Here is a 55,177-nt window from a genome sequence, read left to right as displayed (position 1 = left end):
GGCCAGCATGCTGACGAAGATCTGCAAATTCTCGACCGTGTCGAAGATATCGGCGCGATCGTCGGCCAGCAGTTTGGTGGCCTTGCTCAGTTCGGTGATGGTGCGGCCCAGCGCTTCGCCGTTGCCCGCCAGATTCGCGGCCGAACTGCGCACCAGATCGTTCACCGCGCCGTCTTTGTTGGCGCCGTTGGGACCGAGCGCCTCGGTGAGTTCGGCGATGCTCTTGTACAGTTCGTCGACCTCCACCGGGGTGACGGTGCGCTCCAGCGGAATCACCGCGTTCCGCGGCATTTTCGGGCCGTCGCGATAGACCGGCAGCAATTGGATATAGCGGTCGGAAACGATCGAGGGCGTGATCTGCGCGGCCTTGGCGTCGGCGGGCACGTCGAATTTGCGGTCCACGCTCATGGTGACGCGCACCTGGTCGCCGATCGGCTCCACCTTGTCGACCCGGCCGACCGCGACGCCCAGAATCCGCACGTCCGAGCCCTCGTAGATGCCGACCGCGCGGTCGAAATAGGCGGTGATGCGGGTGGTGTTCAGCCGATCGTCCAGCAGCCAGACGGTCGCGCAGATCGCCACGGCCGCGACGACGATCAGCGCCAGAATTCGCGCGCCCCGGCTGCTGGACCGCACCGCGGTCAGCGGATGCCGCCAGCCGCCCGCCATCAGTTGCCGCCCAGATCGCGGACCGGCTCGCGATAACCCGGAATATCCGGCAGCGCGGGCGGAATGAGATTGACGATCACCGCGTCGAACCAGCGGCCGGTGCCGAGCACATTCGCGTACAGGCCGTAGAACGGCGCCGCGAGTTCCAGGGTCTTGGAAATGTTCTGCTCATTGGCGTTCAGCAGGTCGATGGCGCCGCGCAGATTCGTCAGCGCCGTGCCCATCTGCGCCTCGTTCTCGCGCACCAGCGTGCTCAGCTGGGTCGCCACCGACTGCGCGCCGGTCAGCAATTGCCGGATGGCGGCCTGCCGGATGTTCAGCTCCGCGAACAACTGTCCGCCGGTGGTCAGCAATTGCTCGAATTGCGCGTTGCGGTCGGCCAGGACCTGGGTGGTCTGCCGGGTCGCGGCGAACAGCCTTTTCACCTGTTCATCGCGCTTGGCCAGGGTTTCGGAGATCCGGCCCAGGCCGTCGATGGCGCCGCGCAGTTCCGGCGGCGTGGTCGCGAACGCCTCCGACAGCACCCGCATGCTGGTGGCCAGCTGCGCGGTGTCGATCTCCTCGAGCTGCTTGGTGGCGTCGGTGAACGCCTCCATCACGTCGTAGGGAGTCACGGTGCGCGACAACGGGATCGGCTCGGCCGGGTCGGCCGGGCGCGGGCCCTGGGGGTCCAGCGCCAGCACCTTCTGGCCGAGCACCGTCTTGATCTGGATCGAGGCCGTGGTCTGGTTGCCGATCCAGGCGTTCTGGGTGCGGAATTCGACCAGCACCTTGTCGCCGTCGAGCCGGATGTCGTGTACCTGACCGACTTTCACCCCGGCGATGCGGACCTCGTTGCCCTTCTTCAGGCCCGCCGCCTCGGAGAATTCGGCGGTGTACTTGGTGCCCGCGCCGATGATCGGCAACCGGTCCAGATAGAACGCCGACAGCGTCGCGCACAGGATCAGGAACAGCCCGAGCCCGCCCAGGAAGGCGGGGCTGCGTTTGCCGAGCAGAATCCGGTCGTCCATCAGCGCGCCTTCCCGGAGCAACGCGGTGCGGCATTGGTGTAGAGCGGCTGGTTGATGGTGGGCATCGACGCGGGCAGGTTCAGCTGCGGGGCGTCCACCGCGCCCGGCCCGACCACCAGGTCGATGCCGCACAGATAGAACTGGAACCAGGAGCCGTAACTGCCGACGCGGCCGAGCTTCTCCATCTTCAGCGGCAGGTTCGCCAGCGCCTGATTCACCTCGCCGGAGCGCTCGTTCAGGGTGCCGGTCAGCTGACTGAGGCCCGCGATGGTGCCCTGGAGCGTCGGCACCACCGGCACCAGCAGATCGGAGGTGGCCGAGGCCAGATTGCCCAGCGAGCTCACCGACGAACCGATCACGTCGCGCTGCGCGGCCAGCCCGGACACCAGCGCCGAGGTGTTCACGATCAGCGCGTCGAACTGGTTGTCGCGACTGTTCACCGTCTCCAGGACGGCGGTCAGATTGCGGATCAGATCGCCGATCACCGCGTCCTTGTCGGCGATCTTGTTGGTCAGGCTCGCGGTGCTGGCCACCAGGTCGTGGATGGTGCCCTGCTCGCCCTGGAACACCTGGATGATCTCGAAGGCGAGCTTGTTCACGTCCTCGGCGGTGAGCGTGCGGAACAGCGGCCGGAAGCCGTTGAACAGGGTGGTCAGATCGAGCGCGGGCCGGGTCTGCGCGAGCGGGATGGTCGCGCCCTCGTTCAGCTTGCGCCCCTGGTCGCCCGCGCCCTGTTCCAGTGCGAGATAGCGCTGCCCGACCAGGTTGCGGTAGCGGATCGACACGATCGTGGAGGCGGGCAGCCACTTGCGGTCCTGCACCTGGAACTCCACGCGGGCCAGCCGACGATCCACCAGGGCGACCTTGGTGACCTTGCCGATCCGCACCCCGGCGATGCGGACCTCGTCGCCCTTGTTCAGCCCGGTGACATCGGTGAAGACCGCCTTGAACGGGGTGCCGCCGCCGGTGTAGTTGGCGATGGACAGCCCCAGCACCGTGGTCGCGAGCAAGGTGACGATCACGAAGACGATCAGCTTGACCAACGGCGCTCCCGCGCCCCGCAATCCCCGGCTCATCGCAAGCTCACCTCGCTCCCCCGGAACGCAGGTGCCCCGGCGCGAGTCAGCCAGCTCGGCACCGCGTCGGGCGAAACCCCGTGCACCGCACCGTAGATCGCGCCGAGCGACCGCTGCTCGCTGGGCGATCCGGCCAGCGTCGGATACATCGCGTACTGGGGCGCGTCCATCTTGCCGATCGTCTGATCGCCCGGGTAGCGGGTCGGCGGCTGGTAGGAGCCGTCGTTGTTGGGGCCGCCCGGATACTGGCCGGCGTCGACGCCCACTGGGAACTCCGCGAAGCAGGCCGGGCCGCGGGTGTCCAGCCAGCGCGGTTCGTCCTGGTTCGGCAGGTATTTGCCGCGGGTGTTGGTCAGCTCGATGCTGACCCGGGATCCGGGACGGTCGGTGCCCACGCCGAAAATGTTGTCGATGCGCGGCTTCATCTTCGCGAAGTTGGCCATCACGCAGGTGTAGGTCGGGGAATGCTCGGCCAGCAGTTCCAGCGCGGGCCGGGCGTCGGCCGCCACGTCGATGATGTTGTCGCGGTTGGCGATCAGGAAGTCCGCGGTGCTGCCCGAGGCCGGGGTCAGCGTGGCGTAGAGGGCGTCGAGCTGACCGCGGCGCTGCACGATGGTGGCGTTCGTAGTGCGCAGATTGTTCAGCGCGTCCACCAGCTGCGGCAGCGCCTGGGAGTAGGTGTCGGACACGGTGGCCAGGCTGCGCAGGCCCTCCCGCAGATCCGGCAGCACGCCGTTGACCTCACGGAACACGGTGTCGAGCCGGTCCAGGGTGCCGCCGAGCTGTTCCCCCTGCCCGGCCAGCGCCTGGGCCAGCGCGCCGAGCGTGGCCGCGAGATCCTGCGGCGGAATGGCGCGCAGCAGCGGCAGCATATCGTCGAAGACCTTGCTCAGTTCGATCGCGTTGCCACTGCGATCCTGCTGCAGGACGACGCCGTCGGTGAGGTGCGCCGGGCTGGGCTGCGCGGGCAGGACCAGATCCACATAGCGTTCACCGAACAGCGTCTTGGGTAGCAATCTGGCGGTCGCGTTGACCGGGATCTTGGTCGCCTTGCCGGGGTCGATGGCCAGATCCAGGACCACCCTGCCGTCCTCGGGGCGGCTGGCCCGCACCTCGCCGACGGTGACGCCGCGGGCCTTGACCTCGGCGTTGCGGGTCAGCGCGTTGCCGACGCTGTCGGTGATCAGCTCGACGTCCACCGATCGCACGAAATGCTTGTTGTACACCGCGACGCACACCCACACGAACAGCGCCAGGATCAGGAAGAACGCGATGCCGAGCAGACGGATCCGCAGGGGTTCCGTCGCCCGCCACCGCTGGACTCTGTTCATCCGGCGATCCGCACCGTGGTCGAGGTGCCCCAGATGGCCAGGCTGAGAAAGAAATCCAGCACGTTCACCAGCACGATCGCCGAGCGCACCGCGCGCCCCACCGCGATGCCCACGCCGGACGGCCCGCCGGTGGCGTTGAACCCGTAGTAGCAGTGCACCAGGATGATGACGAACGCGAATATCAGCACCTTCAGGAACGAATAGAGCACGTCCTGCGGTGGGAGGAACAGGCTGAAGTAGTGGTCGTAGGCGCCGCTGGATTGCCCCTCGAACCAGATGCTGACGGTCCGCGAGGCGAGGTACGTGCCGAGCAGGCCGACGATGTACAGCGGGATCACCGCGAGGAAACCCGCGATCACCCGGGTGCTGACCAGGAACGGAATCCCCGGCACCGCCATCACTTCGAGCGCGTCGATCTCCTCGGAGATCCGCATCGCGCCCAGTTGCGCGGTGAAACCGCAGCCGACCGTCGCCGAGAGCGCGAGCGCCGCGGTGAGCGGGGCGATCTCGCGGGTGTTGACGTAGGCGGTGAGGAAGCCGGTGAGTACCGAGGTGCCGAGCGCGTCCAGCGCCTTGAAACCCTGCAGGCCGACCACGAAGCCCACCGAGGCGGACATGAAGACGATGACGCCGATGGTGCCGCCGATGACTGCGAGCGCGCCGGAGCCGAAGGTCACCTCGGCCAGCAGCCGCTGCACCTCCTTGCGATAGTGCACCGCCGTGCGCGGGATCCAGGCGATCGCGCGCGCGTAGAACAGCATCTGCTCACCCGCGCGATCGATCACCGTCCCCGGCGCCCGACCGGCCCGCTGCGCCAGCCGGATCGACTTGGCCACCACCGGAGCTCGGTACTGGGTCGCCATGGTTCAGGCCCCCTTTGCCGGGACGACCTGTAGATAGACCAGTGTCAGCACCAGATTCACGAAGAACAGCACCAGGAAGGTGATGACCACGGACTGGTTCACGGCCTCGCCGACGCCCTTGGGCCCGCCCGCCGGGTGCAGGCCCTTGTAGGCGGCGATGACTCCGGCCAGCAGCCCGAAGATCAGCGCCTTGATCTCACCGATCCACAGGTCCGGCAGCTGCGCCAGCGCCGAGAACGAGGCCAGATACGCGCCCGGGGTGCCGCCCTGGAGCAACACGTTGAAGAAGTAGCCGCCCGCGATGCCGACCACCGACACCAGTCCGTTGAGCAGCAGCGCGACCAGCATCATCCCGAGTACCCGCGGCACCACCAGCCGATGGATCGGGTCGACGCCGAGCACCTCCATCGCGTCGATTTCCTCACGGATGGTGCGCGATCCGAGGTCGGCGGCGACCGCCGAACCCGCCGCGCCCGCGATGATCAGCGCCGTCACGACCGGCGCGGCCTGCTGCACGGTGGCGAGCACGCTGGTGGCGCCCGTGAAGGATTCGGCGCCGAGCTGCTTGACCAGGGATCCGGTCTGCAACGAGACGACGGCGCCGAACGGGATCGCCACCAGGGCGCTGGGCAGGATCGAGACGCTGGCGATGAACCAGGATTGCTCGATGAACTCTCGCCATTGGAACGGTCGCTGGAACGTCTTGCGCGCCACGTCGGCGAGTAGCGCAAAGATGTTGCCCGCCTGGCCGAATGCGGACTCGATCGGAGTCCGGAAACGCACCAGGGTGGTGTTCACCCGGCGAATGCTACCTGCTGGTTACCCTTTAGCGGTGTTGTGGCGCACGGTCGTGTCGTACCCGCCACCGAGTTCCGGCTGACCGCCGTCGTAGTTCGGTCCGGCCTGCGTGTAGGCGGGAAGCACCTGCGTGTCGTCGTTTTCGTCGAGCGACTCGCGGATCGCGTCCTGGGCGGCGCGGGGCAGCGTGTGCATGATTTCGCGGACCCGCGCCTTGCGGCGAGCAACCGCCTGGCGAACCGGCATGCCGGGCTGCGCCTTCATCTGCGGGATGATGCCCTCGACCTCTTCGGCGCCACCGTGGTGGTGACCGGCGTCGACCATGGCCTGCTCGCGGGCCATCTGGGCTTCGTCCTTCTCCTCCGACATACCGATCGGGCCGATCATGCGACCGTTGAGGAACTGCTTGACGACCGGCTCGTCGGAGGTCAGCAGCACCTCACGCGGGCCGAACATCACCAGCTGGCGGCGGAACAGCATGCCGATGTTGTCGGGCACGGTACGGGCCAGGTTGATGTTGTGGGTCACGATCAGGATCGTGGCGTCGATCTGGGCGTTGATGTCGATCAGCAGCTGGCTCAGGTACGAGGTACGCACCGGATCCAGGCCGGAGTCGGGTTCGTCGACCAGGATGATCTGCGGGTCCAGCACCAGCGCGCGGGCCAGGCCGGCGCGCTTGCGCATACCGCCGGAGATCTCGCCGGGCAGTTTGCCTTCGGCGCCGAGCAGACCGGTCAGCTCGAGCTTCTCCATCACGATCTTGCGGATCTCGGACTCGGACTTCTTGGTGTGCTCGCGCAGCGGGAAGGCCACGTTGTCGAACAGGTTCATCGACCCGAACAGCGCGCCGTCCTGGAACAGCACGCCGAAGAGCTTGCGGATCTCGTAGAGCTCTTTGTTGGAACAGGTGGTGATATCGGTGCCGTCGATGTAGATCGAGCCGCGCTCGGGACGCAGCAGGCCGATCAGCGACTTCAGGAACACCGACTTACCGGTGCCGGAGGGGCCCAGCAGGGCACTGACCTCACCGGAGGGCAGCGTGAGACTTACGTCCTGCCAAATACGCTGTGAACCAAAAGACTTGGTTACACTTTCGGTCCTGACTTCGACGCCCACGCCAACCTCCACGAATTCTTCGACGAGCCCCCCTTGTGCCGAACCGCGCGCGGTCATCGCGGTGTGTCACGTCACAGTGGGTCCGGTCACTGTATCTCACGGTCGAGACGCGGCGCACCCCAACCTGACCGAAGAGTAACCCAGACACTCTCACCAGGTAAGCAGCGGTCGCACGCGAGTCCGAAAATGCAAAACGGGCGGCTCCCCAAAGGGAGCCGCCCGCTTCGAGCGCAATTCGGTCGAATTACTTGACCGAGACCTTGGCGCCGGCCTCTTCCAGCTTGGCCTTGGCGGCGTCCGCGGCGTCCTTGGCGACCTTCTCCAGGATCGGCTTCGGGGCACCCTCGACCAGGTCCTTGGCTTCCTTCAGGCCCAGGCCGGAGACGATCTCGCGAACGACCTTGATGACCTGGATCTTCTTGTCGCCGGCACCCTCGAGGATGACGTCGAACTCGTCCTGCTCTTCGGCAGCCTCAGGCGCGGCACCGGCCGGGCCGGCGGCGGCGACGGCGACCGGGGCGGCAGCCTTGACGTCGAACTTCTCCTCGAACGCCTTCACGAACTCCGAGAGCTCGAGCAGGGTCATGCCGCCGATTTCCTCGAGCAGCTGGTCAACGTTAGCCATTGATTTTTCCTTTCGATGGGGTCATCTCCGCGCTGGCGGCGATGAAATGTTTATGGGGGTGACTTATTCGGCGTCGGCGGCCGGAGCGTCGGCGGCGGCACCACCGGCGCGCTGCTTCTCCTCCAGGGCCACGAGCAGGCGAGCCATCTTCGTCGCCGGAGCGGCGAACGTGGCGGCAGCCTTCGACAGGTTGGCCTTCATGGCGCCGGCCAGCTTGGCCAGCAGCACCTCGCGGGACTCGAGATCGGCGATCCGCTCAACTTCGGGCACGGACAGCGCGACGCCGTCCATGTACCCGCCCTTGATGATCAGCGCCTTGTTGTCCTTGGCGAAAGCCTTCAGCGCCTTCGCGGCGTCGACCGGCTCACCCGTGATGAAGGTGATCGCGGTCGGACCGACGAACAAGTCATCCAGGCCTTCGACGCCAGCCTCGGCGGCAGCGCGCTTGACCAGGGTGTTCTTGGCGACGGAGTAAGTGGCGTTCTCGCCCAGCGCACGACGCAGCTCGGTGAGCTTGCCGACGGACAGGCCACGGTATTCCGTGACGACAGTCGCCGTCGAGCTCTTGAACTGCTCCGTGATCTCCGCGACCGCGGTGACCTTCTCGGTTTTTGCCATACTTCGCCTCCTCTCTGGATGGTCGGTTCGTATTCGCGAACTTCCGAATTCCAGGGTCTGGCGAAAGCAAACGCCCCGGACGCAGAGCGTTCCGGGGCGCACAAGAAACATAGGGATTCGTTCGACCGAATCAGTTTCCCGAACCTCGGCTCTCCCTGCGTGGGCCGCCGGCGATGATGCCGGACCTTCGACCGCACCCTGACGGGCACAGCGACCAACGGTCTTCGGTAGAACGGATTGGGTAGTTATCGAACAAGTCGATTACTTGCTCCTACGGTACAGGCACCCTCCGCCATCTGCCAAAACGGGGTCCATTCGCGGCCGCCTGGAGCCGCCATTGTTGTGTCGCGTATCACATTCGTGGCCAGGATGTGGCCGACGTCGCGCCGTACAAGTGTTACTTCCGGTGACACTTACTGCTTAGCTGCTGAACTATGGCAACCTCCATAGTCGATCCACCACCGCTGCTGGACCGGCCGATTCAGCGCTACCTCGCCCTGGCGGTCATCTGCCTGGCCGAACTGCTGGTCGTCCTCGACAACACCATCGTCAACGTGGCCCTGCCGTCCATCGGCGTCGAACTGCGCACCGGCGTCAGCGGCCTGCAATGGGTCGTCGACGCGTTCACCCTGACCTTCGCCGGCCTGCTGCTGGCCTTCGGCAATCTCGGCGACCGCTACGGCCGCAAACGCATGATGATGCTCGGCCTGCTCGGCGTCGCCGCCATGTCCGTCGCGGGCGCGCTGTCGAGCACCATGGGCGCGGTCATCGCCTCGCGCGCCGCCATGGGCGTCTTCGCGGCGGCGGTCTTCCCCGCCACCCTGGCGTTGATCATCAATATCTTCACCGACCGCCGCGAACGCGCGCTGGCCATCGCCGCCTGGACCGCAATGGCCGGCTTCGCGATCGCCATCGGGCCGATCTCCGGCGGCTGGCTGCTCGAGCACTTCTCCTGGCACTCGGTGTTCTGGATCAATGTGCCGGTGGCGCTGATCGCCGTGGCCGCCACCTGGTTCTGGGTGCCGGAATCGCGCTCGGCGCACGCCGGCCGGCTCGACCTGCCGGGGATCGCGCTGTCCATCGCGGGCATCACGCTGGTGGTGTGGTCGATCATCGAGGCGCCGCACAACGGCTGGCTCTCGCTCACCACCCTGGGCACCGCCGCCCTCGGCGTCGCGCTGTCGGCGGCCTTCATCGCCTGGGAATTGCGCACGCCCGCACCGATTCTCGACATGCGCCTGTTCCGCAACCGGCGCTTCTCCCTGCCCGCGCTCTCGATCGCCGTCGGCTACTTCTCGATGTTCGGCTTCCTGTTCCTGATCACCCAGTACTTCCAGGGCGTGCGGGAGTACACCCCGCTCGAATTCGGCATCGCCTCACTGCCGTTCGCGTTCTCGGTGGCGGTCGGCGCGCCGGTCGCCACGCTGCTCGCGCAGCGCCTGGGCACCACGCCGGTCATCACGTTCGGCCTGCTGCTCACCGGGCTCGGCCTCTACCTGGGCGGCCAGGTCACCGTGGACAGCAGCTATCTCACCGACGTGCTGCCCTCGATGGTCTCCATGGCGCTGGGCCTGGCCATCGTGCAGGGGCCCGCCACCGAATCCATCATGGGCGCACTGCCTTTGGACGAGGCGGGCGCGGGCTCTGCGGTCAACGACACCACCCGCGAGATCGGCGGCACCCTCGGCGTGGCCGTGCTGGGCTCGATCGTCGCCTCCTACTACACGACGCGCGTCGAACCGCTGGTCGCCAAGGTGCCCAGCACCCTGATGACCGACGACCAGAAAAGCCTGGTGCAGGCCAGCCCGCTCAGCGTGCTGGAGATCCGCAAGCAGCAGCTCCCGTCCTTCCTGGAGGGACAACGCGAAAACCTCATCACCGCAATGAAATCCGCCGCACTACAGGGCTCGCACGCCGCGTCCCTGGTCGCCGCGGGCGCGGTGGTCGTCTGCGCGGTGATCGTCGCGATCTTCCTGCCGTGGGGTGTGCAGGAAGGCGATTCCGTACTACTGGGCTGGCGCAAGTCCGCCGACGATCCGGCCTGACCGCCGGATTACGAACGGCGTAGGCCGTCGTACGAGCAGACCCCGGCCCGCGCTCAGGCCGGGGTCCGCACCGCCTGTGCGGCCAGTCCGCGCAGCACCTGAACCGCGCCCTCCCGGAATGCCGCGGCGCCGACGAGCCCGTCGGGGCCGATGTCCTCGCGCAGCACCGTCAATCGCGGGCAGTTCGCCCGGTCGACGGCCGCGCCGACGTAGCCGAGCACGGTGGCCAGGGTCGCCAGGGCGCCGTCACCACGGCCGGTGAACGCGACATTGATCCAGGCCGTGGGCTTCTCGTGCAGGTCGGCATTGCCGACCGTCCAATCCAGCAGATTCTTGAAGCTGCCCGGCAGCGTGCCCGCGTACTCGGGCGTGCACAGCAGCACCGCGTCCGCCTCCGAAATCCGTTCCCGCAGTGCGACAACCGATGGATGCCCGGAACCGTCGTCATCCGGGTCGAAGGCGGGCAGCTGCGCGAGCCCGTCGTACCAGGTGGTTTCGATCCCCGCCGGTGCGAGCGCGGCCACCGTGCGCAGCGCGGCGGTGTTCGTCGACGCCGCGCGGGTGCTTCCGGAGATCAGCAGAACAACCGTCACCTCCAGGCCAACTGCGGCCCGCGCCGATTTAGTCCGGAAACGGCGAAGGGCGGGAACGCGAGTTGCGTTCCCGCCCTTCGGGCGTTGAGCCGGGTGCTACTTACGCGACATCCTCGTCGAGGAGGTTGCGGGTGCGGTTCGGGTCCACCGGGATGCCCGGTCCGGTGTTCGTCGAAACCGTGATCTTCTTGACGTAGCGACCCTTGGCGGTCGACGGCTTCACACGCAGGATCTCCTCCAGCGCGGCGCCGTAGTTCTCCACCAGCTTGGCATCGTCGAAGGACGCCTTGCCGATGACGAAGTGCAGGTTGGCCTGCTTGTCGACGCGGAAGTTGATCTTGCCGCCCTTGATGTCGTTGACGGCCTTGGTCACATCGGGGGTGACGGTGCCCGTCTTCGGGTTCGGCATCAGGCCGCGCGGGCCCAGGACACGCGCGATACGGCCGACCTTGGCCATCTGATCCGGGGTGGCGATCGCGGCGTCGAAGTCCAGCCAGCCGCCCTGGATCCGCTCGATCAGGTCCTCGGCGCCGACGGCGTCCGCACCGGCGGCCTCGGCCTCGGCGGCCTTGTCGCCGACCGCGAACACGATGACGCGGGCGGTCTTACCGGTGCCGTGCGGCAGGTTGACGGTGCCGCGGACCATCTGGTCGGCCTTGCGGGGATCCACACCGAGACGCACGGCGACCTCGACGGTCGCGTCGGTCTTGGTGGTGGCGGTCTCCTTGGCCAGCCGCGCGGCGGCCAGCGGGGAGTACAGCTTGTCGCGATCGACCTTCTCGGCCGCGGCGAGATACGCCTTGCTTCGTTTTGCCATGATTCTCTGTCCTTAGTGTTCAGAAGTGGTGTACGGGCCTGGCCGGCCCTCCCACTCGAGGTGCTGGAAGACCTCCGAGGCGACTGCTTGCGAGTCGCTCGAGATGGTCAGCCTTCGATGGTGATGCCCATCGAGCGCGCGGTGCCGGCGATGATCTTCGCGGCCTGCTCGATGTCGTTGGCGTTCAGGTCTTCCTGCTTGGTCTTGGCGATCTCCCGGACCTGGTCCATGGTGATCTTGGCGACCTTGGTCTTGTGCGGCTCGGCCGAACCCTTCTGCACACCGGCGGCCTTGAGCAGCAGCCGGGCGGCGGGCGGGGTCTTCAGCTTGAAGTCGAACGAACGGTCTTCGTAGACCGAGATCTCGACCGGGATGACGTTGCCGACCTGGGCCTGCGTGGCGGCGTTGTACGCCTTGCAGAACTCCATGATGTTGACGCCGTGCTGACCGAGCGCCGGACCGACCGGCGGAGCCGGGTTGGCCTTGCCGGCCTCGATCTGCAGCTTGATGAGCCCGGCGAGCTTCTTCTTCTTGGGGGGCATCTTTCTTCCTTGGTTTCGGTTCCTTACGGTTGCCGTAAGCCTTAGGCGGGCGCGGCGAAGCCAGGAACGTTTTACCTGGATTCACGCACGAACCCATGTACCTTACCGGGACCGCGACCTCGACCAGCGAGCGGGTCCGTCATACGACGATGGGGCCTTGCGGCCCCATCGGCTAGATCTTGGCGACCTGCGTGAACGCCAGCTCGACCGGAGTCTCACGGCCGAAGATGGAGACCAGCACCTTGAGCTTCTGCTGTTCGGCGTTGACCTCGGAGATGCTGGCGGGCAGCGTCGCGAACGGGCCGTCCATGACGGTGACCGATTCGCCGACCTCGAAATCGACCTCGATGGCGGGCTTCGGGGCCACATCTCCGGCACCGGTCGACGCGGCGGCGCCGGCTTCCGCGGCGGCGGGCTTCTTCTGCTGCTGCGCGGCCGGGACCAGGAACTTCACCACTTCGGCGATGGTCAGCGGGGACGGGCGCGAGGTGGCGCCGACGAAACCGGTGACACCGGGGGTGTTGCGGACCGCGCCCCAGGACTCGTCGTTCAGCTCCATGCGGACCAGGATGTAGCCGGGCAGCACCTTGCGGTTGACGTGCTTGCGCTGGCCGTTCTTGATCTCGGTGACCTCTTCGGTCGGCACCTCGACCTGGAAGATGTACTCCTCGAGGTCGAGGTTCTGCACGCGGGTCTCGAGGTTGGCCTTCACCTTGTTCTCGTAACCGGCGTAGGAGTGGATGACGTACCAATCACCCGGAGCGCGGCGCAGCGCGGCCGTCATCTCGGCGACCGGATCGGCCGGCTCGGCGTCGATCGGCGCGGCCGGAGCAGCCTCGGCTTCGTCGACAGCAGCGGCTTCCCCGGCGGTCTCGGCGGCTTCCACCGTCTCGTCGACCGGGAACTCGTCGTTTGTGTCGTTCTCCGGGGTGCTCACTGGGCACTCACTTCCTGTGTCGTCACGTACATCATCTGGCTACCGGATATTCGGCCGGACCTCCGAAGCGACCCGGCACGCGCGGTCACTGGGGCCGGCTGCGGCGTCGCGGCGCTGGCACCGAAGTTCCAGGCTAGCCGAACAGCCAGTTGACACCCTTGATGAACGCCAGGTCCAACCCGCTGATGAACGCCACCATGAAAATCACGAACACCAGCACGACGGAGGTGTAGGTGATCATCTGCTTCCGGTTGGGCCAGATCACCTTGCGCAGTTCCGCGATGACCTCACGCAGGAACTTGATCAGGCGCTTGAACGGGTTACCCCGCCTCTCGCCCTTGGCCTTGCCGGCAGTTTTGTCTGCCTTCTTCAGCGACGGCCGATCGATCGTGGCGATCGAACCGGTATCTGCCGCAGAGGATCCGCGACGGCGCGCGGAACGCTTACCGCTCGGCCGAGCCACCGCGGCGGTGTCATCGCCATCGTCGGCAGCGCCGTGGCGAGTGTCCCGCTCGTCGACCACGTCGATCCTCTCTCGTCGCTGGCTACTGTGCAGGGGCGACAGGACTTGAACCTGCAACCTGCGGTTTTGGAGACCGCTGCTCTGCCAATTGAGCTACGCCCCTTTGGTCGGACCTTGTTACCGAATCCCACCGGCTTGTCGTCTTCAGTTATATCTTGCTGACGGCCACACAACACGCGCGCTGCTCGAGAGCAGCGCGCAGCGGCTGATGACCCCGGAGCACGAGTCTACGACACCGAGCGCGCCAATTACCAATCCGGGGTCATCGCGCCCCGATCAGGACAGCTGAACCGTGGCCGTCGCGCGCCCGAAGATCTTGCGCCCGGCCGACTTCGCGACCATCGCGACCACGGCGGTGCGGGTCTCCGGATCGACGGACTTCACCTTGCCGGTGTACTCCACCTCGGCGGCCTCGTCGGCGCCGACGAAGACAGGGCTGGTGAAGCGCACGTTGTATTCCTTGACCGCACCCGGATCACCGAGCCAGCTGGTGACGAAACCGCCGCCCAGGCCCATGGTGAGCATGCCGTGCGCGACCACGTTGTCCAGGCCGACGAGCTTGACCACCTCGTCGCTCCAGTGGATCGGGTTCGCGTCGCCGGAGACGCCGGCGTAGTTGACCAGATCGCCGCGGGTGAGGCGGACGGTGCGGGCCGGCAGTTCGTCGCCCGCCGCGATGTCCTCGAAGCGCAGCGCGTGCCGGCTGGGCTCGATGTGGGGCGTCTTGACCGGGGCGACGCGACCGTCGACCGCGAGCGAACGCGGGCGGTGGTCGGGCTGCTCGCCGTCGCCGACGCCGTGCATCAGCACGCCGCGCACCGCGCCCTGCAGATTCGGGTCGATGTCGCCGCCGCTGCGGCCGATCAGGGTGGTGTAGGTGGTGAGCACCAGCTCGTCGTGCTGGTCGGTGACGATGTTCTTGGTGACGATGATGTCGCCGCCGAAGGCCTGCCGGAACGAGTGCAGGTAGACGTCACAGGTCAACTGGTCGCCCACCCGGATGGGCCGGTGGAATTCCAGGATCTGATCGGTCTGCATGATCTGGCTCAGGTCGTAGCCGGTGACGATCGTCTCGAACAGCTTGCGCTGCGCCAGAATCCCGACGAGGGAGATGAAGGTGAGCGGAGCGACCAGGCCGTCGTAGCCGTACTCGTGCGCCGCGTCCTCCTCCCAGTGCACCGGGTGGTAATCCTGTACCGCGCGCGCGTATTCGCGCACCTTCTCGCGGCCGACCTCGTAGTAGTCGTCGACGCGGTAGTGATGACCGACCATGGCCGCCGCGTGTGCGGCGGCGTCGAACTCCTCGACGCTGCCCGGGACCGCTTCGTCGGTTTCGGTGGTGTTGATTGTCACGGGAGGACTGTACCTATCTGACCCCGCAGCCCGGAGTCGGCGGAGCAATCACGCCGGCTTGCAGGGGATCCGGCGTGACCGCGATTGGCGGCTGTGTCCGTATATCGTTTCTGCCCTGGATAGCGCTAAGGCCGGACTCTCGTCCGGCCTCGAGCAGCTCTAGCTTTATGTCGTCCCGGACTCAGCGGGATTCGCGGTGCGCCCGGTGGGTGTTGCAGTTCGGGCAGTACTTCTTGATCTCCAAGCGATCCGGGTCGTTGCGCCGGTTCTTCTTGGTGATGTAGTTACGATGCTTGCACTCTTCGCAGGCCAAGGTGATCTTTGGCCGGACATCGGTGGACTTCGCGGCCACGACATTCCTTCTTTCGCGTCAACCTAGCAGTGGTTAATGGTAGCGATGGCCGGACTTGAACCGGCGACACAACGATTATGAGTCGTTTGCTCTACCGACTGAGCTACACCGCCACGGGGCGCATTGCCATTGGTGCCGCACCCAAGCCCACCACCGTGGGACATTATAGCGATGCCGAAATCGGCCACCACCGGCAATCCGGCGAGCCCCCTAACGGAATCGAACCGTTGACCTTTTCCTTACCATGGAAACGCTCTGCCGACTGAGCTAAGGGGGCATGACTACATCCGCTCCGGGTCTCACTGAGCGACTCGGCGCGGCGAAGTCTTGAACGAGATTACACACTCCCCGGTCGCACCTCCAAATCGTGAGGTCAGAGGCATTTTCGGGGCGGATGTCGGCCGATGGCGCGAGCAGGCGCGCCCGGAGAACCAAGAAGCCCCCGCCGATCATCATGATCGACGGGGGCTTTCGGTGGCAGATGTAGGATTCGAACCTACGTAGGCTTTCACCGACAGATTTACAGTCTGCTCCCATTGGCCGCTCGGGCAATCTGCCATCACGCTAGGCGCGGTGCAAAGAATACATCGAACCCGCACCCCGAATGCAAACCGGCTGCACAACGCAGGTTTAGCACCGCCGTGGCGTGCTATCTCCCCGGCATCCATCCACTACCGTCGTGCTTCCGGGTAGAACTAACGATGTCCGGAAGTGACCGCCAGCGACTGCTCGCGGGTCGCTCGTGCAGATCAGCCAGGAACAGGAGCGCAGTGTGGCCGATTCGTCTTTCGATGTCGTCAGCAAGGTCGACCGGCAGGAGGTCGACAACGCCCTGCATCAGGCGGAGAAGGAGCTGAACACCCGCTACGACTTCCGCGGCACCGGCGCCACCATCGAATGGTCCGGCGAGGACAAGATCGTGCTGACCGCCGAGGCCGAGGAGCGGGTCCAGGCCGCGCTCGACGTCTTCAAGGAGAAGCTGATCCGCCGCGACATCTCGCTCAAGGCGTTCGACGCCGGCGAACCGCAGGCCTCCGGCAAGACCTACAAGATCACCGGCACCCTGGTGCAGGGCATCGACACCGAGCACGCCAAGAAGATCTCCAAGAAGATCCGGGACGAAGGCCCCAAGGGGATCAAGGCGCAGATCCAGGGCGAGGAACTACGAGTCAGCAGCAAGAAGCGCGACGACCTGCAGGCCGTCATCGCGCTGCTGAAGGGCGAGGATTTCGGCATCGCCCTGCAGTTCGTCAATTACCGATAGCCCCGAAAAGTGCTGGGCGGCTCGGGATTTCAACGATCTCCCGGGCCGCCCGCCAGCTCCTCCAGGCGGGCGATGCGCTCGGCCATCGGCGGGTGCGTGGAGAACCAGCGGGCGGCCCGCTCGCCGGCGCGGAACGGGTTGGCGATCATCAGGTGCGACTGGGTGGTGAGCTGCGGCTCCGGGGGCAGGGGGGCGGCCTGGACGCCGCGCTCCAGCTTGCGCAGCGCGGAGGCCAGCGCGAGTGGGTCACCGGTCAATTCGGCGCCGGACTGATCGGCCTGGAACTCCCGCGAGCGGGAGACGGCGAGCTTCACCAGGGTCGCCGCGATCGGGCCGAGAATTGAGATCAAAAGCACACCGAGCAGATTCGGCCCGCCGCCGTTGTCGCGGTTGCCGAACATCGACGCGAAGTAGGCGAGGTTGGCCAGGCCGGAGATGACGGCGGCGAGCGCGCCCGCGATCGAGGAGATCAGGATGTCGCGGTTGTAGACGTGCGACAGCTCGTGCCCGAGCACCGCGCGCAGCTCGCGTTCGTCCAGGATCTGCAGGATGCCGCTGGTGCAGCAGACCGCCGCGTGCCGCGGATTGCGCCCGGTGGCGAAGGCGTTGGGCGCGTTGGTGGGCGAGATGTAGAGCCGGGGCATGGGCTGGCGCGCGAGGGTCGCGAGCTCGCGCACGATGCGATAGATGACCGGGGCTTCGAGCTCGCTCACGGGCTGGGCGTGCATGGCCTTCAGGGCCAGCTTGTCGCTGTTGAAATAGGCGTAGGCGTTCATCCCGACGGCGATCACGATGGACAGGATCAAGATCGTCGGGTTGCGGAACACGGCCCCGGCGAACACGATCAGCGCCGACAGACCCACCATCAGCCCGAAGGTCTTCAAGCCGTTCGCGTACCCGTGCCCGTGCATTGAGCTCCTCGCCACTCCCCCGGTTCGGTTACCTGCCCTACGCAGTTCAAACGCGGCAGCGGCCGGGCAAGTTCCAGCTCAGCCGACCCGCTCGATGGTGTAGCGGACCAGCCGCTCGAGGGCGTCGTTGGCGGGGCCGGCGGGCAGCGCGGACAGTTCCGCGTAGGCGATATCGGCGTAGCTCTGCAGCTTCTCCTTGGCCCGCGCCATGCCGGGGGAACGGCCCAGCAGTTCCAGGGCCTCCTCGACCTCGGCGTCGGTCTGCAGCGGCCGCGCGAGCAGCTTGCGCAGGCGGTCGCCGTCGGCGCCCTCGTCGCGCAGCGCGTACAGCACCGGCAGGGTGTGCACGCCCTCGCGCAGGTCGGTGCCGGGCGTCTTGCCGGACTGCTCGGCGGCCGAGGAGATATCGATGATGTCGTCGGAGATCTGGAAGGCGGTGCCGACGGCGTCGCCGAGCCGGGCCAGGCGCTCCACGTGGGCGGTGTCGGCGCCGGAGAAGGTGCCGCCGAAGCGGCCGGACGCGGCGATCAGCGAGCCCGTCTTCTCCCAGACCACCCGCAGGTAGTGCTCGATCGGATCCTGGGATTCGCGCGCGCCCATGGTTTCCCGCATCTGGCCGGTGACCAGTTCGGCGAAGGTCTCGGCGATGATGCGCACCGCGTCCGGCCCCAGGGTGGAGGTCAGGCGGGAGGCGTGCGCGAAGAGGTAATCGCCGGCCAGGATGGCGATGCTGTTGCCCCAGCGGGAATTAACGCTCGGGGCGCCGCGGCGCATCGGGGCCTCGTCCATCACGTCGTCGTGGTAGAGGGTGGCCAGGTGCACCAGTTCGACGACGGTGCCCGCGGTGATCAGGGCCGGGTCGGTGGGATTGGGGCCGAGCTGGCCGGTCAGGATGGTGAACAGCGGGCGGAAGCGCTTGCCGCCGGCCTTGGCCAGGTGCAGCGCCGCTTCCTGCAGGAAATCCTCGCCGTCGGACAGCTCGTCGATCAGGAGTTTCTCGACCTGCTCCAGGCCGTTGCGCACAGTGCCAGCGAGCTCGAGATCGCCGAGGTCGACCCCGGCCACCACCGTATTCTGCTCATCCACAGCCGATGTGCTCATTTCTTCTCCCAGCGATGCGTCCGACCCCACGGTAAGAACCTAGCGTGTCCCAGCCACGCGGCCCATGAACACCGTCACTATGTGGTGCACCGCCCAGCCTTCCATATCGGGCGCTCACAACGCGGTTGGGCCGCGCCGGATCGCCGGTGTTCACGGGCACACCGCCTCGACTCGAACCGGAGCGTCCTGCAAGTATTGAGCGCATGGGTTCACCGGATGTCAGTCCCGCGGGCGTGCTGCCCAACCGGACCGAAGTACTGGTTGTCGGCGCGGGCCCGGCCGGGTCGGCCGCGGCCGCGTGGGCGGCGCGCGCCGGGCGCGAGGTACTGCTGCTCGACTCCGCGGTGTTCCCCAGGGACAAGACCTGCGGTGACGGCCTGACCCCGCGCGCGACCAAGGAGCTCGAGCACCTCGGCCTGGGCGACTGGGTGCGCGCGCACACCGTCAATCACGGCCTGCGGATGACCGGCTTCGGGCGCGAGGCCCTGCTGCCGTGGCCCGGCGGCTCCTTCCCGACCTACGGAAGTGCCGTGGCCCGCACCGAACTCGACGACAAACTGCGCGAGACGGCGGTGAAATCCGGCGCTCGGATGCTGGACGGCGCGAAGGTGATCGATGTCACCCGCGAGGGTGATCGGGTCACCGGTGTGACGGTGCAGACGGCCGGCGGGACCCACCCGGTCGAATGCCGGACGCTGATCGTCGCCGACGGCGTCCGCTCGCCGATCGGCAAGAAGCTGGGCCGCACCTGGCACCGGCAGTACGCCTACGGGACGGCGGCGCGCGCCTACATCAAGTCCGCGCGCAGCGACGATCAGTGGATCACCTCGCATCTGGAGCTGCGCGACGCCGAGAACAACCTGGTCCCCGGCTACGGGTGGGTGTTCCCGCTCGGAAACGGCGAGGTGAACATCGGCGTCGGCTCGCTCGCCACCGAGGCCCGGCCCTCGCACATCGCGCTCAAACCCCTGCTCCAGCACTACACCTCGCAGCGTTTCCAGGAGTGGGGCTTCGAAGGCGAACTGCGCGCGGTGGCTTCGGCGCTGCTGCCGATGGGCGGCGCGGTTTCCCATGTGGCCGGGCGCAACTGGGTGCTGATCGGTGACGCCGCGGGCTGCGTGAATCCGCTCAACGGCGAGGGCATCGACTACGGCCTCGAAGGCGGGCACATGCTGTCCGAACTGCTGGACGAGCCCGATCTCACGCGGATCTGGCCCGAGCTGCTGCGCGCCCGCTACGGCCGCACCTTCTCGGTGGCGCGGCGGATCGCGGGCCTGGCCACCCATCCGCGGATGGTGCCGCTGGGCGGGCCGCCGGTGATGCGGTCGAAGTACCTGCAGCGCACCGCCGTCCGGGTGATGGGCAACCTCGTCACCGACGAGGACCTGGACATCACCGCGCGGGCCTGGCGCACCGCCGGGCGCGCGTCCATGCGCTACGACGAACTGCAGCCTTTCGCCTGATGACCGGCCTGCCCGCGCTCTACCTGCTGCCGCATCTGCGGCGCGCGCGGGATCTGGCCGACCGGAACTACGCCGAACCGCTCGACCTGGACGAATTGGCCTCTGCCGCAGGGATTTCCAAGTTCCACTTCCTGCGCGCGTTCGCCGCGGTCTACGGCCGGACACCGGCGGTGTACCTGGCCGAACGCCGGATCGAGCGGGCCCAGGACCTGCTGCGCGCGACGAACCTGACGGTGACCGAGGTCTGCATGATGGTCGGCTACAGCAGCCTGGGTTCCTTCAGCAGCAAGTTCCGCCAGCTGGTCGGGGTGAGTCCCTCCGAATATCAGGCGAAGTTCGCCGGCGGCGCGCCGCACATCCCCGGCTGCTATGTCTTCATGCACGGGCTCTCCGATCGCCGCCCCGCGCCGCGCGATTCGCGGTGAATCGCCGCAATTTCGGAGAAGCCGCAGGCCAGGGCGCCCCATAGCCTGGACGCATGCCGACGATTACGAACGTTTCCCTGGTCACCGTCTACGTCACCGATCAGACCGAGGCCAAGCAGTGGTACATCGACAAACTGGGGTTTGTCGAGGTCACCGACATCACGATGGGCGAGAACGGGTTCCGCTGGGTGACGGTCGCCCAGCCGGATCATCCAGAGCTCGAGGTGACACTGATGGTGCCGGGCCCGCCGCTGGACGACAACCTGGCCGAGGCGATCCGCCGCGCGCTGGCCAACGGCACGCACGGTGCGCTGGGGTTGCGCACCGAGAACTGCCAGAAGACCTTCGAGGAGCTCACCGCCAAGGGCGTGGAGTTCGTGCAGCCGCCGGCCGAGCGGCCCTACGGCACCGAGGCGGTCATGCGGGACAACTCCGGCAACTGGCTGGTGCTGGTGGAGAACAAGGAATTCGATCCGGCGGCGATGGCCGGCCCGGAGTAGCGGACACGGAAAGCGCCGGGGCTCGTCGTTGAGCACCCGGCGCGGTTTTTTGGTGGAGCGCTTATGCGGTGGCCTGCGTGGCCACCCATTTCTGAATGAATTCGCGCTCGCTGTTGAGCACGCGGTGCAGCAACTGCTCGGCCAGCGGCTCGATGGCGCCGCCGACCAGCGGCACCTTCACGTCCACCGTGCCGACGACCTCGATCTCCGAGCCCTCGGCGGTGGGCCGCATTTCGTACGCGCCGGTCAGCGCGCTGGTGATGCCGGAGGTCTCGGCCGCCACGGTGCCGCGGGCGATCTCACCGTCCAGCGGGCCCCAGTCGTCGGTGCGCGCCAGGCTCAGTTCGCTCTTGAGCACCTTCTTGACGAGGCCGGGAATCTTCTCTTCCCTTGCCTTCTCGGTCATGTGGATGCGGATGGTCTCCGCACCCGCGGGATGGGAGAGCTCCAGGGTGGCGGTGGTCGCCTCGGCGAACCGCGTGTTCCAGACCTCGTCGTTGATCAGTGCCCGGTGGAGATCTTCGACCGGGATGCTGTAGGGCACGGTGAAGCTGAATTTTCGGGACATGCGCAGAACGCTAGTGCAGCGGCTCAGTAGGCTGGATTGGTGTCGGAAACCAATCGGTCTGGTGCACGCCGGGCGCGGACGGCCGTACTCGCCACGGCGACGGTGATCAGTGTGCTGATGGTCTTGCTGGTGCTCGCCGCCTGGCGCAACGACTATCTGATCAGCTCCGACAAGGGCACCACCACCGCCGAGGTGCTCTCGGCGGGCCGGTTGCGCTCGGCCGTCAGCTACGTGACGCCGGACGGGAAGAACCACAACCCGAAGGTCGGCGTGCTGTACCCGACCAATCTCACCGCGGGCGAGCGGATCAAGGTCGAGTACAGCCGCGCGGACCCCGATCTGGTCCGGGTCGCGGGCCGCGACGCGCGGGTCGCACTGCTGCCCGCGGCCTCGGTGATCGTGGTGACCTGGGGTGTGGCGCTGCCCGCCCTGTGGCTGATCGGGCGGATGCGGCGGCGCTCGGCTACCGCGCCCACGGCGGGCTGAGTTTGCTGCCGTCGGCCATGGTGGCCTCGAAACCGGCCGGGACCGCGATGTGCGCGACGGCGGGTTCGGCCCCCGGGTTGCCGACAGAGATCGGGCTGCCCGCCGGCACCACCAGCGCGTCGCCCGGGCCGAGCAGCTGACCGCTGATCTCCAGCGCGCCCGAGATCAGCATGAAGACCTCGTCGCGGTCGATGGTGTGCGCCGGGCCGGCGGCCTGGTTCGGCGGCACGGTGAGCTGCCAGGTACACAGCTGCGACGAGCCGCGGCTGGGCGCGGCCATGCCGCTGAACTGGGCGTGCGGTAGCTCGAAACGCGGGGCCTCGGCGGCCTTGATGAGATGCATGAGTCTCTCCAAATAGACAAGCTGACTTGAACAAGTTGACTTGACTATCATGGCGGCATGACTCGTTCCGCGCAAGACCACGATCTGGGGATACTGCTCGGCCTCGGCTACCAGCAGTTCGTGCACGAGATGCGAGAGGCGCTGGCCGAGCAGGGTTTCGCCGACGCCGGGCCCTCCTACGGCTACGTCTTCCGCAGCCTGGACCGCCGGGCGCTGAACATCAGCGAACTCGCCGACCGGCTCTCGATCACCAAGCAGGGCGCGGCCCAGCTGGTCGACGAGATGGAGAAGCGCGGATACGTCGAACGCCGGCCCGATCCGGACGACGGACGCGCCAAACTGCTCTACCTCAGCCCCAAGGGCACCGCCGCCCTCGCCGCCGCCCGGCGGTTCCACCGCGCCAAGGAACGCGAGCTGGCGCGGACGCACGGGGCGGACGCGCTGCGCACCCTGCGCACGCTGCTGGAGTCGATCGTCACCCCCGCGAACCTGGCCGATCCGCGGTGGCGAGCACCTCACGTCTAGTTAGCCGGAACTTTCCGTCCCCGTCACGTGCGCCGGTCAGGCTGGGCTGGTGCGTGTAGCGATCGTCGCGGAGTCGTTCCTGCCGAACATGAACGGCGTCGTGAACTCAGTCCTGCGGGTGCTGGACCATCTGGACCAGCACGGCCACGACGCGCTGATCGTCGCGCCCGATACCCTGCGCGGCCTGCCGCCGGCGCCACGGACGCAAGGGCGGTTCCCGGTCCATCGGGTGCCCGCGATGATGGTGCCCAAGGTCAGCTCGCTGCCGGTCGGGCTGCCGCAGCCCGGAATCACCGCCGCCATCCGCGCTTTCGACGCCGACGTGGTGCACCTGGCCTCCCCCTTCCTGCTCGGCGCGGGCGGGCTCGGCGCCGCGCTGCGCTTGGATCTGCCGACGATCGCGGTCTATCAGACCGATGTCGCCGGGTTCGCCAAGAGCTACGGACTGGGCCTGGCCAGCCGCGCCGCCTGGGCCTGGACCCGGCGCCTGCACGAGGGCGCGACCCGCACGCTGGCGCCCTCCTCGGCCGCGGCGGAAGACCTTGCCCGCCACGGCATTCCCCGCGTGCACCGCTGGGGGCGCGGCGTCGACATCGCCCGGTTCAACCCGGGCGCCCGGCGCGCGGAACTGCGGGATGCCTGGCTCGCGGGCCGGGACAAGCTGGTGGTCGGCTTCGTCGGCCGCCTCGCGCCGGAGAAGCATGTCGAGCGTTTGGCCGTGCTGGGCGGCGATCCCTCGATCCAGTTGGTGATCGTCGGCGACGGCCCGGAACGCGCCCGCCTGGCGGCCCTGATGCCGACCGCCGTCTTCACCGGCGAACTCGGCGGCGCCGAACTCGCGCAGGCCTACGCCAGCCTCGATGTCATGGTGCACGCGGGCGAGCACGAGACGTTCTGCCAGGGCGTACAGGAGGCGCTGTCCTCGGGCACCCCCGTCATCGGCCCGGACGCCGGCGGCCCGCGCGATCTGATCGCGCACTGCCGCAACGGTTATCTGCTGCCGGTCGACCGCTTCGGCGAGCTCCTGCCCAGTGCCGTCGGCGCGCTGCGCGATCCGGAAACTCGCGCCCGCTTCGCCAAGTCCGCGCGCAGGTCCGTGCTGCACCGCACCTGGCCCGCCGTCTGCACCGACCTGATGCGCCACTACGCCGAGGTCACCGGCACCCGAATCCAGCTGCCGCACACGGCCTGAGCGGACACGGCGGATCCGCCGCGACATCGAGCGCCCGGCCGGCAACCGCTTCGGCAGCCCGAGTACCGGCTCAGCGAGTTCGGACCACTCCGGCGGCGCAGGGGGATAGCTCCGGGAGTACTCACGTCGTGACGAAAATGCCTGCCGCCGTCGCGGTTACAGCGGCCAGCGCGGATTGATCGGCGACGGCTTCGGTGATCGGGTCACCGCTGGCCAGCAGGCGGTAATAGAGCGGAGCCGAGACCGCCGAGAGGACCGCGCGCGGGTCGGTGCCGAGCGGGGCTTCACCGCGGTCGATGGCGGCTTCGACGCAGGGGGACCATTCGGTCAGGCGCACGTGGTAGAAGCGCCGCAGGGCGGCGTCGGCGGTGTCGTCGCAGGTGGCGGCGGCGATCACGGCCCGGAACAGACGACTCTGCCGCGGGTCGGTGAGGGTCTTCGCGACCAGGCGGGCGTTGGCGGTGAGATCGCCGAGCAGCGAGCCGGTGTCGGCGCGGGCGATCGATTGCTCGGCCATGTCGTCGAGCAGGTCGGCGACCAGCCCGGGGACACTCCCCCAGCGCCGGTAGACGGTGGTCTTGCCGACCTCGGCGCGCGCGGCGACCTCGGTGAGATCCAGGTGCGCGAAGCCGTGTTCGGCGAGCAGGTCACCGGTGGTGCGCAGCACCGCTTCGCGGACCCGGGCGGTGCGGCCGCCGGGGCGGATCGAGCCGGGCGTCAGGTCGTCGACAGGCATTAACGGGTCTCCAGTTCCATTTGTAGCGCGGAGGGTGTAGCGTTCGAAGCGTTAACGGAACTATAGACCCTTTAGGAGTCATCATGGAGTACCGGCGGCTCGGCGCATCCGGTTTGGTCGTCCCGGCCCTGAGCTTCGGCGCGGGCACGTTCGGCGGCCGCGGCGAACTCTTCAGCGCATGGGGCGACACCGACGCCCAGCAGGCCCGCCGGCTGGTCGACATCAGCCTGGCGGCGGGCGTGACCATGTTCGACACCGCGGACGTCTATTCCGACGGCGCCTCGGAAGAGGTGCTCGGCGCGGCCATCAAGGGCCGCCGCGACGAGCTGCTGATCTCCACCAAGGCGAGCCTGCCCACCGGCCCCGGCCCCTACGACCTCGGCTCCGGCCGGGCCCGGCTGATCAACGCCGTCGAGGGCTCGCTGCGCCGGCTCGGCATCGACCACATCGACCTGTTCCAGCTGCACGCCTTCGACGCCCACACCCCGATCGAGGAAACCCTCACGGCCCTCGACGATCTGGTGCGCGCGGGCAAGATCCGCTACCTGGGCGCGTCCAACTTCGCGGGCTGGCAGCTGATGAAGGCCCTGGCGGCGGCCGACCGGCACGGCCTGACCCGCTATGTCGCCCATCAGGTGTACTACTCGCTCGTCGGCCGCGACTACGAGTGGGAACTGCTGCCGCTGGCCCAGGACCAGGGCGTCGGCGCGGTGGTGTGGAGCCCGCTCGGCTGGGGCCGGCTCACCGGGAAAATCCGCCGCGGGCAACCGCTTCCGGCCGGCAGTCGCCTGCACCAGACCGCCGCGGCCGGCCCGCCGGTGGACGACGAGGTGCTCTACACCGTGGTCGACGTCCTCGACGAACTCGCCGCCGAAACCGGCAGGACGGTGCCGCAGATCGCGCTGAACTGGCTGCTGCGCCGGCCCACGGTGTCGACGGTCATCGTCGGCGCGCGCAACGAGGAGCAGTTGCGCCAGAATCTCGGCGCGGTCGGCTGGGAACTCGACGCCGACCAGATCGCCCGCCTGGACAAGGCGAGCGCGACCACCCCGCCCTACCCCTACTACCCGTACTACCGGCTCCCGGACTTCGCGCGGCTCAACCCGCCCGCGGTCTGACCGGATCAGTACACGTCGCGGACGTAGCGCTTCTCGGCGATCAATTGCTTCTTGAAAGCGAGCGCGCCGTCCTCGTCGAGCTTGCCGTGGATGCGCGCGATGGCGAGCAGGGTGTCGTCGACGTCCTTCGCCATCCGCGCGGCATCACCGCAGACATAGAAGTACCCGCCCTCGCGCAGCCAGGACCACAGCTCGGCGCCGTGCTCGATCATGCGGTGCTGCACGTAGATCCGCTCCCGCTGGTCCCGCGAGAAGGCCAGGTCCAGACGGGTGAGGAAGCCCGAGCGGAACATGTCCTCCAGCTCGGCCCGGTAGTAGAAGTTCTGGGCGGCGTGCTGCTCGCCGAAGAACAGCCAGTTGCGCCCGGTGGCGCCCAGGGCCCGGCGTTCCTGCAGGAAGCCGCGGAACGGCGCGATGCCGGTGCCGGGGCCGACCATGATCATCGGCGCGGCGGGATCCAGCGGCGGGCGGAAATGCGGCGCGCGCTGCAGGAAGATCGGCACCTGCGCCGCACCGGCCCGGTCGGCGAGGAAAGTCGAACAGACGCCGCCGCGGTGGGCTCGGCCATAGCGCACCACCCCGACCGTCAGCTGCACCTCCTCCGGACTGACCAGCGGCGAGGAGGAGATCGAATACTGCCGCGGTTGCAGCTTTTTCAGCGCGCCCAGCCACTCCACCAGGTCGGCCCGCACCGGGAAATCGCGCAGCACGTCGACGGCCTGCCGGTCCCACAGGTAGCTGTCGAGTTCGTTGCGGTTGTCCCGGCGCAGCAGTTTGGCCAGTCGCACACTGGGATTGCGGTCGGCGAGGAAGGTGAGCAGATCGTGGCTGACCTTGCTGATGTCGTAGCGGGTGCGCAACGCCTCGGTCAACGGCACTTCGCGACCGTCGATCTCGACGCCGCGGCGGCCGTCCAGGCCCGTGGCGGTGAGCCATTCCTCGACCAGGGCGTCGCCGTTGCACGGCCAGACCCCGAGGGAATCGCCGGCCTCGTAACCCGCCTCCAGACCGCGCAGATCGAATCCGAACCGGCGCACCTCCTTCGGTGAGCCCGGCTGGGAGAGCACGTCGTTGCGGATCAGCGGCACCGACAGCGGGGCGTTGCGGGTGAACAGGGCGGGTGCGGCGCGCTCGGTGCGCGCGGGCGCACCGGCCGGTAGCCGGGCGGCGCCCGAGGACGGCCGGGTGCCCGCGTGCGCGGCGGCCGAAACCAGTTGCGGCTCCGCCGGAAGCGGCGCCGATCCGCCGTCCTCTGGTCCGGGCTCGCCGCCCAGCGCGACCAGCACCTGGTCGAGCCATTCGGCCGCGGGCTCGTGGTAGTCCGGTTCGCTGTCGACGCGCGGCAGCAGTCGGGTGGCGCCGCGCTCGGCGAGCTTGCGGTCGAGTTTGCGCCCGTGGCCGCAGAAGTCGTCGTAGGAGGAGTCGCCGAGCGCGAACACCGCGAAGCGCAGGCCGGGGAACCGGGTCACGCTGTCGTCCAGGCGTTCCCAGAAGTCAGCGCCGTTGTCCGGCGGCCCGCCGTCGCCGAAGGTGCTGCTGATCAACAGCACGTCACCGGTCAGCGCGCTCAGTTCGCAGGAGTCCATGTCGAGCAGCCGTGGCGCGTACCCGGATTCGGCGAGCCGCTCGGCCACACCGGCGGCGAACTCCTCGGCATTGCCGGTCTGGGAGGCCCAGAGCACGGTGACCGGCGCGGCGGGCGGGGCCGGGTCGGCGGGATCGGCCGCCTGACCGCGCGAGTACATGCCGGCGAGCAGTCCATCGATCCAGGTCCGGCTGCGCGCGGACAGCGGCGCGGATTCCGGGAGCACCGGCTGGCCGGTCACCGGAAGCGAGTGCAGCGCGGCCAGATAGCCGCTCAGGTAGATCTGCTCCAGATCGCTGAGCGTCGGCGCGACGCCGGTGTCCACGCCGAGCATCACCGCCAGCGGATGCGCTCCGGAGTCGGCGGAAACCGGTGGCGCGGCCGGGGTTTGCGCGCGCGGCAGCACCGCCACCCGGCGCAGCGACACCGCGCACGCTTTGAATTCCGGTTGCAGGGAGGCGGGATCGACCGCGTCGTTGGTGACGGCGTTGATGGTGAGGTACTCCCCCTGCTCGTCGTTCCAGTGGAAGGGCGCGAAGCAGTCGCCGGGTCGCACCCGGTCGCTGATCCGCACCGGCAGCACGGCCCGCCCGCGCCGGGAGGCGAGCTCGAGCTGGTCACCGGCGGCCACGCCGAGGCGGGCCGCGTCCTCGGGATGTACCTCGACGAAGGGCGCGCCGGTCAGTTTCGTCAGCTTGTCGATCCGGCCGGTCTTGGTCATCGTGTGCCACTGGTGTTGCAGCCGGCCGGTATTCAGCACGAACGGGTAGTCGTCGTCCGGCATCTCGGCGGGCAGCAGGTGCGGACGCGGCCAGAACACCGCGCGGCGGCTCGGCGTGGCGAAGGCGAGCGGCGGCCGCTCGCCGTCGGCGTCCACGAACACCTCCTGGCTGACGCCGTCGTTGCGGTAGCGGATCGGGTTGCGGCGGCTGCCGGGTTCCGGGCACGGCCACTGCATCGGCCCTTCCCGCAGCTCCGCGTAACTCATACCGCGCAGGTCGTAGCCGGTGGCCGGATTCGAGAAGCGCTTGATCTCCTCGAAAACCTCGGCACTGGAGCCGAACTCGAATCCCGGGAACCCCATGGCCGTGGCGACCTGCGCGATCAGCAGCCAATCCGGCCGGGCGTCGCCGACCGGCGGCACGCTGCGCTGCAGCAGGGTGACGTTGCGCTCCGAATTCACCATCAGCGCGTCGGCTTCGGCCCACAGGGTCGCGGGCAGCAACACGTCGGCGTAGGCGTTGCTGGCGGTGTCGGTGTAGGTGTCCTGCACCACCACCAGTTCGGCGGCCTCCAGCCCGGCGATCACGGTCTTCCGATTGGCCACGGACGCCACGGGATTGGTGCAGATGATCCAGGCGGCCTTGATCTCGCCCGCGGCCATGCCGCGGAACATCTCGATGGTCCCGGGCCCGGCCTCGGTGCGGATCGTGCCCGGTTCGACGCCCCACGCGGTCTCCACGAAGATGCGGTCGGCCGGGGCGAGCAGACTACGCTGGCCCGGCAGGCCCGGCCCCATGTAGCCCATCTCGCGGCCGCCCATGGCATTCGGCTGCCCGGTGAGCGAGAACGGGCCGCTGCCGGTGCGGCAGATCGCCCCGGTGGCCAGGTGCAGATTGCAGATGGCGTTGGTATTCCAGGTGCCGTGCGTGGACTGGTTCAGGCCCATCGTCCACAGCGTCATCCACTCGCCCGCCGCGCCGATCCACTGGGCGGCGGTCCGCAGGTCGGCTTCGGCCAGGCCGGTGATCTCGGCGACGTGCGCGGGGGTGTAGGCGGCGAGGAACTCGGGCATGGCGTCCCAGCCCTCGGTGTGCCGGGCGATGAACTCCGCGTCGATGTCGTCGTTCTCGACGAGCAGGTGCAGGATGCCGTTCAGCAGGGCCAGGTCGGTGCCCGGTCGCAGTTGCAGGAACAGATCGGCGCGCTGCGCGGTGTCGGTGCGGCGCGGATCGGCCACGATCAGCTTCGCGCCCGCCTTGAGCCGGTCGGCCATGCGCAGGAACAGGATCGGATGGCAGTCGGCCATGTTCGCGCCGAGGGCGAAGAACAGGTCGGCGTGCTCGAAATCGTCGTAGGAGCCGGGCGGGCCGTCGGCGCCCAGCGACTGCTTGTAGCCGGTGCCCGCGCTGGCCATACACAGCCGCGAGTTCGCCTCGAGGTGCACGGTGCGCAGGTAGCCCTTGGCCAGTTTGGTGGCCAGGTACTGCGCCTCCAGCGACATCTGACCGGAGACGTAGAGCGCGATGGCGTCCGGCCCGTGCTCGTCGAGGATGCCGCGCAGCCGCTCGGCGGTCTCGCGCACCGCGTCGTCGACCGCGACCGGCACCGGCGCCTGCCCGCGTTCGGGCCGCCGGTAGGCGGTGGTCATCCGGCCGGGCGCGCGCATCAACTCGGCGTGCGTGGCGCCCTTGGTGCACAACCGGCCCGCGTTCGCCGGATGCAGCTTGTCGCCGCTGACCTTGGCGATCACCGGCGCGCCGTCGGCGCCCGGCGCGGTCTGCACGACGATGCCGCAGCCGACGCCGCAGTACGAGCACGCCGTGCGGGCGGAATCCGTCCTTGCGTCGGTCATGCCCCGATCATGGCCATCGGCCATTGCGGGCCATTTACCCCGCGTTAGCGGCAGGTGACAATTTTCCTCACCGCCCGCGATTTCGACGGTGAGATCTCGCGACGACCTGCGGATTTACCCCGTGGAAACCTCAGGCGTGAGTGATCTCACCACCGCGTCAGAGCTTGTAGCCGCGGTGCAGCGCCACGATGCCGCCCGTGAGATTGCGCCACTTCACCGCCGACCAGCCCGCGTCCGCTATCCGCAGCGCCAGCTGCCGCTGATTCGGCCAGGCCCGGATGGACTCCGCCAGATAGACGTAGGCGTCGGGATTGCTGCTGACCGTCCGCGCGACCTGCGGGAGCGCCTTCATCAGGTACTCCATGTAGACCGTCTTGAACAGCGGCAGGACGGGCGTGGAGAACTCGGCCACCACCAGCCGGCCGCCGGGCTTGGTGACGCGCAGCATCTCGCGCAGCGCCTGCTCGCTCTCGGAGATGTTGCGCAGGCCGTAGGAGATGGTGACGGCGTCGAAGGAGTCGTCGGCGAAGGGCAGGGCCGTCGCGTCGGCCGCGACCATCGGCACATTGCGGTGCTGCCCCGCGGCCAGCATGCCCTGGGAGAAATCGGCGGCCAGGCACCAGGCGCCGGACTTCGCCAGATCCAGCGTGGAGATGCCGGTGCCCGCGGCGAGATCGAGCACGCGCTCGCCGGGGCGGGGCGCGACGGCGCGCCGCACCGCCCAGCGCCAATACCGGTCCTGGCCACCGGAAATCACGGTGTTGGTGATGTCGTACCGCTTCGCGACCCCGTCGAACATCGACGCGACCTCGTGCGGCTGCTTGTCCAGCGAGGCCCGAACCGATTCCCGCCGCTCTGTTTTCGCCACGCCTCGACACTAATGCGGGGCGGTGGCCCGGGCCAGGTCGGCCGGGGTGACGCTGCCGACTACCGCGGATCGCGGCCCGTCAGGGCGAGAACCCGGTGGAAGGTCGGCGCGTCGGCGGCGATCGGGACGACCGGGCCGAAGAGTCCGGGGGTGCCCTCGGCCGGGGTGTCCTTCAGGAATTCGAGCAGTACGTCCAGATCCGAATCGCGAACGGTCAGCTGCTGACCGGTGGCCTGCGCGAGATCCCAGCCGTGGATGACCAGTTCGTCCAGGGCCACCATCGCCATGACCTGCGCGGGCATGGTCACGCCGCCCGCCTCGGTGTCGCCGTCCCACGCGGCGGGCTCGCGCCACGCCTGCACCAGCGCCTTCAGCTGCGCCGGAATCCGCTCCCGCCAGTCGGCGACGAGCTCGGCGTCCGGGCCGATGGCGGGCGCCGCGGAGCGGCCGACGGCCTCCTTGGTGGCGGCCTGCCGGAACGCCTCGGTCAGGCCGACCACGTGGACGAGCAGGTCGCGCACGGAGGTGTCGGCCATCGGGGTCGGCGCGGCCAGCTGGTCGTCGCCGATGGCGGCGACGACGGCCGCCAAGGCCGAGGCGGCGGATTCGAAGTCGAACACGGGGTGCATGGGTGCTCCTTGGGCAGGCGAGGTCCTTTGCCTCTAGGACGGGGCGAGCCGCCGGAATTCATCGGTCCGCACGGCTTTCACCCGCGCCCCGGCACACCCGCCGGTATCAAGTCGTAACGGCGAAAACCGCTGGAAAAGAGGAGAATTGGGAGATGAAGGGTGATCGTGTGGAGATCGTCGTCGACTTCGGCGCCGGGTCTCGCAGTTACGAAGTGGCCGCCACCCGCGCGGGGCGGCGAGTGGACGTGCGCATCGCGCGCGGCGTCGTGGAGGTCAGCGAGGTGACGCGCACCGGCACCGCGGTGCGCACCGCCCGGTTCATGGCCAACCGCACGCTGGCGCTGGTGGAGTACCCGGCGGACGGAGCCGGCGCACAGAACGGCGAATAACGCCCGGTCGGCGGGCCGCGCTTGCCGGATCGGCCGATCCGGGCGCATCCTCGGGGTGTCCCTCGCAAGACATCGGGTATCCGGTGGGCACACGCCGCGGAGAGGAGCGCACGATGATCGATCGCAGCACGACCCGCACCATGGACGAGGTTCCCGAGGCCGATCTCGCGGAGCAATCCGTACCGGCCTACCCCGATCCGGCCGCACAGCTGTCCGATCGGGAGGTGGCCGAGCACGTCGACCGCGACGCGTTCAGCGCGAACGAAGCCGACGTGGTCGAGCAGTCGATCGCGGTGCCGCTCGACGACGAGGACCGCGGCGACCCGGACGCCTTCGCCGAAATCGACGACGGCGGGCCGGGTTACCCCGAGGAGATCTAGATCTTCGCCCGCACGGCGGCGTGCAGTTCGCGCAGGCCGGAGCGCTCGGTGGCGACCTCCAGCACGCGCAGCCCGTGCGCGTGCCCGGCGAGTTCCGCGGCCAGCTGGTCGGTGTCGACTTGGCGGTGCGGAATCCGGTAGGCCGCGCACAGGGCTGCCAGATCCATGCCGTGCGGGGTGCCGAAGACACGCTCGAACACGCCCGCGTACTGCGGGTCGCCCTGTTCCAGCAGTTCGAAGATGCCGCCGCCGTCGTCGTTGGCGACGACGATGGTCAGATCGGCCGGGCGCGGCTCGCCCCGGCCGATCAGCAGGCCGGAGGCGTCGTGCAGGAAGGTGAGGTCGCCGATCAGCGCGACGGTGCGGCCGCCGTGCGCGAGCGCCGCGCCGACCGCCGAGGACACGGTGCCGTCGATGCCGGCCACACCGCGGTTGGACAGCACCTTGATGCCGCGCCGCGGATGCGAGACCAGCGCGGCGTCGCGCACCGGGTTGGAGGCGCCCAGCAGCAGCTGGTCGCCTTCGCGCAGCGCGTCCATCACCACGGCCGCCACGTGCAGGCCGGTCGGCTTCGGGTGCCGGGCCAGTTCGTCGCGCACCACCTGGTCGGCCTTGGCGTTCAGGTCGCGGCAGCGCGCCAGCCATTCCGGGCGCGGCGCGCCCGTGGTCACCGCGCGCGTGCCGGTGCCGACCACATTGCCGGAGACATCGGGCCAGCGCGGGCCGGTGGTGAGCGCGAAGACGGTGACCTCCGGGTCCGCCAGCACGCGCGAGACCTGCCGGTGCAGGGTGGGCCGGCCGGTGATGATCGCCTGGCGCGGGCGCAGCAGCGGCAGCGCCAGCGGGTGCAGGACCGGCCCGTGCATCGGCGCGGTGGGTTCGGCGACCGTGGGCAGCTCGGCCAGTTCCGGGCGCAGGCCCGCGCCGTGCCCGGAGATCACCACGGTGTCGGGGGTGAGGTCGATGTCGAGCGGCACGTCGAGCGTGGCGTACTGGGTGGCGGTCCACGGCCGGCCGGACTCGCGCCCGAGCGGTGCGATCTCCCCCGGCGCCGGAAGCCCGTCCACCACCTCGGAATCGGGCACCAGCGGCTCGCGCAGCGGGATGTCGAAGTGCACCGGGCCGGCATTGCCCGAGCGGGTGCCGCGCGCCGCGGCGAGCACCCGGCACACCGCCGAGCGCCAGACGCTGTTCTGCTGGCTGTACTGGCCGTTGCCGTGGTCGACGCCGAGTTCGGCCAGGCCGAGGCTGATCGTGGCGCGCACCTGGCTGCCGAACAGGCCGAGCTGCTCGACGGTCTGGTTGGCGCCGGTGCCCAGCATCTCGTAGGGCCGGTTCGCGCTCAGCACGATCAGCGGAACCCGGGCGTAGTTCGCCTCCAGCACGGCCGGGCCCAGGTTGGCGACCGCCGTGCCAGAGGTCATCACCACCGGCACCGGGCAACCGCCGGCGATCGCGAGACCGATGGCGAGGAAACCGGCGGTGCGCTCGTCGATCCGCATGTGCAGCCGCAGCCGCCCGGCCGCGTCGGCGGCCTGCAGCGCGAAGGCCAGCGGGGCGTTGCGGGAGCCGGGACACAGCACGACATCCCGCACGCCGCCACGCACGAGTTCGTCGACGACCACCTGGGCCTGTGCTGTAGACGGGTTCACGCCTCCAGCCTCTCAGACAGTGGGTTCCTAGTCTCCGTCACCCTGCTCACAGTAATTGCCGCCGCGGCGACCGCACCCGGGCACGAAAAAACGCCGCACACCGAAGAGCCCCGCGGGGCTGCCCCTTTCGTAGCGACCGGCAAGCAATCGCTGCCGCAGGGCTTCGGTGTGCGGCGTTCAGAAGATCAGCCGGCGTGGCGCTGAACCAGATCGCCGACGCGCGGCAGCGCCTCGATGACGTTCTTCTTGGCCGAGGAGCGCAGCGAGGAGTAGACCTTCTGCAGGGCCGGGCGGGTGGACGCTTCGGCACGGGCGTCGGTGACGGCGAGCAGCGCCTCGGCGACCTCGTCCGACTTCGCGACGAGAGTATCGGCGAACGAGCCCGACCCGCCGGCAGCGTATTCCTGCCAGAACGGCTCCAGCTGCGCAACGAGCTTGGGGGCCAACGACTCCAGCGCGTCCGGCACGATGGTCGGGCTGACCTTCTTCACCGCGGCGTAGCCGCCCTTGACGGCCAGGCCCGACGCACCACCCTTGTCCGACACCTCGGCGTCCAGAACCGCCTTGGCATCGGCCAGGAAAGCCGTACGATTGGCGTCGTTGAGCAGGGATTCAGACAGTGCTGCAACCACTTTCAGGTTCCTCCGGATCGATGTCGATGAACGAGCGCTGGCCACTATACGCACCACCCGCACCAGGCACGCGGTGCTCACCCGGCAACCGGGCGAGTCGGCTATACCCGGCACCGGTGTCGCGCAAACAAACTGGAACCGATTCAGGGCTGCCACGGGAGCAGTTGAACCATCAATCCTTCACAATCAGCGAGGACTTCGCCCAGCTCATCGCGTAATTCCGCGGTTATGAACGTCTTTCGCCCCTCGGTCCGCGCGACCCGGCCGGTCACCGTCAGCGGCGTCTGCAACGGAGTGATCTTTCGATAATTCACATGCAGATACGCGGTGCGGCTGATCGGGCGGCCGGCGTAGTGCACGATCATGCCGAGCAGATCGTCGAACAGCAGCGGGAGCACGCCGCCGTGCGCGGCGCCGTTGCCGCCCAGGTGATACCGGCGGAACTCGCCCGCCATGGTGATGCCGTCGGGTCCGGCTTCGACTGTGCGCCACGGCAACAGCAGCAGGCTGCCGCGCCCGGGCAGGGTCACCGCGCGCCCGGCCGGGCCCTGGAGTTCGGGCGCGCGGTAGGGCTCGAGCAGGCCGATCAGTTCGTTCGCCTTGGCGAGCGCGTCGCCGAACACCTCGTCGGGCGCGTCGACGCTGACGGCGAGATCCTGCAGGGTGCGCATGGCCTCGACGAACGGTCCGAAGTTCGCGCCGATCTCCGCGCGCGACACCTTGGGGAAGCCGCCGTGCTTTTCGTACCTGCTCTCGTCGACCATGCTGCTGTCGATCTTCGGCTTCACACCGTTCCCTGAAACAGGTTCCACTCGCTCGTTCATAACTTGCACGGTAACGCGTCTTTTTACACCGTCAAGTCCTGACGACCGATAACCGGCCACTGGCCAGTCCAGGCGGCGCGACGATAATCTCTGGCGTGACGTTCAATCCGAAGTTGTGGCGGCCCGTTCCCGGTTTCGAGAACCTGACCGACATCACCTATCACCGGCATGTCGACCAGGGCACCGTCCGCATCGCCTTCGATCGCCCCGAGGTGCGCAACGCCTTCCGCCCGCACACCGTCGACGAGCTCTACCGAGCCCTCGACCACGCGCGGATGACCGCCGACGTCGGCGCGGTGCTGCTCACCGGCAACGGCCCCAGCCCCAAGGACGGCGGCTGGGCGTTCTGCTCGGGCGGCGATCAGCGCATCCGCGGGCGCAACGGCTACCAGTACGCCAGCGGCGACACCGCCGACACCGTCGATCAGGCGCGCGCCGGCCGGCTGCACATCCTGGAAGTCCAGCGGCTCATCCGCTTCATGCCCAAGGTGGTCATCGCGCTGGTCAACGGCTGGGCCGCGGGCGGCGGGCACAGCCTGCACGTGGTCTGCGACCTCACCCTCGCCAGCCGCGAGCACGCCCGCTTCAAGCAGACCGACGCCGACGTGGGCAGCTTCGACGGCGGCTACGGCAGCGCCTACCTGGCCAAGATGGTCGGCCAGAAGTTCGCGCGCGAGATCTTCTTCCTCGGCCGGCCCTACACCGCCGAGGAAATGCATCAGATGGGCGCGGTCAACAAGGTCGTCGACCACGCCGAACTGGAGAACGTGGCGCTGGAGTGGACCGCCGACATCAACGGCAAATCCCCGCAGGCGCAGCGCATGCTGAAGTACGCGTTCAACCTGCTCGACGACGGCCTGGTCGGCCAGCAGCTGTTCGCGGGCGAGGCCACCCGCATGGCCTACATGACCGACGAGGCCGTCGAGGGCCGCGACTCCTTCCTGCAGAAGCGCGCCCCCGACTGGACCCCGTACCCCTGGTACTTCTGAGCGAACGGACACCATGGAAATCCTCAGCAGCCGGATCATTCTGCGGCCCGCCGACTACCCGGCCACCCTCGCCTTCTATCGCGACAGCCTCGGGCTGGCGATCGCGCGGGAGTATCCCGGCGGCACCGTCTTCTTCGCCGGGCAGTCCCTGGTGGAGATCGCGGCGCACGGCGGATCGGGCGTGTCGTCGGCCTTCGACGGCGCGATCTGGCTGCAGGTGCGCGATGTCGCCGACGCCGCGGCGGAACTCGCGCTGGCGGGGGTCGCGATCGATCGGGCGCCGGTGCGCGAGCCGTGGGGCCTGATCGAAATGTGGGTCAAGGACCCCGACGGCGTGCCGGTGGTGCTGGTCGAGATCCCGCCGGATCATCCGATCCGGCGGGATATTCGCAGCTCGGACCACTGATCGACGATCTTGTCCGAACGATCGAGTTGCCGGGGCGCCCGACTGCGAGGACGATTGCAAGCACACGCGGCAGCGGCCCCGGGTCCGAACACGTGACTCCGCCCGCCGCCGATCGAAGACCGAGGGTGTCCGACCGCCGAAGTCCGGGTACCCCTCGCGTACCCGTCCGACGAGTGAATCGCAGACACCGACATGCCTGGCTTAGCTGAGCCCCACCGCAAACCGACCCGTTCCGCGCGCGGCGGCGCGGGCATGACACGATCCCTACCGTGAGAGGGCGCAGCGATCGAACCACGGGCTTGTTGCCTCTGGGCACGACAGGAGCAACGGCAGGCGAGGTGCGGGCGTGAGTAGGACGCTGCGCACGCTGCCGATGCCCACCGGATCCGGTGTCGGCGATGTCCTGCCGCACCTGCGGGAAGCCTTGGAGGGCAACGGCCCCGCCTGGCTACCCATCCCGACCAGCGACCGGCGCGAAGCGCGCCGGCTGTCCGACGCGCTCGGGCCCGGCGAGCCGATCGACGACGAGGTCGCCCTGGTGGTGACCACCTCCGGCACCACCGGCGTGCCCAAGGGCGCCATGCTCAGCGCGGCCGCCCTGCGGGCGAGCGGAGCCGCCACACATGACCGCCTCGGCGGCCCGGGCAGCTGGCTGCTCGCGCTGCCGACCCACCACATCGCCGGTATCCAGGTCCTGCTGCGCAGCATCCAGGCCGGCACCGAGCCCACCGTGCTCGACGTCTCCGGCGGCTTCCTGCCCGAGGCGCTGGCGGGCGCCATCTCCGGCATGCGCGGTCCGCGCCGGTACACCGCGCTGGTGCCGACCCAGCTGATCAAGGCCCTGGACGCCCCCGTCGCCGCGGCGGCGCTCGCCGAACTCGACGGCGTGCTGGTCGGCGGGGCGGCCACGCCACCGCACGTGTACGAGCGCGCGCAAGCGGCCGGTATCAACGTGGTTCGCACCTACGGCATGAGCGAGACCTGCGGCGGTTGCGTCTACGACGGCGTTCCGCTCGCGGGCACCGAGGTCCGGATCGAGGACGGCCGGGTCGTGCTCGGCGGCGACATGATCGCCGTCGGCTACCGCAGTCAGCCCGATCACCCGGCCTTCGCCGAACCCGGCTGGTTCCGCACCGAGGACGCGGGCAGCTACGAGAACGGCGTGCTCTCGATCAGCGGCCGTCTCGACGAGGCCATCATGACCGGCGGCCTGCTGGTGATCCCGCAGGTGGTCGAGGCCGTGCTCGGCACGCACCCCGCGATCAGCGAATGCGTGGTGCTCGGCCTGCCCGACGAACGGCTCGGCCAGCGCGTCGCGGTCGCCGTCGTCCCGGCCAAGGGCGCCACCCCGACCTTGGACGAGCTGCGCGACCACGTGGTCCGCGAGCTCGACTCCATCGCCGCGCCGCGCGAACTCGCCATCCTGGAGGAGCTCCCGCTGCACGGCCCGGGCAAGCCGAACCGCACCGCCGTCCGCGAACTGCTGCTCTCGCACACCACGATCACCTAGGCGTGCAAGAAGGCGTGTGATCGGCGTGCAAGGGCCGTGCAAGAACGGCCCCGCACAGTGATCGCATGACATCATTCGCACCTGATTCAGCGCTCGCCGTCGAGGCGAACGAGCTGGTCAAAGTGTTCGGGGAACAGCGCGCCGTAGACGGCGTCAGCCTGGCCGTGCCGCAGGGCGCGGTGTACGGCGTGCTGGGACCGAACGGGGCCGGCAAGACCACCACCATCCGCATGCTGGCCACCCTGCTGCGGCCCGACGGCGGCAGCGCCCGGATCTTCGGCCGCGACGTCGTCGCCGAGCCGACGGCCGTGCGCTCGCTGATCGGCGTCACGGGACAGTACGCCTCGGTCGACGAGAAGCTCACCGCCACCGAGAACCTGATGATCTTCTCCCGGCTGCTCGGTCTCGGCCGCGCCGACGCCCGGCGCAAGACCGCCGAGCTGCTCGAGGAGTTCGATCTGACCGAGGCCGCCGACAAGGCGCTGGAGAACTTCTCCGGCGGCATGCGGCGCCGCCTCGATCTGGCCGCCAGCCTGATCTCCACGCCGCCGCTGCTGTTCCTCGACGAGCCCACCACCGGACTCGACCCGCGCACCCGCGCCCAGATGTGGGAGACCATCCGCCGGCTGGTCCGCGAGGGCGCCACGGTGCTGCTCACCACGCAGTACCTGGACGAGGCCGATCAGCTGGCCGACCGGATCGCCGTCATCGACCGCGGCAAGGTGATCGCCGACGGCACCGCTGACGAGCTGAAGGCCTCGATCGGCGGGTCCTCGCTGCACCTGACGCTGGCCGACAAGACCCAGCTCGACGAGGCCCGGCGCATCGTCGGCGATTTCCTCGGCGCCGAGGCGCAGATCACGCCCGAGGCCGGTCGGCTCACCGCGCCGCTGCGCACCGCCGACATGACCACCGATCTGCTGATCCGCCTGCGCGAGTGGGAGATCGGGATCGACGAGATCAACGTTTCCAAGCCCAGCCTGGACGAGGTCTTCCTCACCATCACCGGCCGTCCGGCCGCGGACGAGACCTCCTCCGCGAACGAAAGGAGCGCGGCATGACCACGACTCTCGACGCGCCCGCGCCCACCGGCCGCACCCTCGCGAAGATCCCCGAGGTGAGCAATCGCATCGGCCTGAAGCAGACGGTGCAGAACTCGCTCACGATGGCCTACCGCGGCATCCTGAAGATCAAGCACAATCCCGAGCAGCTGTTCGACGTCACCATTCAGCCGATTCTGTTCACCGCGCTGTTCGCCTTCATCTTCGGCGGCGCGATGTTCGGATCGGTGGACAACTATCTGCCGCTGTTCATCCCCGGCATCCTGGTGCAGACCGTGGTACTGACCTCCATCGTCACCGGCACCCAGCTGCGTGAGGATATGGACAAGGGTGTCTTCGACCGGTTCAAATCGCTTCCGATCGCGCGCATTTCGGCGCTGTCGGGCGCGCTGATCGCGGACATGGTCCGCTATCTGATCGCCACCACCCTCACCGTCGTGATGGGCCTGATCCTGGGTTACCGCCCGGGCGGCGGCTTCGTCGGCGTGCTGGCCGCGTGCCTGATGGTGATCGTCTGCTCGTTCGCGATCAGCTGGATCTGGGCCCTGGTCGGCGTCACCGGCAAGAGCGCCTCCGCCGTGCAGGGCATCTCGATGATCATCATGTTCCCGCTGACCTTCGTCTCCGGCGCGTTCGCCCCGGTGTCCTCCATGCCGGGCTGGCTGCAGGGCATCAACCACGCCAACCCGGTGTACTACATGGTCAAGGCCGCACAGGAGTTGATGAACGCCAACCACTACGGCTCCAACCTGCTCTGGTCCCTCGTCGGCTCCCTCGCCGTCATCGTGATCATCGCCCCGCTCACCGTCCGCGCCTACATGCGCCGCGCCTGACCGGATACCGCCATGGGCCGGAGGATTCCGAATCCTCCGGCCCTTTCGTGTCCGCTCAGCGGCCCTCGTGCATCTTGTCCAGGAGTTCCAGGACTCGGTGGGCGGCGACCTTGCGGCCCAGTTTCGCGGCGCGGGAACGGGCTTCGGCTACGCGGTCGGGGCCGACGCGGGTGCGGGCGAGGTCGAAGTGGCGGGCGAGTTGCATGGAGGGGTAGTCCTGGCGGGCCTGGACGCGGCCGGCCAGGGCCAGCAGTTCCAGGCCGCGGGCCGGGGCCGCGCCGCTGTTGAGCAGGTAGGAACCGAGGCCGCAGGCGACCGAGCCGAGCTGGGGCAGGTCACTGAGCTGCGGCAGCACGATGCGGGCGTTCTCGACCAATTGGGCAGGGAGCAGGCCGGTTTCGGCGGTCCGGCCGTGCAGCACGTGCCCGCCCAGCGCCGCGACGCCGAGCATGATGCTGCCGGGGCCCGGGGCGAAGGTCGGGTCCGGCCAGTCGTAGAGCTCGAGGGCCCGCCAGAACAGCCGCAGCCCGCCGTCGATATCGCCCTCGGCCAGGGCGAGTTCCGCGGCCGAGCAGGTCAGCGCGCCGGCCAGGTGGTTGGTGGTGCCGGGTAGCCCGTCGACGGTGCCGTTGGGGCCGAGCGCGATCTCGATGTGGTGCCGGGCGCGCTCCAGTTGCCCGGCGCCGACGAGCGCCGCGGCCAGGTGCGCCCGGGTCTCGACGCTCTCCTCCGAGGTGCCCAATTGCCGCAGCAGATCCAGGCATTCGGTGTAGTAGGTGACCGCCTCGTCGTAATTGGCGACCTGGCCGCAGACGCCCGCCAGGTGCCGGCTCACCATCGACACGTTCCAGACGTCGTCCGGATCGAGCAATTCCAGTGCGCGCAAGGCGTCTTCGGTCGACCCGGGCACGTCGCCCATGTTCTCGCGCATGTTGGCGCGCAGCATCAGCGCGGTGGCCCGGGTGTCCCGGTCGGGTGAGCGGACGCCGGCGACCAGGGCGCGGCCGATCCCGCGCAGATTGGCGCGGGTCAGCATCACCCGGCACAGGAAACGGCCCTGCTCGCTCAGATCGGTCCGGTCGCGCAGCAGCCGCCGCACCCGCATCCGCAGCTTGGACAGCTCCCGCATGTTCGCGCCGAAGAACGCCAGGTGCAGGAAGATCAGCACATAGTTGACCAGGTGGTGGTCCGCGGGCGGGGCATCCGGCGCTCCGGCGGGATCGAGCGCGAGCAGGCGCTCCGCCCAGCTCATCACCTCGACGTGCGAGCCGCGGATCACCCACAGCGCCCCCAGCACCGGAAAGACCGTGTACAAGGTGACGGCGTCGCGCTGCTCCACCGAATACCGCAGGACCGCAAGCAGATTGTCCTGTTCGGCGGCCACCGACAGGGCCAGCCGGATCTGGTCGCCGCGCCCCCGCGAGTCGGCCGCGTCGCCGGCGAAGGCCCGGGCCCACACCGCCATTCGGCGCATCACCACCTCGCCCTCGCCCGCCCGCGTGAGCTGTTCCTCACCGAATTCGCGCACCGTCTCCAGCATCCGGTAGCGGGTGCCGAGGCGGTCGTCGTCGAGCACGGTGAGCAGCGACTGGTTCACCAGTCCGTCCACCGCGGCCGCGACATCGCAGTCGGCCCCGGCCACCACTTCGGCCGCCGTCAGCGTGAAACCCGCCGGGAAACGGCACAACCGGCGCAGCGCGAGCTGCTGATCCGGCTCGAGCAGATTCCAGCTCCACTCGATCACCGCGTGCAGGGTGCGGTGCCGCTCCGGCGAGCTGCGATCGCCGCTGCGCAGCAGCGCGAATCGGTCGGCGAGCCGTTCGTTGATGTCCTCGACGCTCAGGGTGCGCACGCGCGCGGCCGCGAGTTCGATGGCCAGCGGCAGGCCGTCCAGGGTGCGGCAGAGCTGGGCGACGACCACCGGATCCAGCCGCACCGCGGGCCGCACCGCGCGGGCCCGGGCGCGAAACAAGTCGGTGGCCGGCGAACCCGACTCGTCGATCGCCAAGGGCGGCAACGGATACACCGTCTCGGCGGTGATCATCAGCGGTGCGCGGCTGGTGGTGAGCACGGTCAGTTGCGGGCACGCGCCGATCAGATCGGCGACGACCACGGCCACCGCCTCGATCATGTGCTCGCAGTTGTCCAGGATGAGCAGCATCGGGCGCGCCGACAACGCGCCGCGCAACCGCTGCCGGGCCTCGGGGAGATACAGGCTGGACGCGGCCTCGTCGGGGTCGCCGCCGGAATCGCGCAGGCGCTGCCGCGCGTCGGCGACATACTTGTTGCGCAGACCGGTGGAATCGACCGTCAGTTCGCCCAGCCCCAGCGCCGCGCTGATCGTGGCCTCGAGTTCGACCCGGGTGCGCTCGACGCCACCGTCCGAGCGGACCGAGGCCAGCTCCACCAGCAGCACCGGCAGGTGCGCGGCGGCGCGGGCGCCGACCTCGTTGGCGATCCGGGTCTTTCCGGTGCCGCCGGGGCCGAGCACGGTGACCACCCGGGATTCCGGCAGCAACTGCCCGAGCGCGGTCAGGTCGCCCTCGCGGCCGAGCAGCGCGTTCGGCGCGGCGCGCAGGCCGATCGCCATGGCGGCGAGGGTGTCGGTGTCCTCGGGCAGGGCGCCCGGAGCGGCGGAGCCGCCCTGATGAGCACGACCGCCCTCGGCAGCCCGCGCCCCCTGGGCCGACCCGTAGCCGGATCCCGCGCTACCGGCAGAACCGTTTCCGAACCCTGAACCCGCAGTCGCTCGGCTGCCGAACCCCGGGCTCGCCGCCGCCCCGTTGCCGAACCCCGAGCCCGCGAGCCCCCGGTTGCCGAACCCCGAGCCCGTGGGGGCCTCGCCGCCGAACCCTGAACCCGTGGGGGCCTCGCCGCCGAATCCCGAACCCGTGGCAGCCTCGCCGCCGAACCCCGAACCCGTGGCAGCCTCGCCGCCGAACCCCGAACCCGTGGCAGCCTCGCCGCCGAACCCCGAACCCGCGGGCAACTCGCCGCCGACTCCAGCGACCGGCCCGGAACCGGCCACCGTACTCGCCCGGCCACCGGTCACCCTGTCGCCCACCGGTTCCCCGCGCAGTATCGCCGTGTTCAACTCGATCAGCTCGCGCCCCGGATCCGCGCCCAGCTCGTCGCCGAGCCGGGCCCGGAACACCGCGAACGATTCCAGCGCTTCGTTGCCGCGCCCGGATCGGGCCAGCAGCCGCATGAGCACCACCTGGGCGGGCTCGTCCAGCGGCTGTTCGGCGGCCAGCTGCCGGGCGAGGCGCAGCGCGCCGTCGACATCACCGGCGGACTCGCGCGCCGACAACTCCAGCGCGTCGAGTTCGCGCAGGCGGCCCGCGGCCGCGGTGGCCAGTTCGTCGGCGACCGCGCCGGGCGGCAGGTCCGCGCCGGGTTCGCCCCGCCACAGTGCGCGCGCCGCGGCCACCGCCGCGACGCAGCCCGCGCTGTCACCGTCGTCGCGACGGACGCGGGCGTCGCGCAGCAGCTCGGTGAGCGCGCTCAGGTCGACCTGGCCGGGCCGCAGGGTCAGCCGGTAGCCGGCCGGGCCGATCTCGAGGACGCCGTCGGGCAGCACCGCGCGCAGCCGCGAGACCTGTGTGTGCAGCGCGTTCATCGGGGCGCGCGGGGGTTGCTCGCCCCAGACGTCGTCGATCAGGGCCTGGGCGCTGCGGGCGCGGCCGGGATGCAGGGCCAAGGCGGCCAAGAGCAGACGCGACCGGGTGCCGGGCACCGTGTGCAGCGTGCCGTCGCGGCGTAGCGCGATTTCGCCCAGCAGGGCCACCACGACCGTTTCGCCTGCGGGCGTCGTCACTCGACTGCGCCCCTGGGGGCCGCTGTGTTCCGGCAACATTCCTCGGTCATCGTATGCGAGCGACACCCGGTCGGTCCTCCTGGTTTTTCGCCGCGTGGCGCGCTCCGGCAGCTGTGTCCTGCCGCACGCCTGGGAGGCCGGGACCCGCCCGGGCGATTAGGCTCGGCGCATGGCTACTGCAGCGCAATGGATCGAGGGCGCGCGTCCCCGCACTCTGCCGAACGCGATCGCACCGGTGCTGGCGGGCACCGGCGCGGCCGCCGCCCTCGGCGGATTCGTGTGGTGGAAAGCCGTTCTCGCGCTGCTGGTTTCGCTGGCGCTGATCATCGGCGTGAACTACGCCAACGACTATTCCGACGGCATCCGCGGCACCGACGACGAGCGGGTCGGTCCGCTGCGGCTGGTCGGATCGAAGCTGGCCTCGCCCGCCGCGGTGAAGAACGCGGCGGTGCTCAGCCTCGCGGTCGGCGCGGTGCTCGGCCTGGTGCTCGCGGCCACGACCGCGTGGTGGCTGCTGCTGGTCGGCGTGGCCTGCCTGGCGGGCGCCTGGTTCTACACCGGCGGCAGCAAGCCCTACGGCTACAGCGGTTTCGGTGAGATCGCGGTCTTCGTGTTCTTCGGGTTGATCGCGGTGCTCGGCACCGAGTTCGTGCAGGCCGAGCGGGTCGACTGGGTCGGCCTGGTGCTCGCGGTGGCGGTCGGCGCGTTCTCCAGCGCGGTGCTGGTCGCCAACAATCTGCGCGATATCCCGACCGATACCGAGTCCGGCAAGACCACGCTCGCGGTGAAACTCGGCGACGCGCGGACCCGCACCCTGCATCTGGCGCTGCTGGTGATCCCGTTCCTGGCGACACTGGCGCTCGTCGCGCGGACGCCCTACGCGCTGGTCGGCCTGGTCGCGATTCCGCTCGCGGTGCGGGCCAACGCGCCCGTGCGCGGCGGCAAGAACGGCCTCGAACTCATTCCGGCCCTGCGCGATTCCGGGCTCGCGCTGCTGATCTGGTCGGCCGTGACGGCGCTGGCCCTCGGTCTGTCCTGAGCCCGCACACCCGGACACCCCGGCGGTCGCCCGCCGGGGGTGTCCGGGTTTCGCGTCAGTCGTTGTCCGGGACCAGGATTCCCAGCACCCAGTTGACCAGGGTGATGATGATGCCGCCGAGCAGTCCGGCCCAGAAGGAGCCGACGTGCAGGCCGTAGTCGGAGAACGCGTCGGTCAGCCACGCGGTCAGCATCAGCATCAGGGCGTTGACCACCAGCAGGAACAGGCCGAGGGTCAGCACCACCAGGGGCAGCGAGAGCAATTTCACCAGCGGCTTGACCAGGGCGTTGACCAGCGTGAACACCGCGGCGATGACGAGCACCACGATGATCTTGCCGCCGTTGCCCTGATCCTCGGGGTACACGATGTCGATCTTGTCGACCCAGGCGGCGGCCAGCCAGATGGCCACCGCGTTGATGATCAACCGAATCAGAAGCTGCATGGGGCCATGCTAGGCCCCGGGTGCACCCGGGGCGCGTGCGAAACACGATGACCAGTCCGCTCCTGCCCCGTCAGGCGGCCTGATCCAGCAGCGCGTGCACCTTGGGCCGCAGGGCCTCGATGCCCTTGCCGCCGCCGAGGATCCGCGCCGTCGTCTCGTTGGGCGCCCGCAGGATCGCGAGCAGGATGTGCGCGGATTCGATGGTGCCGTCGTCGCGGGCCAGCGCCTCCCGCAGCGAAAGCTCCAGGATCTTCTTCGCCCCGCGGGTGAACGGGATGTGCCCGAACAGACGCGGAGTCCCGAAGCCGAACCGGCCGCGCTTGGCCTCCTCGGCGGGCACCGCCCGTTCCCACGCGTCCGCCCCGAAGGTGGCCTCCAGGCTCTCGCGGACGGCGTCGAGATCGATGCCGATCGAGCGCAGCGCTTCCGCATCGGCGGCGCCGAGCGGCTCGTCCGCGGCCGCCGCACCCGCGGGCGGCGCCGCGAGCTGGGCCAGCACGCCGTCGTGGGTGAGCCCGGCGGCGGCGAGCAGCTCTTCGAGCTCCGCGTCGCCGGCGGCGAGCAGCCCGAGCAGGACGTGCTCGACGTCGATGGTGGTGGAGCCGAGCATGCGGGCGGTCTCCTGCGCGTCGACCACCGCCACCCGGGCCGATTTACTGAACCGTTCGAACATCAGCGGTTCCTGCCTCTCCGGTTGTACTTCTGATGGACCGCCTGCTTGCTGACCTCGAGCGCTTCGGCGATGGCTTGCCAGGACCAGCCCTGTTCGCGGGCATTGTCGACCTGGATCGCTTCCAGACGCTCGAGCAGCCGACGCAGTGCGAGCACCGCGCGCAGGCCGACCCTGGGGTCGGGACTGCCGGCGGCGGCCGCCAGGTTGGTTGCTTCTGTCATGCCGTCAATTTTGATTGACGCTACGGCCTCGTGTCAACAAAAATTGACGATGTTCGCTCTCGGAAAACGCGAAAACCCCCGCCGCGAAGCGACGGGGGTGACGTGCGGCCGGGCGGCTAGCCGGTCCAGGCTCCGGTGGCGTGGAACTTCTCCAGGATCGCCGTCGGCTCGGCCAGGCTCATGCCCTGCGCGGCGACCCACGCGTCGTCGAAATACGTGCCCGCGTACCGATCGCCGCCATCACAGATGAGCGTGACGATGCTGCCCGAGCGGCCCGCCGCCAGCATCTCCCCCACCAGCGCCCACACCCCCCACAGATTGGTGCCGGTGGACCCGCCCACCCGGCGGCCCAGCGCGACGCTCGCGTGCCGCGCCGCCGCGATCGAGGCGGCGTCGGGCACGTGGATCATCCGATCGATCACCTGGGCGATGAACGACGGCTCGACCCGCGGGCGGCCGATTCCCTCGATGCGAGAAGGCATTCCGGTCTGGTAATCGAGATCGGCGGTCTCGTAGCCGCCGAAGAACGCGGAGTTCTCCGGGTCCACCACCGCCAGTTTCGTGACGTGCCTGCGATAGCGGATGTACCGGCCGATGGTGGCGCTGGTGCCGCCGGTACCCGCGCCCACCACGATCCACTCCGGCACCGGGCACACCTCCAATTCCATTTGCTGGAAGATGGATTCGGCGATGTTGTTGTTACCGCGCCAGTCCGTGGCACGTTCGGCATGGGTGAACTGGTCCATGTAGTGCCCGCCGCACTCGCGCGCCAGCCGGGCCGCCTCGGAGTAGATCTCCGGTGGGCGCTGCACGAAATGACAACGGCCGCCCTGCGCTTCGATCAGCGCGATCTTCTGCGGCGAGGTGCTCGCGGGCATGACGGCCACGAAGTCCAGGCCGAGCAGCTTGGCGAAATACGCCTCGCTCACCGCGGTCGACCCGGAGGACGCCTCCACCACCGTGGTGCCCTCGGTGACCCAGCCGTTGCAGATCGCGTACAGGAACAGCGAGCGCGCCAGGCGGTGCTTCAAACTGCCCGTGATGTGGGTGGATTCGTCTTTCAGGTAGAGCTGGATTCCCCACTCCGCGGGCAGCGGGTAGCGCAGCAGGTGGGTGTCGGCGCTGCGCTGGGTGTCGGCGTCGATCAGCCGGACCGCGTTGTCCACCCACTCCCGGGGCGCGCTCTGGTCACAGAACTTCACTTACCGCCCTCCGACTCGCCTCGCAGCCGGGCGCGCAACTGCGCCTTGTCCGCGCGGCGCTTGGCGTCGACCACCGCGATGTCCTCGTTCACCCGCGTGCGCAGTTTCTTGAACAACGTCAGCGACAGCGGCATCGCGATGATGAGCGCGAACAGCGCCGCCACCACGATCGGGATCTCGACGCCCACCACTTTCGCGAGCAGCACGATCACCGCCGTCAGCGCCGCGACCAGCAGCAACCTGGCCAGCGTGTACAGCGCGAGGTTGCGGACCAGCCGCCTGTTCGCCTTCGGAGATTGCTGGGCGGATGCGGGGTCTGGCTGAGTTGCGTCGCTCACGTCTGCCAGCGTATGCGAAGCTGTTGCCCGCCCTCGGTCCCCACCCATCGCCGAGGTCGGGCGCTTATCCGTTTTGTCCATTACTTCGCCTTTACCAAACGTAGGTGGTTCGCGTACCTAGGGGTTGGGGTGCAACGATGGCGCCATCTGATGAGGGAACTGTCGAGAACGGAGAGGTTTGCTATGAGTGCGATCACCGTCGGCGGCCAGGACACCCTGCTGACACCGGGACAAGTTGCTGCCATGTTCCACGTCGATCCCAAGACCGTCACCCGCTGGGCCCACGCCGGGCGCCTCGGGTCGCTGCGCACACCCGGCGGCCACCGCCGGTTCCGTGAGTCCGAGGTGCTGCAGCTACTGCGTTCGCTCACCACGGAAGCGTCCATCCGCTGACGCGCTGAGCGGGGCATCGGCCGGCTGCGCCGGCCCTCGTCACCCGTGCGGGCGCGGGCCCGTTTCTCCTGTCAATGCCCGCGCCCGGACTCCTCCGACAATTTCGTGTCCGCGATGCACATCGGGCACGCACGCGGCTAACCTCGTAAGCAGGAGGTGAGCCACGTGACGTACCTGTTGGCACTCATCGCGGTGGTGGCTATCGCGGTGCTGTGCTGGAAAGCTTTCGGTCCGGAACGGATGAGCGAGCAGGCCCCGCGGACACCACAGCCCAAGCGTGTTGTGGGGCCGGACGACGACCCGGAGTTCCTGTGGCGGCTGTCCAAGCAGCGCCGCGACGGAGACGGGTCCTCGACCGAACGCTAGCCCGGATTGTCGAAGTAGTAGCTGACCAGGTGGTAAGCCGATTCATGGTTGACCTCCAGGTCGGCGTCAGCCCACACTGCCGTGCGCCCGCGTCCGGAACGAATCCGGGCGATCTCTGCCCAGCGCACGGTCAGGTGGCTGTCGTCGCCGCGTTCTTCTTGTTCCTCGCACCGCTCAGGACAGGGCTCGGGTGATGCCGGGGCGTTCCGCCGGGTTCTCGAAATAGTGGCGGACCAGGTGATAGGCCAGCAGCGGGTGCACCGCCAGTTGCTTGTCCTGAACGGTCAAAACCGCGTTGCCCTGGGTTTTCTGGAGCAGAAGGCGAGTGGCGCGACCGACCCGCGCGGGAAGCACCGCCTCCGGATCGCGCACCTCCACAGCGAAGTCGTTCGTCCACGCACCGGCATTGACCCAGTTGCCCGACCCTCGATCGGAAACGAACGGGCGGATTCGCTGGACCTCGTGCCACGGGATCGCGAAATGCGGACCGACGATCCTGGTCGGGGTGAGCCGCAGACCGGTTGCCGCGGAGCGATCTTCCGCCAGCACCGCGTACGCGATGAACAAGAAGAACGCAGCGACCAAACCGATGCACACCATGCCCGCGACAGGCCGCCAGTCGCGATACACCACGGCGCGCACCGCGCCCACGCCGACCAATGCCATACCCGCCACACCGATCACCAGGAACAGCACACCCACCCACCGCGAAGCCCGCTGGAACGGCACCAGCAGCCCCTGCTCCACGACGCCGTCCACGTCCACCTGGACAACCCGAATCCCACTGTCGCCCTTGGCGACATTCACCCGGTTCCGCTGCTCGTCCCGCCGCCACTCCGACGGCCACGACAGCAATTCCACCCGGCGCTCCACCCCACTCACCCGGCCCATCGTTCCAGACCGGGTCACTACGCGCACCCATCAGGAAGCGTTCGGCGCTATGGCTGGGTCGTCAACCCAGCTGCCGGGTTGCAGCACAGCGGGTCTCGCTACACCGCCCGCACTGAAGTCAGGCACTCGGGCCATCGGAGCTCGGAGAGCTGCTGCTCCCACTGTCTTTCCGCCATGCGCGGTCAACGTGTTCCGGTCGTTGGTGACCGCACGGCAGTTCGGTGCCCGATTGGTCACGCACGGTGCCGCCGAAACGACCCGCCGGCCAGACGATGATGCCGTCCTCGTGCCACGAGACATCGAACTGCGCGTCGTTGCTGACGACGTGTTCCGAGTAATCGGCATCGTCGAACTCGATGATGAATGCGTCTCCTGGCCGCATCCAGTAATCCTCGCCGTACGGCTCGAGCATTACTGTGAGCGTCTTGTCCGAGTACGGATTGGACAGCAGCAGTTTGGGCACGGCTGAAGCCTAGGTCAACAGACCCAGGCTGCCGTCAGTTCAATCCGGCGTAGCTGTGCAGGCCGCTGATCACCATGTTGATGATGAAAAGCGTTCTCGCCGTTTGTAGCTGACGGTTGTCAACGAGCATGTCCACTACCAGCACGTTTGCGCAGTGGAGGCGATGGTGACGTTGGTGCTGGCCAATGCTACTGCGTACTTCCTGCGTACCCACGCTGGTAGGGGCAGGTCAGGCCATCACCCGTCGGCAAACCATCAGGGGCAGGATTGTCCACCTGCACCGATCAGACTGACCACTTGCATTGACCGAGCTCGAAGCGCGATTTCGGTAAGGCGCAGGTGGTGTCTTCTAGGTCGATCGCAAGGCCCGTGGCGGAATTTCATCCACCGGGACTGCAGCTCCGACACCAAAAACGCGCCAGTGATCGAAATTAATTCCCGACGGATCGGGTATATCTTCACACCTGACCACTGTTGCAAAAATCGTATCCGCTGGCAATTCGCGGTCATCAGTTGCGCGCAGGCCAATACCCGGGTCTGGCGGCAGCTTTACGTACGCAACCTCAGGCGAAGCAATATGTGGACGGGTAGTCATTCCTCTATTTTTTAGCGCTTTTCGAATAGCCCTGAGTCCGCGCTGAAAGCTTTTGACCGTCTCCGGCACGACAACGAGAGGTAGCAAATGCTTCGCATCGTCTTGGTTCACGATCGTAGCGAACGCACTGTAGACATCAAGGATCGGCTTGTAGCCTTCTGCTGAGGCCGAGGCCATAGCATCTTCATATCCACCGGGCAAGAAATCGCCCCACTCATGCTTAAAGCTCAAATTCTCGATCGCCGTGCGCGGATTACAGATGTTCACGTTGGGATACGAGATCGCCAGAACATCTTTATCGCCACTGACCAATAAATGCGCATCGGCATCCTGATACAGCGCGACTAAGAAATTGTCATCAGGATCCCTGCACACGAGAGGCATTTCCGCATCTGGCCGATCAACAATCCACTGGCCGACGAGGCAGATTGCGTCCACATAGCGCTCCGCCTCTTCCTCGGACAGGTATCGGCGAAATTTACTTCGAGCGAGTCGCGTTTCTAGCTCGTAGATGAGCTTATCGGATACAACCAAGGTCAGATCCCGGTTCAGCGCCGCCTGGACAAGACTAGCCGAAGCACCTCGAGGGGACAGAGCTGCGGATATCAGAGCATTTGTATCCAGAACAACTCTCCGCAACGCTCACCTCTTCCCAGATGGCGCATGGTCGCGGTTTCGCTTCTCTTCACGCATCCGGCGGGTTTCTGCCTCTACCAGACTTTCCGCCGCTTCCTCGTCCATCGAGCCGCGGCTTTCCACGGCAGAGAACACCTGAGCTAGGGCCTTGCGGGCCGCGTCATCCTCAGTTTCCGCCCCCGTGGCAGCAAGTAGACGGGCGCGCGCGGCATCTCGCCTGCTACGAGTTCCCAAGCGCCGACACCTCCTCAGTCCGCTGTACTACCTCAGACGATACGCGGCTGCCTGAAGCCCTGGCGTCTGATCCGCTCAGACGGCGTCTGCTCCTCCAGCGCTTCCTCCCTTTATGACGAAAAGATCGCCGGGCTTGGCCGGCGACCTCTTCGTCCCGAACTATGACGTTTCACATAACCCCAGTTCAAGGCACTGTGCGGCTATGTTGGTGACGCTGGCTGACCAGCGTGCTCGCTGTTGGGGGTGCTGCCTGCCGAGGGGGATTGGCGGGGCTGCTGCGTACCGACTGCGTACCGACGGGGCAAGTGGGACTGCAACTTCGGTCCACGCAGTCTCAGGCTGTTCTGGGATCGACTCCCGATGTTCGGAACCAGGAGGACCAAAGGAGCGTACACTAAGGCGATTTAAATCCTTTGTATGGTCATTTTCGACTAGGGGCTCAATGTCTAACGACGAAATTCAACCATCCGATGAAGCTGTTAACTCTCCCGATTCAATACAGCGGAATGAACGCGGGGCTTCCGCAAGTGAGGGAAATCCCGTTGAGTTTGAGCAGAGCCGCCGCCGACGCCCTCTTCTTATTCGGGGCCCTATGAGAGAACTAAGAAAGGTTAGGCGACAGTCGGAATCTAGCGTGACGCAATCAGTAACCGGCAGTACCGTTGACGGCGATGTTATTAGCATCAGCAATGTAGCCGTTGGTGGAGACATTACAATAGTCAGCGGTACGTCGGGTGAAGCTGCAGAAATCAAGAGAATATTTGTCGATACACTTCGCGACCGCAGCGCGTTTTTGGAAAAAGTGCATCGGCAGGCATTGAAGCAGGCAAATTTTAACTACGTCATTTACACGATTTTCGCTATCTTAGGTGGGGTTGCTATTCTAGCGGCCGCCGTCCTGGCCTTGGTCGACAGGACCAATACAACACAATCTATTTCACTAGTTTCCGGGCTGGGTGGAATACTAGTGGGGACTTGCGGTGCTGCACTTGCCTACCGTGCGGATCAAGCGCGCAAGCATTTGGCGGAGCAAGGTCAAAAAGTTCATGAACAACTTCTTATGGAGCGAAGATTGGCCGAGGCGGCAGAACTGGTCGCCGGTATCAAGAATGCGAAGATCGGCGATCAGGCGCGAATCTCTCTGGCTTTGCGAATTCTAAATGAAGGAAAGCCTGAAACCAGTGTATCCGAATCAAGCAGCGATTGAAGCTTGTGTGGGCGGGGCGAATGTCGCGGTACAGGATACGGCCTTCCCCCGCTTAGGAGGGAACGCTGGATTGAGGACTAGGAATCAATGCCACGAGCTCTGTTCTGAGTACGTCGACGACCTACCTGATCCGGCTCCCTCTGGAGGTGGACCGAGCTCGGCAGCACGGACGCCTGCGCCCCCGGTGGTCCATCTGGTCAAAGATCACCTCTTAAGAGGTAGGTACGGCGTAGCCACCTTCTTTGTGGTCCTGCCCGTCCTCCTGCTGAAAACCGCCGGGTCTGCTTTCCTTGCCATGCCCACCGCACTGAGCGCGCCTCGCGCGCGAACACGACCGGCGAACCAGACGAACCGAAGAAACCGCAGGTAGAAGACGCTAATTGAGTCCGGCGTAGCTGTGCAGGCCGCTGATCACCATGTTGATTATGAAAAGGTTGAAGAGCATGGCTACGAAGCCGGCGACGTTGATCCAGGCGGCTTTGGTGTCGCGCCAGCCGGAGGTGGCGCGGGCGTGGAGGTAGGCGGCGTAGAGGACCCAGGCGATGAAGGAGCAGGTTTCCTTGGGGTCCCAGCCCCAGAAGCGGCCCCAGGCGGCTTCGGCCCAGATGGCGCCGAGGATGACGCCGGCGCCGAAGAGGGGGAAGCCGATGATGGTGGTCTTGTAGGCCAGGCGGTCCAGGGTGCGGGCGTCGGGGAGGCGGCGGGCGATCAGGCCGAGCAGGTTGTCGGACTCCTGGCCTTCGGGCTGGCGCAGGCGGTACAGGAACAGCAGGCTGGCGACGCCGGAGAGCAGGAAGATGCCGCTGCCGATGCTGACCACGGTGACGTGGATGGGCAGCCAGAACGACTGGAGGGCCGGCACCACGGGGGCGGCCTCGGCGTAGAGCACCTGGCCCGCGACGAACATCAGCACCAGCACGGGCACGAGCAGGAACACCCACATCGACCGGAACTTGCGCTCGTTGAGGAACGCGACGCCGACGACCATCGCCGCGGCCGTGGCCATCACCACGAACTCGTACATGTTGCCGAGCGGGAAACGGTGGGTCGCGAAGCCGCGCAACACGATCGCCGCGACATGCAGCACGATGCCGACCATCAGCACCGAGAACGCCATGTTGCCGAAACGCTCGGGCCACGGCCGCCTCGGCGCCTGCTCGATTCGCCCGGGCAGGCCGGGATCGATCGCGCCGCCGCCGGCGGCGACCAGCTCGCGCTCGGACAGCCGCTTCTGCGCCGCCGAGTACTGCACGATCAGCAGCGCGAGCACGAGCACGTAGACAACCCACGCCGATTTGAAGGCGAGGTTGCTGTACCCGGCGAGCGTCTCGTCGATCGGCATGGTCACTCTCCCGAAGTGGTCTTGGCAGGATCCAGCAGACGCGCGCGCAGCCGGTCGAACTCGCTGCCCCAGCCCGCCTGGTCGGTGCGCGCGAGGCCGCCCATCTCTACTACGGCGCGTCGTTGGTCAACGGTACCGGCATCGTCGGCGGACGGGTAGACCCGCACCCAAACCCGCCTGCGCTTCACCAGCAGCGACACCAGCAGCCCGGCCATCATGGCCAGCGCGCTGACCAGCACCCACTGCTGCGCCGGGTCGTGCGAGACCTGCAGGTTCACGAATTCCTTCGCGCCGTCGAAGGTCACCTTCGTGCCGTTGGGCAGGGTGGTGGACTCCCCGGGCCGCAGGTTCACCCGCGCTTCCTTGTTCAGCCGTTTCTGCGCGATCATCTCCTGATCGAGCGCAAACAGCGACTGCGGGCGGCCGGTGTCCAGACCGGTGTCGCCGCGGTAGATGTCGACCGCGACGGCCGGATCGTCCATCCGCGGGAACGCGGAGGTGAGCAGGCTGCCGTGGAACGCGGCGGTCGGCGCGAACAAGCCCTCGATCGCGATCTGATTCTTGCGCCGCTCCTCCTCGGTGGGGAACATGCCGCCGGGCGGATCGATGCGCAGCACACCGCTGGACAGGAAGGTCTGCGCGTCGTCGGGACGCCACTGGATGGTCTCGGTGCGGGTCTGCCCGTTCGGGAAGGTGACGGTGAAGGTCGGCGCGAATCCGTGGCCCTGCAGGTACAGCCGGTCCCCCGCGACGCGCAGCGGATGGTTCACCTGGATGGTGCTGTCGCGCCAGGTGTTGGACGCCAGATCCGCGCCGGCCTGGTACTGGATGTTCGAGGTGAACATCTCGGCCTGACCGTTCTGCAGATACTCGGCCTTGAAGTCCTTGACCCGCACGCAGATCGGCGTCATCCCGGTGCCGTCGTTGACGTTGCCCGCCTTGAACGAGTCGAACACCGCGGGCGAGGTGGTGCAGAAACCGGGCCCGTCGTCGGCGATCACGATGACGCTACCCTCGTACCCGAACAGCTTGCCCGCCGCGATCGCCACGAGCAGCCCCACCAGCGCCAGATGGAAGACCAGGTT

General features: G+C 68.1%; 58 protein-coding genes and 4 tRNA genes (2 of these 62 only partly in view). 20 read left to right on the top strand and 42 right to left on the bottom strand.

From position 1 onward, the window contains the following. The 9 genes from AB0I43_RS13980 to rplJ form a co-directional block, all read right to left on the bottom strand. On the bottom strand, positions 1-669 hold the 5' portion of the coding sequence (locus tag AB0I43_RS13980; RefSeq protein ID WP_356973540.1) for an MCE family protein. Its footprint begins 600 nt before the window's first position; the window shows 669 of its 1,269 coding nt (coding positions 1-669); its start codon is at positions 667-669; its stop codon lies off the left edge, out of view. After that, positions 669-1,679, bottom strand: coding sequence for an MCE family protein (locus AB0I43_RS13975; RefSeq protein ID WP_356973541.1), 1,011 nt, complete (start codon positions 1,677-1,679; stop codon positions 669-671). The genes AB0I43_RS13980 and AB0I43_RS13975 overlap by 1 nt, the downstream gene beginning before the upstream one ends. Next, entirely contained in the window at positions 1,679-2,755 is a 1,077-nt protein-coding gene (locus AB0I43_RS13970) for an MCE family protein (RefSeq protein ID WP_356973542.1), read from the bottom strand. Before AB0I43_RS13970 ends, AB0I43_RS13975 begins: the two co-directional genes overlap by 1 nt. After that, positions 2,752-4,086, bottom strand: a complete 1,335-nt coding sequence (locus AB0I43_RS13965; RefSeq protein WP_356973543.1) for an MCE family protein — start codon at positions 4,084-4,086, stop codon at positions 2,752-2,754. Before AB0I43_RS13965 ends, AB0I43_RS13970 begins: the two co-directional genes overlap by 4 nt. Continuing rightward, a complete protein-coding gene (locus AB0I43_RS13960) occupies positions 4,083-4,949 on the bottom strand; it encodes an ABC transporter permease (protein ID WP_356973544.1) in 867 nt (288 codons plus the stop codon). Before AB0I43_RS13960 ends, AB0I43_RS13965 begins: the two co-directional genes overlap by 4 nt. A 3-nt stretch (positions 4,950-4,952) precedes the next feature. Continuing rightward, a complete protein-coding gene (locus AB0I43_RS13955) occupies positions 4,953-5,684 on the bottom strand; it encodes an ABC transporter permease (RefSeq protein ID WP_356973722.1) in 732 nt (243 codons plus the stop codon). A gap of 84 nt (positions 5,685-5,768) precedes the next feature. Then, positions 5,769-6,920, bottom strand: a complete 1,152-nt coding sequence (locus tag AB0I43_RS13950; protein ID WP_356973545.1) for an ABC transporter ATP-binding protein — start codon at positions 6,918-6,920, stop codon at positions 5,769-5,771. A 187-nt stretch (positions 6,921-7,107) separates the two neighbouring features. Then, entirely contained in the window at positions 7,108-7,488 is a 381-nt protein-coding gene (gene rplL, locus AB0I43_RS13945; RefSeq protein ID WP_356973546.1) for a 50S ribosomal protein L7/L12, read from the bottom strand. A gap of 63 nt (positions 7,489-7,551) precedes the next feature. Further along, positions 7,552-8,106 carry a 50S ribosomal protein L10 gene (rplJ, locus tag AB0I43_RS13940; protein WP_356973547.1) on the bottom strand — a complete coding sequence of 185 codons (555 nt, stop codon included), beginning with the start codon at positions 8,104-8,106 and terminating at the stop codon, positions 7,552-7,554. A 434-nt stretch (positions 8,107-8,540) separates the two neighbouring features. Here rplJ and AB0I43_RS13935 point away from each other — a divergent pair, with 434 nt between their 5' ends. Then, positions 8,541-10,151, top strand: coding sequence for an MFS transporter (locus AB0I43_RS13935; RefSeq protein WP_356973548.1), 1,611 nt, complete (start codon positions 8,541-8,543; stop codon positions 10,149-10,151). A 53-nt stretch (positions 10,152-10,204) separates the two neighbouring features. Here AB0I43_RS13935 and AB0I43_RS13930 read toward each other — a convergent pair whose 3' ends face one another. The 11 genes from AB0I43_RS13930 to AB0I43_RS13880 form a co-directional block, all read right to left on the bottom strand. After that, a complete protein-coding gene (locus AB0I43_RS13930) occupies positions 10,205-10,744 on the bottom strand; it encodes an NADPH-dependent FMN reductase (protein ID WP_356973549.1) in 540 nt (179 codons plus the stop codon). 100 nt (positions 10,745-10,844) lie between these two features. Continuing rightward, positions 10,845-11,561 carry a 50S ribosomal protein L1 gene (gene rplA, locus AB0I43_RS13925; protein WP_356973550.1) on the bottom strand — a complete coding sequence of 239 codons (717 nt, stop codon included), beginning with the start codon at positions 11,559-11,561 and terminating at the stop codon, positions 10,845-10,847. A 107-nt stretch (positions 11,562-11,668) separates the two neighbouring features. Then, positions 11,669-12,103, bottom strand: coding sequence for a 50S ribosomal protein L11 (rplK, locus tag AB0I43_RS13920; RefSeq protein ID WP_356973551.1), 435 nt, complete (start codon positions 12,101-12,103; stop codon positions 11,669-11,671). Between the two features lie 172 nt (positions 12,104-12,275). Then, positions 12,276-13,040 carry a transcription termination/antitermination protein NusG gene (gene nusG, locus AB0I43_RS13915; protein ID WP_356973552.1) on the bottom strand — a complete coding sequence of 255 codons (765 nt, stop codon included), beginning with the start codon at positions 13,038-13,040 and terminating at the stop codon, positions 12,276-12,278. Between the two features lie 133 nt (positions 13,041-13,173). After that, a complete protein-coding gene (gene secE / locus AB0I43_RS13910; protein WP_356973553.1) occupies positions 13,174-13,563 on the bottom strand; it encodes a preprotein translocase subunit SecE in 390 nt (129 codons plus the stop codon). Between the two features lie 30 nt (positions 13,564-13,593). Then, positions 13,594-13,666 (bottom strand) — tRNA-Trp (locus tag AB0I43_RS13905). Positions 13,667-13,839: 173 nt separating this feature from the next. After that, complete coding sequence (locus tag AB0I43_RS13900; RefSeq protein WP_356973554.1) at positions 13,840-14,916, bottom strand: fused (3R)-hydroxyacyl-ACP dehydratase subunits HadA/HadB; 1,077 nt, start codon at positions 14,914-14,916, stop codon at positions 13,840-13,842. A gap of 181 nt (positions 14,917-15,097) precedes the next feature. Continuing rightward, positions 15,098-15,268 carry a 50S ribosomal protein L33 gene (gene rpmG, locus AB0I43_RS13895; protein ID WP_356973555.1) on the bottom strand — a complete coding sequence of 57 codons (171 nt, stop codon included), beginning with the start codon at positions 15,266-15,268 and terminating at the stop codon, positions 15,098-15,100. A gap of 37 nt (positions 15,269-15,305) precedes the next feature. After that, positions 15,306-15,381: transfer RNA gene (locus tag AB0I43_RS13890), tRNA-Met, on the bottom strand. Between the two features lie 91 nt (positions 15,382-15,472). After that, positions 15,473-15,545, bottom strand: a tRNA-Thr gene (locus AB0I43_RS13885). A gap of 198 nt (positions 15,546-15,743) precedes the next feature. Then, positions 15,744-15,826: transfer RNA gene (locus tag AB0I43_RS13880), tRNA-Tyr, on the bottom strand. Between the two features lie 214 nt (positions 15,827-16,040). On the opposite strand from AB0I43_RS13880, the gene AB0I43_RS13875 reads away from it, so the two are divergent. After that, positions 16,041-16,532 carry a YajQ family cyclic di-GMP-binding protein gene (locus AB0I43_RS13875; protein ID WP_356973556.1) on the top strand — a complete coding sequence of 164 codons (492 nt, stop codon included), beginning with the start codon at positions 16,041-16,043 and terminating at the stop codon, positions 16,530-16,532. Positions 16,533-16,561: 29 nt separating this feature from the next. Here AB0I43_RS13875 and htpX read toward each other — a convergent pair whose 3' ends face one another. Then, positions 16,562-17,443 (bottom strand): zinc metalloprotease HtpX, encoded by an 882-nt coding sequence (gene htpX / locus AB0I43_RS13870; RefSeq protein WP_356973557.1) that lies wholly within the window; start codon positions 17,441-17,443, stop codon positions 16,562-16,564. A 78-nt stretch (positions 17,444-17,521) separates the two neighbouring features. Then, entirely contained in the window at positions 17,522-18,544 is a 1,023-nt protein-coding gene (locus tag AB0I43_RS13865; RefSeq protein ID WP_356973558.1) for a polyprenyl synthetase family protein, read from the bottom strand. A gap of 203 nt (positions 18,545-18,747) precedes the next feature. Between AB0I43_RS13865 and AB0I43_RS13860 the strand changes: the two genes are divergently transcribed. Genes AB0I43_RS13860 through AB0I43_RS13850 form a run of 3 tightly spaced genes read left to right on the top strand, consistent with a single transcriptional unit; the run spans position 18,748 to position 20,932 of the window. Next, positions 18,748-20,007, top strand: a complete 1,260-nt coding sequence (locus AB0I43_RS13860; RefSeq protein ID WP_356973559.1) for a geranylgeranyl reductase family protein — start codon at positions 18,748-18,750, stop codon at positions 20,005-20,007. Continuing rightward, positions 20,007-20,432 carry an AraC family transcriptional regulator gene (locus tag AB0I43_RS13855; RefSeq protein WP_356973560.1) on the top strand — a complete coding sequence of 142 codons (426 nt, stop codon included), beginning with the start codon at positions 20,007-20,009 and terminating at the stop codon, positions 20,430-20,432. The genes AB0I43_RS13860 and AB0I43_RS13855 overlap by 1 nt, the downstream gene beginning before the upstream one ends. A 53-nt stretch (positions 20,433-20,485) precedes the next feature. Then, positions 20,486-20,932 (top strand): VOC family protein, encoded by a 447-nt coding sequence (locus tag AB0I43_RS13850; protein WP_356973561.1) that lies wholly within the window; start codon positions 20,486-20,488, stop codon positions 20,930-20,932. A 61-nt stretch (positions 20,933-20,993) separates the two neighbouring features. Here AB0I43_RS13850 and AB0I43_RS13845 read toward each other — a convergent pair whose 3' ends face one another. Further along, positions 20,994-21,500: a DUF2505 domain-containing protein gene (locus AB0I43_RS13845; RefSeq protein ID WP_356973562.1), complete on the bottom strand. Its 507-nt coding sequence runs from the start codon at positions 21,498-21,500 to the stop codon at positions 20,994-20,996. Positions 21,501-21,539: 39 nt separating this feature from the next. Between AB0I43_RS13845 and AB0I43_RS13840 the strand changes: the two genes are divergently transcribed. Continuing rightward, entirely contained in the window at positions 21,540-21,986 is a 447-nt protein-coding gene (locus tag AB0I43_RS13840; RefSeq protein ID WP_356973563.1) for a DUF3592 domain-containing protein, read from the top strand. Here the strand turns inward: AB0I43_RS13840 and AB0I43_RS13835 are convergent. Continuing rightward, on the bottom strand, positions 21,964-22,329 hold the full coding sequence (locus AB0I43_RS13835; protein WP_356973564.1) for a cupin domain-containing protein: 366 nt from the start codon (positions 22,327-22,329) through the stop codon (positions 21,964-21,966). The genes AB0I43_RS13840 and AB0I43_RS13835 overlap by 23 nt on opposite strands. Positions 22,330-22,386: 57 nt before the next feature. Between AB0I43_RS13835 and AB0I43_RS13830 the strand changes: the two genes are divergently transcribed. Then, the gene (locus tag AB0I43_RS13830; RefSeq protein ID WP_356973565.1) at positions 22,387-22,854 is read left to right on the top strand and encodes a MarR family transcriptional regulator; all 468 of its coding nucleotides are present in this window, start codon (positions 22,387-22,389) and stop codon (positions 22,852-22,854) included. Positions 22,855-22,903: 49 nt separating this feature from the next. Continuing rightward, positions 22,904-24,046 (top strand): glycosyltransferase family 1 protein, encoded by a 1,143-nt coding sequence (locus tag AB0I43_RS13825; RefSeq protein ID WP_356973566.1) that lies wholly within the window; start codon positions 22,904-22,906, stop codon positions 24,044-24,046. A 121-nt stretch (positions 24,047-24,167) separates the two neighbouring features. On the opposite strand, the gene AB0I43_RS13820 is transcribed toward AB0I43_RS13825, so the two are convergent. Further along, positions 24,168-24,782, bottom strand: coding sequence for a TetR/AcrR family transcriptional regulator C-terminal ligand-binding domain-containing protein (locus AB0I43_RS13820; RefSeq protein ID WP_356973567.1), 615 nt, complete (start codon positions 24,780-24,782; stop codon positions 24,168-24,170). An 83-nt stretch (positions 24,783-24,865) separates the two neighbouring features. On the opposite strand from AB0I43_RS13820, the gene AB0I43_RS13815 reads away from it, so the two are divergent. Further along, positions 24,866-25,900 carry an aldo/keto reductase gene (locus tag AB0I43_RS13815; RefSeq protein ID WP_356973568.1) on the top strand — a complete coding sequence of 345 codons (1,035 nt, stop codon included), beginning with the start codon at positions 24,866-24,868 and terminating at the stop codon, positions 25,898-25,900. Between the two features lie 5 nt (positions 25,901-25,905). Here the strand turns inward: AB0I43_RS13815 and AB0I43_RS13810 are convergent, their stop codons facing one another. From AB0I43_RS13810 to AB0I43_RS13800, 3 genes are all read right to left on the bottom strand, one after another. Further along, positions 25,906-30,060: a bifunctional nitrate reductase/sulfite reductase flavoprotein subunit alpha gene (locus tag AB0I43_RS13810; RefSeq protein ID WP_356973569.1), complete on the bottom strand. Its 4,155-nt coding sequence runs from the start codon at positions 30,058-30,060 to the stop codon at positions 25,906-25,908. A gap of 157 nt (positions 30,061-30,217) precedes the next feature. Then, positions 30,218-30,928, bottom strand: a complete 711-nt coding sequence (locus AB0I43_RS13805) for a demethylmenaquinone methyltransferase (RefSeq protein WP_356973570.1) — start codon at positions 30,926-30,928, stop codon at positions 30,218-30,220. Positions 30,929-30,987: 59 nt separating this feature from the next. Beyond that, on the bottom strand, positions 30,988-31,557 hold the full coding sequence (locus AB0I43_RS13800) for a TIGR03086 family metal-binding protein (protein ID WP_356973571.1): 570 nt from the start codon (positions 31,555-31,557) through the stop codon (positions 30,988-30,990). 152 nt (positions 31,558-31,709) lie between these two features. On the opposite strand from AB0I43_RS13800, the gene AB0I43_RS13795 reads away from it, so the two are divergent. Then, the gene (locus tag AB0I43_RS13795) at positions 31,710-31,946 is read left to right on the top strand and encodes a hypothetical protein (RefSeq protein WP_356973572.1); all 237 of its coding nucleotides are present in this window, start codon (positions 31,710-31,712) and stop codon (positions 31,944-31,946) included. A gap of 113 nt (positions 31,947-32,059) precedes the next feature. Next, entirely contained in the window at positions 32,060-32,326 is a 267-nt protein-coding gene (locus AB0I43_RS13790) for a hypothetical protein (protein ID WP_356973573.1), read from the top strand. Here the strand turns inward: AB0I43_RS13790 and menD are convergent. From menD to AB0I43_RS13775, 3 genes are all read right to left on the bottom strand, one after another. Continuing rightward, positions 32,323-33,978 (bottom strand): 2-succinyl-5-enolpyruvyl-6-hydroxy-3-cyclohexene-1-carboxylic-acid synthase, encoded by a 1,656-nt coding sequence (gene menD, locus AB0I43_RS13785; protein ID WP_356973574.1) that lies wholly within the window; start codon positions 33,976-33,978, stop codon positions 32,323-32,325. The genes AB0I43_RS13790 and menD overlap by 4 nt on opposite strands. Before the next feature lie 185 nt (positions 33,979-34,163). Next, entirely contained in the window at positions 34,164-34,610 is a 447-nt protein-coding gene (locus AB0I43_RS13780; RefSeq protein WP_356973575.1) for a hypothetical protein, read from the bottom strand. Between the two features lie 143 nt (positions 34,611-34,753). After that, positions 34,754-35,374, bottom strand: a complete 621-nt coding sequence (locus tag AB0I43_RS13775; protein ID WP_356973723.1) for a PaaI family thioesterase — start codon at positions 35,372-35,374, stop codon at positions 34,754-34,756. A gap of 155 nt (positions 35,375-35,529) precedes the next feature. Here AB0I43_RS13775 and AB0I43_RS13770 point away from each other — a divergent pair, with 155 nt between their 5' ends. From AB0I43_RS13770 to AB0I43_RS13750, 5 genes are all read left to right on the top strand, one after another. Further along, entirely contained in the window at positions 35,530-36,423 is an 894-nt protein-coding gene (locus tag AB0I43_RS13770) for a 1,4-dihydroxy-2-naphthoyl-CoA synthase (RefSeq protein WP_356973576.1), read from the top strand. A gap of 13 nt (positions 36,424-36,436) precedes the next feature. Next, on the top strand, positions 36,437-36,829 hold the full coding sequence (locus AB0I43_RS13765) for a VOC family protein (RefSeq protein ID WP_356973577.1): 393 nt from the start codon (positions 36,437-36,439) through the stop codon (positions 36,827-36,829). 373 nt (positions 36,830-37,202) lie between these two features. Further along, positions 37,203-38,339 (top strand): o-succinylbenzoate--CoA ligase, encoded by a 1,137-nt coding sequence (gene menE, locus AB0I43_RS13760; protein WP_356973724.1) that lies wholly within the window; start codon positions 37,203-37,205, stop codon positions 38,337-38,339. A 65-nt stretch (positions 38,340-38,404) separates the two neighbouring features. Continuing rightward, positions 38,405-39,400 (top strand): ATP-binding cassette domain-containing protein, encoded by a 996-nt coding sequence (locus tag AB0I43_RS13755; protein WP_356973578.1) that lies wholly within the window; start codon positions 38,405-38,407, stop codon positions 39,398-39,400. Then, positions 39,397-40,233 carry an ABC transporter permease gene (locus AB0I43_RS13750; protein WP_356973579.1) on the top strand — a complete coding sequence of 279 codons (837 nt, stop codon included), beginning with the start codon at positions 39,397-39,399 and terminating at the stop codon, positions 40,231-40,233. Before AB0I43_RS13755 ends, AB0I43_RS13750 begins: the two co-directional genes overlap by 4 nt. A gap of 55 nt (positions 40,234-40,288) precedes the next feature. Here the strand turns inward: AB0I43_RS13750 and AB0I43_RS13745 are convergent, their stop codons facing one another. Then, the gene (locus AB0I43_RS13745) at positions 40,289-44,050 is read right to left on the bottom strand and encodes a BTAD domain-containing putative transcriptional regulator (protein WP_357432099.1); all 3,762 of its coding nucleotides are present in this window, start codon (positions 44,048-44,050) and stop codon (positions 40,289-40,291) included. 169 nt (positions 44,051-44,219) lie between these two features. Here AB0I43_RS13745 and AB0I43_RS13740 point away from each other — a divergent pair, with 169 nt between their 5' ends. Next, entirely contained in the window at positions 44,220-45,089 is an 870-nt protein-coding gene (locus AB0I43_RS13740) for a 1,4-dihydroxy-2-naphthoate polyprenyltransferase (RefSeq protein ID WP_356973582.1), read from the top strand. A gap of 55 nt (positions 45,090-45,144) precedes the next feature. Here the strand turns inward: AB0I43_RS13740 and AB0I43_RS13735 are convergent, their stop codons facing one another. The 5 genes from AB0I43_RS13735 to AB0I43_RS13715 form a co-directional block, all read right to left on the bottom strand. After that, the gene (locus AB0I43_RS13735) at positions 45,145-45,531 is read right to left on the bottom strand and encodes a phage holin family protein (RefSeq protein ID WP_356973583.1); all 387 of its coding nucleotides are present in this window, start codon (positions 45,529-45,531) and stop codon (positions 45,145-45,147) included. Between the two features lie 70 nt (positions 45,532-45,601). Continuing rightward, the gene (locus AB0I43_RS13730; protein ID WP_356973584.1) at positions 45,602-46,204 is read right to left on the bottom strand and encodes a Clp protease N-terminal domain-containing protein; all 603 of its coding nucleotides are present in this window, start codon (positions 46,202-46,204) and stop codon (positions 45,602-45,604) included. Then, positions 46,204-46,425: a helix-turn-helix domain-containing protein gene (locus tag AB0I43_RS13725; RefSeq protein WP_356973585.1), complete on the bottom strand. Its 222-nt coding sequence runs from the start codon at positions 46,423-46,425 to the stop codon at positions 46,204-46,206. The genes AB0I43_RS13730 and AB0I43_RS13725 overlap by 1 nt, the downstream gene beginning before the upstream one ends. A 116-nt stretch (positions 46,426-46,541) precedes the next feature. Next, the gene (locus AB0I43_RS13720; RefSeq protein ID WP_356973586.1) at positions 46,542-47,627 is read right to left on the bottom strand and encodes a PLP-dependent cysteine synthase family protein; all 1,086 of its coding nucleotides are present in this window, start codon (positions 47,625-47,627) and stop codon (positions 46,542-46,544) included. After that, positions 47,624-47,965: a DUF4229 domain-containing protein gene (locus AB0I43_RS13715; protein ID WP_356973587.1), complete on the bottom strand. Its 342-nt coding sequence runs from the start codon at positions 47,963-47,965 to the stop codon at positions 47,624-47,626. Before AB0I43_RS13715 ends, AB0I43_RS13720 begins: the two co-directional genes overlap by 4 nt. Before the next feature lie 183 nt (positions 47,966-48,148). On the opposite strand from AB0I43_RS13715, the gene AB0I43_RS13710 reads away from it, so the two are divergent. Together AB0I43_RS13710 and AB0I43_RS13705 are read left to right on the top strand one after the other, a co-directional pair. Continuing rightward, positions 48,149-48,358 (top strand): BldC family transcriptional regulator, encoded by a 210-nt coding sequence (locus AB0I43_RS13710; RefSeq protein ID WP_194816112.1) that lies wholly within the window; start codon positions 48,149-48,151, stop codon positions 48,356-48,358. A 165-nt stretch (positions 48,359-48,523) separates the two neighbouring features. Continuing rightward, on the top strand, positions 48,524-48,724 hold the full coding sequence (locus AB0I43_RS13705) for a hypothetical protein (protein WP_356973588.1): 201 nt from the start codon (positions 48,524-48,526) through the stop codon (positions 48,722-48,724). Positions 48,725-48,898: 174 nt separating this feature from the next. Here AB0I43_RS13705 and AB0I43_RS13700 read toward each other — a convergent pair whose 3' ends face one another. The 3 genes from AB0I43_RS13700 to AB0I43_RS13690 form a co-directional block, all read right to left on the bottom strand. Beyond that, positions 48,899-49,606, bottom strand: coding sequence for a hypothetical protein (locus AB0I43_RS13700; RefSeq protein WP_356973589.1), 708 nt, complete (start codon positions 49,604-49,606; stop codon positions 48,899-48,901). A gap of 127 nt (positions 49,607-49,733) precedes the next feature. After that, positions 49,734-50,078: a hypothetical protein gene (locus AB0I43_RS13695; RefSeq protein ID WP_356973590.1), complete on the bottom strand. Its 345-nt coding sequence runs from the start codon at positions 50,076-50,078 to the stop codon at positions 49,734-49,736. Between the two features lie 349 nt (positions 50,079-50,427). Further along, complete coding sequence (locus AB0I43_RS13690) at positions 50,428-51,312, bottom strand: putative toxin-antitoxin system toxin component, PIN family (protein WP_356973591.1); 885 nt, start codon at positions 51,310-51,312, stop codon at positions 50,428-50,430. A gap of 865 nt (positions 51,313-52,177) precedes the next feature. Between AB0I43_RS13690 and AB0I43_RS13685 the strand changes: the two genes are divergently transcribed. Further along, positions 52,178-52,750 carry a hypothetical protein gene (locus AB0I43_RS13685; RefSeq protein ID WP_356973592.1) on the top strand — a complete coding sequence of 191 codons (573 nt, stop codon included), beginning with the start codon at positions 52,178-52,180 and terminating at the stop codon, positions 52,748-52,750. Positions 52,751-53,126: 376 nt separating this feature from the next. On the opposite strand, the gene ccsB is transcribed toward AB0I43_RS13685, so the two are convergent. Together ccsB and AB0I43_RS13675 are read right to left on the bottom strand one after the other, a co-directional pair. After that, complete coding sequence (ccsB, locus tag AB0I43_RS13680; protein ID WP_356973593.1) at positions 53,127-54,092, bottom strand: c-type cytochrome biogenesis protein CcsB; 966 nt, start codon at positions 54,090-54,092, stop codon at positions 53,127-53,129. 2 nt (positions 54,093-54,094) lie between these two features. Then, a protein-coding gene (locus tag AB0I43_RS13675) for a cytochrome c biogenesis protein ResB (protein ID WP_356973594.1) crosses the window boundary here: on the bottom strand, positions 54,095-55,177 show its 3' portion. The gene runs 555 nt beyond the window's last position; 1,083 of the gene's 1,638 nt are visible here — the last part of the coding sequence; its start codon lies beyond the right edge, outside the window; the stop codon is at positions 54,095-54,097.

The sequence above is a fragment of the Nocardia sp. NPDC050435 genome, assembly GCF_040655395.1.
Classification (GTDB): domain Bacteria; phylum Actinomycetota; class Actinomycetes; order Mycobacteriales; family Mycobacteriaceae; genus Nocardia.
This window is presented reverse-complemented; position numbering and strand designations above follow the sequence as displayed.

What these genes read in the sequence shown, in the direction of transcription:
- AB0I43_RS13975 (WP_356973541.1), bottom strand. Translation starts at nt 1,679, where the DNA reads ATGGACGACCGGATTCTGCTCGGCAAACGCAGCCCCGCCTTCCTGGGC.
- AB0I43_RS13970 (WP_356973542.1), bottom strand. Translation starts at nt 2,755, where the DNA reads ATGAGCCGGGGATTGCGGGGCGCGGGAGCGCCGTTGGTCAAGCTGATC.
- AB0I43_RS13965 (WP_356973543.1), bottom strand. Translation starts at nt 4,086, where the DNA reads ATGAACAGAGTCCAGCGGTGGCGGGCGACGGAACCCCTGCGGATCCGT.
- AB0I43_RS13960 (WP_356973544.1), bottom strand. Translation starts at nt 4,949, where the DNA reads ATGGCGACCCAGTACCGAGCTCCGGTGGTGGCCAAGTCGATCCGGCTG.
- AB0I43_RS13950 (WP_356973545.1), bottom strand. Translation starts at nt 6,920, where the DNA reads ATGACCGCGCGCGGTTCGGCACAAGGGGGGCTCGTCGAAGAATTCGTG.
- rplL (WP_356973546.1), bottom strand. Translation starts at nt 7,488, where the DNA reads ATGGCTAACGTTGACCAGCTGCTCGAGGAAATCGGCGGCATGACCCTG.
- rplJ (WP_356973547.1), bottom strand. Translation starts at nt 8,106, where the DNA reads ATGGCAAAAACCGAGAAGGTCACCGCGGTCGCGGAGATCACGGAGCAG.
- AB0I43_RS13935 (WP_356973548.1), top strand. Translation starts at nt 8,541, where the DNA reads ATGGCAACCTCCATAGTCGATCCACCACCGCTGCTGGACCGGCCGATT.
- rplA (WP_356973550.1), bottom strand. Translation starts at nt 11,561, where the DNA reads ATGGCAAAACGAAGCAAGGCGTATCTCGCCGCGGCCGAGAAGGTCGAT.
- rplK (WP_356973551.1), bottom strand. Translation starts at nt 12,103, where the DNA reads ATGCCCCCCAAGAAGAAGAAGCTCGCCGGGCTCATCAAGCTGCAGATC.
- htpX (WP_356973557.1), bottom strand. Translation starts at nt 17,443, where the DNA reads ATGCACGGGCACGGGTACGCGAACGGCTTGAAGACCTTCGGGCTGATG.
- AB0I43_RS13865 (WP_356973558.1), bottom strand. Translation starts at nt 18,544, where the DNA reads ATGAGCACATCGGCTGTGGATGAGCAGAATACGGTGGTGGCCGGGGTC.
- AB0I43_RS13860 (WP_356973559.1), top strand. Translation starts at nt 18,748, where the DNA reads ATGGGTTCACCGGATGTCAGTCCCGCGGGCGTGCTGCCCAACCGGACC.
- AB0I43_RS13855 (WP_356973560.1), top strand. Translation starts at nt 20,007, where the DNA reads ATGACCGGCCTGCCCGCGCTCTACCTGCTGCCGCATCTGCGGCGCGCG.
- AB0I43_RS13850 (WP_356973561.1), top strand. Translation starts at nt 20,486, where the DNA reads ATGCCGACGATTACGAACGTTTCCCTGGTCACCGTCTACGTCACCGAT.
- AB0I43_RS13845 (WP_356973562.1), bottom strand. Translation starts at nt 21,500, where the DNA reads ATGTCCCGAAAATTCAGCTTCACCGTGCCCTACAGCATCCCGGTCGAA.
- AB0I43_RS13835 (WP_356973564.1), bottom strand. Translation starts at nt 22,329, where the DNA reads ATGCATCTCATCAAGGCCGCCGAGGCCCCGCGTTTCGAGCTACCGCAC.
- AB0I43_RS13830 (WP_356973565.1), top strand. Translation starts at nt 22,387, where the DNA reads ATGACTCGTTCCGCGCAAGACCACGATCTGGGGATACTGCTCGGCCTC.
- AB0I43_RS13820 (WP_356973567.1), bottom strand. Translation starts at nt 24,782, where the DNA reads ATGCCTGTCGACGACCTGACGCCCGGCTCGATCCGCCCCGGCGGCCGC.
- AB0I43_RS13815 (WP_356973568.1), top strand. Translation starts at nt 24,866, where the DNA reads ATGGAGTACCGGCGGCTCGGCGCATCCGGTTTGGTCGTCCCGGCCCTG.
- AB0I43_RS13810 (WP_356973569.1), bottom strand. Translation starts at nt 30,060, where the DNA reads ATGACCGACGCAAGGACGGATTCCGCCCGCACGGCGTGCTCGTACTGC.
- AB0I43_RS13800 (WP_356973571.1), bottom strand. Translation starts at nt 31,557, where the DNA reads ATGCACCCCGTGTTCGACTTCGAATCCGCCGCCTCGGCCTTGGCGGCC.
- AB0I43_RS13795 (WP_356973572.1), top strand. Translation starts at nt 31,710, where the DNA reads ATGAAGGGTGATCGTGTGGAGATCGTCGTCGACTTCGGCGCCGGGTCT.
- AB0I43_RS13790 (WP_356973573.1), top strand. Translation starts at nt 32,060, where the DNA reads ATGATCGATCGCAGCACGACCCGCACCATGGACGAGGTTCCCGAGGCC.
- AB0I43_RS13775 (WP_356973723.1), bottom strand. Translation starts at nt 35,374, where the DNA reads ATGGTCGACGAGAGCAGGTACGAAAAGCACGGCGGCTTCCCCAAGGTG.
- AB0I43_RS13765 (WP_356973577.1), top strand. Translation starts at nt 36,437, where the DNA reads ATGGAAATCCTCAGCAGCCGGATCATTCTGCGGCCCGCCGACTACCCG.
- menE (WP_356973724.1), top strand. Translation starts at nt 37,203, where the DNA reads ATGCCCACCGGATCCGGTGTCGGCGATGTCCTGCCGCACCTGCGGGAA.
- AB0I43_RS13755 (WP_356973578.1), top strand. Translation starts at nt 38,405, where the DNA reads ATGACATCATTCGCACCTGATTCAGCGCTCGCCGTCGAGGCGAACGAG.
- AB0I43_RS13750 (WP_356973579.1), top strand. Translation starts at nt 39,397, where the DNA reads ATGACCACGACTCTCGACGCGCCCGCGCCCACCGGCCGCACCCTCGCG.
- AB0I43_RS13740 (WP_356973582.1), top strand. Translation starts at nt 44,220, where the DNA reads ATGGCTACTGCAGCGCAATGGATCGAGGGCGCGCGTCCCCGCACTCTG.
- AB0I43_RS13735 (WP_356973583.1), bottom strand. Translation starts at nt 45,531, where the DNA reads ATGCAGCTTCTGATTCGGTTGATCATCAACGCGGTGGCCATCTGGCTG.
- AB0I43_RS13730 (WP_356973584.1), bottom strand. Translation starts at nt 46,204, where the DNA reads ATGTTCGAACGGTTCAGTAAATCGGCCCGGGTGGCGGTGGTCGACGCG.
- AB0I43_RS13725 (WP_356973585.1), bottom strand. Translation starts at nt 46,425, where the DNA reads ATGACAGAAGCAACCAACCTGGCGGCCGCCGCCGGCAGTCCCGACCCC.
- AB0I43_RS13710 (WP_194816112.1), top strand. Translation starts at nt 48,149, where the DNA reads ATGAGTGCGATCACCGTCGGCGGCCAGGACACCCTGCTGACACCGGGA.
- ccsB (WP_356973593.1), bottom strand. Translation starts at nt 54,092, where the DNA reads ATGCCGATCGACGAGACGCTCGCCGGGTACAGCAACCTCGCCTTCAAA.